Annotated in this window: 46 protein-coding genes and 2 pseudogenes (1 of these 48 cut by a window edge); 33 read left to right on the top strand and 15 right to left on the bottom strand. The window is 73.8% G+C overall.

Annotation, left to right across the window (positions count from 1 at the left end; translation table 11 throughout):
- On the bottom strand, positions 1 to 839 hold the 5' portion of the coding sequence (paaA, locus tag LG396_RS00240; protein WP_225793108.1) for a 1,2-phenylacetyl-CoA epoxidase subunit PaaA. The gene continues 205 nt to the left of window position 1, outside the view; the window shows 839 of its 1,044 coding nt (coding positions 1-839); it begins with the start codon at positions 837 to 839; its stop codon lies off the left edge, out of view.
- A 163-nt stretch (positions 840 to 1,002) separates the two neighbouring features.
- Here paaA and LG396_RS00235 point away from each other — a divergent pair, with 163 nt between their 5' ends.
- The 4 genes from LG396_RS00235 (at position 1,003) to LG396_RS00220 (ending at position 4,294) form a co-directional block, all read left to right on the top strand.
- Positions 1,003 to 1,791, top strand: coding sequence for a DUF5819 family protein (locus tag LG396_RS00235; protein WP_100300276.1), 789 nt, complete (start codon positions 1,003 to 1,005; stop codon positions 1,789 to 1,791).
- Positions 1,788 to 3,134, top strand: coding sequence for an HTTM domain-containing protein (locus tag LG396_RS00230; protein WP_225793107.1), 1,347 nt, complete (start codon positions 1,788 to 1,790; stop codon positions 3,132 to 3,134). Before LG396_RS00235 ends, LG396_RS00230 begins: the two co-directional genes overlap by 4 nt.
- Before the next feature lie 84 nt (positions 3,135 to 3,218).
- Positions 3,219 to 3,983 (top strand): TrmH family RNA methyltransferase, encoded by a 765-nt coding sequence (locus LG396_RS00225; RefSeq protein ID WP_225793106.1) that lies wholly within the window; start codon positions 3,219 to 3,221, stop codon positions 3,981 to 3,983.
- A gap of 116 nt (positions 3,984 to 4,099) precedes the next feature.
- Positions 4,100 to 4,294 carry a hypothetical protein gene (locus LG396_RS00220; protein WP_225793105.1) on the top strand — a complete coding sequence of 65 codons (195 nt, stop codon included), beginning with the start codon at positions 4,100 to 4,102 and terminating at the stop codon, positions 4,292 to 4,294.
- On the opposite strand, the gene paaN is transcribed toward LG396_RS00220, so the two are convergent.
- Complete coding sequence (paaN, locus tag LG396_RS00215; protein ID WP_225793104.1) at positions 4,278 to 5,960, bottom strand: phenylacetic acid degradation protein PaaN; 1,683 nt, start codon at positions 5,958 to 5,960, stop codon at positions 4,278 to 4,280. The two genes, LG396_RS00220 and paaN, sit on opposite strands and share 17 nt — an antisense overlap.
- A gap of 92 nt (positions 5,961 to 6,052) precedes the next feature.
- Here paaN and LG396_RS00210 point away from each other — a divergent pair, with 92 nt between their 5' ends.
- A complete protein-coding gene (locus tag LG396_RS00210; RefSeq protein WP_018840673.1) occupies positions 6,053 to 6,667 on the top strand; it encodes a TetR/AcrR family transcriptional regulator in 615 nt (204 codons plus the stop codon).
- Between the two features lie 124 nt (positions 6,668 to 6,791).
- Here the strand turns inward: LG396_RS00210 and LG396_RS00205 are convergent, their stop codons facing one another.
- The gene (locus LG396_RS00205; RefSeq protein WP_018840672.1) at positions 6,792 to 7,322 is read right to left on the bottom strand and encodes an Lrp/AsnC family transcriptional regulator; all 531 of its coding nucleotides are present in this window, start codon (positions 7,320 to 7,322) and stop codon (positions 6,792 to 6,794) included.
- A 161-nt stretch (positions 7,323 to 7,483) separates the two neighbouring features.
- On the opposite strand from LG396_RS00205, the gene pdhA (LG396_RS00200) reads away from it, so the two are divergent.
- The 10 genes and pseudogenes from pdhA (LG396_RS00200) (at position 7,484) to LG396_RS00155 (ending at position 19,827) form a co-directional block, all read left to right on the top strand.
- A complete protein-coding gene (pdhA, locus tag LG396_RS00200; protein WP_225793103.1) occupies positions 7,484 to 8,641 on the top strand; it encodes a pyruvate dehydrogenase (acetyl-transferring) E1 component subunit alpha in 1,158 nt (385 codons plus the stop codon).
- Entirely contained in the window at positions 8,638 to 9,675 is a 1,038-nt protein-coding gene (locus tag LG396_RS00195) for an alpha-ketoacid dehydrogenase subunit beta (protein ID WP_018840670.1), read from the top strand. Before pdhA (LG396_RS00200) ends, LG396_RS00195 begins: the two co-directional genes overlap by 4 nt.
- Positions 9,675 to 11,324: a dihydrolipoamide acetyltransferase family protein gene (locus tag LG396_RS00190; protein WP_225793102.1), complete on the top strand. Its 1,650-nt coding sequence runs from the start codon at positions 9,675 to 9,677 to the stop codon at positions 11,322 to 11,324. The genes LG396_RS00195 and LG396_RS00190 overlap by 1 nt, the downstream gene beginning before the upstream one ends.
- Positions 11,325 to 11,535: 211 nt before the next feature.
- Entirely contained in the window at positions 11,536 to 12,450 is a 915-nt protein-coding gene (locus tag LG396_RS00185) for a DUF6457 domain-containing protein (protein WP_037745979.1), read from the top strand.
- Positions 12,447 to 14,618 carry a molybdopterin molybdotransferase MoeA gene (locus LG396_RS00180; protein WP_263978533.1) on the top strand — a complete coding sequence of 724 codons (2,172 nt, stop codon included), beginning with the start codon at positions 12,447 to 12,449 and terminating at the stop codon, positions 14,616 to 14,618. The genes LG396_RS00185 and LG396_RS00180 overlap by 4 nt, the downstream gene beginning before the upstream one ends.
- Positions 14,615 to 15,637, top strand: a pseudogene (locus LG396_RS00175) (potassium channel family protein); the annotation flags it as partial. The gene LG396_RS00180 and the pseudogene LG396_RS00175, both read left to right, overlap by 4 nt.
- A 247-nt stretch (positions 15,638 to 15,884) precedes the next feature.
- Positions 15,885 to 16,862 carry an NAD(P)H-quinone oxidoreductase gene (locus LG396_RS00170; protein ID WP_130456569.1) on the top strand — a complete coding sequence of 326 codons (978 nt, stop codon included), beginning with the start codon at positions 15,885 to 15,887 and terminating at the stop codon, positions 16,860 to 16,862.
- A gap of 143 nt (positions 16,863 to 17,005) precedes the next feature.
- Positions 17,006 to 18,415 carry a hypothetical protein gene (locus tag LG396_RS00165; RefSeq protein WP_225793101.1) on the top strand — a complete coding sequence of 470 codons (1,410 nt, stop codon included), beginning with the start codon at positions 17,006 to 17,008 and terminating at the stop codon, positions 18,413 to 18,415.
- 46 nt (positions 18,416 to 18,461) lie between these two features.
- Positions 18,462 to 19,106: a GNAT family N-acetyltransferase gene (locus LG396_RS00160; RefSeq protein WP_225793100.1), complete on the top strand. Its 645-nt coding sequence runs from the start codon at positions 18,462 to 18,464 to the stop codon at positions 19,104 to 19,106.
- Between the two features lie 157 nt (positions 19,107 to 19,263).
- Positions 19,264 to 19,827, top strand: a complete 564-nt coding sequence (locus LG396_RS00155; RefSeq protein ID WP_026276707.1) for a bacterial proteasome activator family protein — start codon at positions 19,264 to 19,266, stop codon at positions 19,825 to 19,827.
- Between the two features lie 111 nt (positions 19,828 to 19,938).
- On the opposite strand, the gene LG396_RS00150 is transcribed toward LG396_RS00155, so the two are convergent.
- Positions 19,939 to 21,636, bottom strand: a complete 1,698-nt coding sequence (locus LG396_RS00150; protein ID WP_225793099.1) for a protein kinase domain-containing protein — start codon at positions 21,634 to 21,636, stop codon at positions 19,939 to 19,941.
- A 373-nt stretch (positions 21,637 to 22,009) separates the two neighbouring features.
- On the opposite strand from LG396_RS00150, the gene LG396_RS00145 reads away from it, so the two are divergent.
- The gene (locus tag LG396_RS00145) at positions 22,010 to 23,659 is read left to right on the top strand and encodes a protein kinase domain-containing protein (RefSeq protein ID WP_225793098.1); all 1,650 of its coding nucleotides are present in this window, start codon (positions 22,010 to 22,012) and stop codon (positions 23,657 to 23,659) included.
- 190 nt (positions 23,660 to 23,849) lie between these two features.
- Here the strand turns inward: LG396_RS00145 and tnpA are convergent, their stop codons facing one another.
- On the bottom strand, positions 23,850 to 24,266 hold the full coding sequence (tnpA, locus tag LG396_RS00140) for an IS200/IS605 family transposase (RefSeq protein WP_225793602.1): 417 nt from the start codon (positions 24,264 to 24,266) through the stop codon (positions 23,850 to 23,852).
- 25 nt (positions 24,267 to 24,291) lie between these two features.
- Here tnpA and LG396_RS00135 point away from each other — a divergent pair, with 25 nt between their 5' ends.
- Positions 24,292 to 25,515 carry an RNA-guided endonuclease InsQ/TnpB family protein gene (locus LG396_RS00135; protein WP_225793097.1) on the top strand — a complete coding sequence of 408 codons (1,224 nt, stop codon included), beginning with the start codon at positions 24,292 to 24,294 and terminating at the stop codon, positions 25,513 to 25,515.
- Positions 25,516 to 25,571: 56 nt separating this feature from the next.
- On the opposite strand, the gene LG396_RS00130 is transcribed toward LG396_RS00135, so the two are convergent.
- Positions 25,572 to 26,258, bottom strand: coding sequence for a response regulator (locus tag LG396_RS00130; protein ID WP_225793096.1), 687 nt, complete (start codon positions 26,256 to 26,258; stop codon positions 25,572 to 25,574).
- A 353-nt stretch (positions 26,259 to 26,611) separates the two neighbouring features.
- Here LG396_RS00130 and pdhA (LG396_RS00125) point away from each other — a divergent pair, with 353 nt between their 5' ends.
- From pdhA (LG396_RS00125) to LG396_RS00105, 5 genes are all read left to right on the top strand, one after another.
- Positions 26,612 to 28,057, top strand: a complete 1,446-nt coding sequence (pdhA, locus tag LG396_RS00125; RefSeq protein WP_225793095.1) for a pyruvate dehydrogenase (acetyl-transferring) E1 component subunit alpha — start codon at positions 26,612 to 26,614, stop codon at positions 28,055 to 28,057.
- A 2-nt stretch (positions 28,058 to 28,059) separates the two neighbouring features.
- Positions 28,060 to 29,040, top strand: coding sequence for an alpha-ketoacid dehydrogenase subunit beta (locus LG396_RS00120; RefSeq protein ID WP_037745997.1), 981 nt, complete (start codon positions 28,060 to 28,062; stop codon positions 29,038 to 29,040).
- A gap of 22 nt (positions 29,041 to 29,062) precedes the next feature.
- Positions 29,063 to 30,754 carry a dihydrolipoamide acetyltransferase family protein gene (locus LG396_RS00115; protein WP_225793601.1) on the top strand — a complete coding sequence of 564 codons (1,692 nt, stop codon included), beginning with the start codon at positions 29,063 to 29,065 and terminating at the stop codon, positions 30,752 to 30,754.
- A gap of 139 nt (positions 30,755 to 30,893) precedes the next feature.
- The gene (locus LG396_RS00110; protein ID WP_018840749.1) at positions 30,894 to 31,556 is read left to right on the top strand and encodes a GntR family transcriptional regulator; all 663 of its coding nucleotides are present in this window, start codon (positions 30,894 to 30,896) and stop codon (positions 31,554 to 31,556) included.
- Positions 31,553 to 32,884, top strand: coding sequence for an MFS transporter (locus LG396_RS00105; protein ID WP_225793094.1), 1,332 nt, complete (start codon positions 31,553 to 31,555; stop codon positions 32,882 to 32,884). The genes LG396_RS00110 and LG396_RS00105 overlap by 4 nt, the downstream gene beginning before the upstream one ends.
- A gap of 31 nt (positions 32,885 to 32,915) precedes the next feature.
- On the opposite strand, the gene LG396_RS00100 is transcribed toward LG396_RS00105, so the two are convergent.
- The 4 genes from LG396_RS00100 to LG396_RS00085 form a co-directional block, all read right to left on the bottom strand.
- The gene (locus LG396_RS00100; protein WP_225793093.1) at positions 32,916 to 33,647 is read right to left on the bottom strand and encodes an SDR family NAD(P)-dependent oxidoreductase; all 732 of its coding nucleotides are present in this window, start codon (positions 33,645 to 33,647) and stop codon (positions 32,916 to 32,918) included.
- A gap of 155 nt (positions 33,648 to 33,802) precedes the next feature.
- Positions 33,803 to 34,399 carry a TetR/AcrR family transcriptional regulator gene (locus LG396_RS00095; protein WP_225793092.1) on the bottom strand — a complete coding sequence of 199 codons (597 nt, stop codon included), beginning with the start codon at positions 34,397 to 34,399 and terminating at the stop codon, positions 33,803 to 33,805.
- A 116-nt stretch (positions 34,400 to 34,515) separates the two neighbouring features.
- The gene (locus tag LG396_RS00090; protein WP_037746010.1) at positions 34,516 to 35,634 is read right to left on the bottom strand and encodes a rod shape-determining protein; all 1,119 of its coding nucleotides are present in this window, start codon (positions 35,632 to 35,634) and stop codon (positions 34,516 to 34,518) included.
- A gap of 95 nt (positions 35,635 to 35,729) precedes the next feature.
- Positions 35,730 to 36,554 (bottom strand): maleylpyruvate isomerase family mycothiol-dependent enzyme, encoded by an 825-nt coding sequence (locus LG396_RS00085; RefSeq protein ID WP_130456573.1) that lies wholly within the window; start codon positions 36,552 to 36,554, stop codon positions 35,730 to 35,732.
- 132 nt (positions 36,555 to 36,686) lie between these two features.
- Here LG396_RS00085 and LG396_RS00080 point away from each other — a divergent pair, with 132 nt between their 5' ends.
- The gene (locus LG396_RS00080) at positions 36,687 to 37,469 is read left to right on the top strand and encodes a carbon-nitrogen family hydrolase (RefSeq protein ID WP_130456574.1); all 783 of its coding nucleotides are present in this window, start codon (positions 36,687 to 36,689) and stop codon (positions 37,467 to 37,469) included.
- Between the two features lie 76 nt (positions 37,470 to 37,545).
- A complete protein-coding gene (locus LG396_RS00075) occupies positions 37,546 to 39,402 on the top strand; it encodes an NHL domain-containing thioredoxin family protein (RefSeq protein ID WP_225793091.1) in 1,857 nt (618 codons plus the stop codon).
- Positions 39,403 to 39,476: 74 nt separating this feature from the next.
- On the opposite strand, the gene LG396_RS00070 is transcribed toward LG396_RS00075, so the two are convergent.
- Complete coding sequence (locus LG396_RS00070) at positions 39,477 to 40,034, bottom strand: ArsR/SmtB family transcription factor (protein ID WP_225793090.1); 558 nt, start codon at positions 40,032 to 40,034, stop codon at positions 39,477 to 39,479.
- Positions 40,035 to 40,104: 70 nt separating this feature from the next.
- On the opposite strand from LG396_RS00070, the gene LG396_RS00065 reads away from it, so the two are divergent.
- The gene (locus tag LG396_RS00065) at positions 40,105 to 40,875 is read left to right on the top strand and encodes a hypothetical protein (RefSeq protein WP_225793089.1); all 771 of its coding nucleotides are present in this window, start codon (positions 40,105 to 40,107) and stop codon (positions 40,873 to 40,875) included.
- 136 nt (positions 40,876 to 41,011) lie between these two features.
- Positions 41,012 to 41,410, top strand: a complete 399-nt coding sequence (locus tag LG396_RS00060) for a hypothetical protein (RefSeq protein WP_225793088.1) — start codon at positions 41,012 to 41,014, stop codon at positions 41,408 to 41,410.
- Between the two features lie 88 nt (positions 41,411 to 41,498).
- Here LG396_RS00060 and LG396_RS00055 read toward each other — a convergent pair whose 3' ends face one another.
- Positions 41,499 to 42,899 (bottom strand): M18 family aminopeptidase, encoded by a 1,401-nt coding sequence (locus LG396_RS00055; protein WP_225793087.1) that lies wholly within the window; start codon positions 42,897 to 42,899, stop codon positions 41,499 to 41,501.
- A gap of 168 nt (positions 42,900 to 43,067) precedes the next feature.
- Here LG396_RS00055 and LG396_RS00050 point away from each other — a divergent pair, with 168 nt between their 5' ends.
- Positions 43,068 to 44,015 carry a sulfotransferase family protein gene (locus LG396_RS00050; RefSeq protein ID WP_225793086.1) on the top strand — a complete coding sequence of 316 codons (948 nt, stop codon included), beginning with the start codon at positions 43,068 to 43,070 and terminating at the stop codon, positions 44,013 to 44,015.
- A 108-nt stretch (positions 44,016 to 44,123) separates the two neighbouring features.
- Here LG396_RS00050 and LG396_RS00045 read toward each other — a convergent pair whose 3' ends face one another.
- Complete coding sequence (locus LG396_RS00045; RefSeq protein ID WP_225793085.1) at positions 44,124 to 45,962, bottom strand: acyl-CoA dehydrogenase; 1,839 nt, start codon at positions 45,960 to 45,962, stop codon at positions 44,124 to 44,126.
- Positions 45,963 to 46,107: 145 nt separating this feature from the next.
- On the opposite strand from LG396_RS00045, the gene LG396_RS00040 reads away from it, so the two are divergent.
- The 4 genes from LG396_RS00040 to LG396_RS00025 all read left to right on the top strand — a co-directional run bounded on the left by LG396_RS00040 (position 46,108) and on the right by LG396_RS00025 (position 49,187).
- Positions 46,108 to 46,641 (top strand): SseB family protein, encoded by a 534-nt coding sequence (locus tag LG396_RS00040; protein WP_225793084.1) that lies wholly within the window; start codon positions 46,108 to 46,110, stop codon positions 46,639 to 46,641.
- A 74-nt stretch (positions 46,642 to 46,715) separates the two neighbouring features.
- Positions 46,716 to 47,669 (top strand): pirin family protein, encoded by a 954-nt coding sequence (locus LG396_RS00035; RefSeq protein ID WP_027745070.1) that lies wholly within the window; start codon positions 46,716 to 46,718, stop codon positions 47,667 to 47,669.
- A gap of 138 nt (positions 47,670 to 47,807) precedes the next feature.
- Positions 47,808 to 48,377 carry a GNAT family N-acetyltransferase gene (locus tag LG396_RS00030; RefSeq protein WP_225793083.1) on the top strand — a complete coding sequence of 190 codons (570 nt, stop codon included), beginning with the start codon at positions 47,808 to 47,810 and terminating at the stop codon, positions 48,375 to 48,377.
- Positions 48,378 to 48,392: 15 nt separating this feature from the next.
- A complete protein-coding gene (locus tag LG396_RS00025; RefSeq protein WP_225793082.1) occupies positions 48,393 to 49,187 on the top strand; it encodes an alpha/beta fold hydrolase in 795 nt (264 codons plus the stop codon).
- Between the two features lie 110 nt (positions 49,188 to 49,297).
- On the opposite strand, the gene LG396_RS00020 is transcribed toward LG396_RS00025, so the two are convergent.
- On the bottom strand, positions 49,298 to 51,562 hold the full coding sequence (locus LG396_RS00020) for an ATP-binding SpoIIE family protein phosphatase (RefSeq protein ID WP_225793081.1): 2,265 nt from the start codon (positions 51,560 to 51,562) through the stop codon (positions 49,298 to 49,300).
- Positions 51,563 to 51,719: 157 nt separating this feature from the next.
- Between LG396_RS00020 and aspS the strand changes: the two genes are divergently transcribed.
- The gene (gene aspS / locus LG396_RS00015) at positions 51,720 to 53,483 is read left to right on the top strand and encodes an aspartate--tRNA ligase (protein WP_225793080.1); all 1,764 of its coding nucleotides are present in this window, start codon (positions 51,720 to 51,722) and stop codon (positions 53,481 to 53,483) included.
- Between the two features lie 170 nt (positions 53,484 to 53,653).
- Positions 53,654 to 56,167 (top strand): FtsX-like permease family protein, encoded by a 2,514-nt coding sequence (locus LG396_RS00010; protein WP_225793079.1) that lies wholly within the window; start codon positions 53,654 to 53,656, stop codon positions 56,165 to 56,167.
- Between the two features lie 134 nt (positions 56,168 to 56,301).
- On the opposite strand, the pseudogene pstB reads toward LG396_RS00010, so the two are convergent.
- Positions 56,302 to 56,509: pseudogene (gene pstB / locus LG396_RS00005) on the bottom strand (phosphate ABC transporter ATP-binding protein); the annotation flags it as partial.

The raw sequence follows: 56,509 nt of genomic DNA, 5'->3' as shown, positions 1-56,509 counted from the left end.
TTCCACTTCAGGTCCGGGTCGGGGAGCGTCAGGCCCAGGATTTCGGCCTGCGGGACGCAGATGTCGACGAAGCGCTGGCGCAGCTCGTCGTTCGAGTGCCGCTTGATCTTCCAGGCCATGGACTGCGCCGAGTGCGCCGACTCGTCGTCGGGCGGGCCGAACATCATCAGCGACGGCCACCACCAGCGGTCGATGGCGTCCTGCGCCATCGCGTGCTGCTCGGGGGTGCCGTGCGCGAGGGTGTGCAGCAGCTCGTACCCCTGGCGCTGGTGGAAGGACTCCTCCTTGCAGATGCGGACCATCGCGCGCGCGTACGGCCCGTAGGAGCAGCGGCACAGCGGCACCTGGTTGATGATCGCGGCGCCGTCCACGAGCCAGCCGATGGCACCGACGTCGGCCCAGGTGAGCGTGGGGTAGTTGAAGATCGAGGAGTACTTCTGGCGGCCGGCGTGCAGCTTGTCCAGCAGCTCGTCCCGGCCGGTGCCCAGGGTCTCGGCGGCGCTGTACAGATACAGGCCGTGGCCCGCCTCGTCCTGGACCTTGGCCAGCAGGATCGCCTTGCGGCGCAGGGAGGGGGCGCGCGTCAGCCAGTTCGCCTCCGGCTGCATGCCGATGATCTCGGAGTGCGCGTGCTGGGCGATCTGGCGCACGAGCGTCGCCCGGTAGGCATCGGGCATCCAGTCGCGCGGCTCGATGCGCTCGTCGGCGGCGATCTTCGCCTCGAACGCGGACTCGGGCGCGGTTCCGGGCGCGGCCTCGGGCGCCCCCGTGCCCGTACGAGGTCCGGAAGCCGACTCGGCTCCGGACCGGCTGCCTCTTTCGGTGATCGTCTCCGGCATCTCGGCTCCCGTGCCCTCCCTACCGACCGATCGTTCGGTTCCATGCTCCTTGCCCGGCCTTACCCTGTCAAGGTCGGTTTCTGCCCCCGCGCGCTGCGCGGAGGCGGTCGGGGTGGGTAGCGTGCCGGTCCTAAGGACCGGAGGAGACGGGAGCCCGGGGGTTATGGAATCGCGCCAGCCGGACGAGAGCCGCGCCGGCATACCCGACGGCGGGGGCGCCACGGGGCCGGAGACGGGGCCGGCGGACCCGGCGGCGGAGGCGGCGGAGCCGCAGGCCGCGCCGCGGCCCGCGCTCGGCATCGCCGGGCTCTCGTCGCTCTCGCGGATCATCGTCGCGCTGGCCATCGCCGTGCTGGTCGCCCTCGTCACCGTGCAGCTGGGCGCCGGCTTCCTGCACGTCGCGCCGGCCAACACGCTCAGCAAGAAGCACGACGAGACGATCGACCGCATCGTCTTCCCCGAGTTCGAGCAGAACTGGCGGCTGTTCGCGCCCAACCCGCTGCAGACCAACATCCACGTCGAGGTGCGCGCCCAGTTGGAGATGCCCGACGGCGGCACCGAGGAGACCGGCTGGGTCGACCTCACCGCCATGGACCACGAGAACATCAGGGGCAACCCGGCCCCCAGCCACACCGTGCAGAACGAGCTGCGCCGCGGCTGGGACTACTGGACCGACACCCACGACGAGGACAACCGCGCCATCTCCGACCGCGCCGACCTCGCCGAGGACTACGTCAAGCGCATCGTGATGCGCCGCCTGGGGCCCGTGCTGAACGAGGGCCGGGTCGAGAAGATCCAGCTCCGCCAGACCAGCCGCCGGATCGCCCCGCCGCCGTGGAGCGACGAGCAGTGGGACACCGCCCCCGTATACCGCGAGCTGCCCTGGTGGATCGTCACGGGGGGAGACCTCATGGAGAGCGACCGTGAGGTGTGGGAGGAGAGCGCCCAGTGACCTCGGCACCGCCCCCGCCACCCGCGCCCGCCACGCCCCCCGCGCCTCCCGGGCCGCCCGCGCCCCCGAAGGCGCCCTCGGCGCGCGAGCTGCGCCGGCGTTTCGAGGACGCCCTCACCCGCGGCCTCGGCCACATCACGACGCGGGCGCTCGGCCCGTACCAGACCGCCGTCGTGCGCATCGGCTTCGCCTTCACCTGGCTCTGCTTCCTGCTGCGCGAACTGCCGCACCGGCACGAGCTGTACGGGCCCGACGGGCCCTGGAGCTTCGACCTCGGCAAGCGGCTGATCTCCGAGACCGACGCGTTCACACTGCTGATGTGGTCGCGCAGCGACTTCTGGTTCGAGCTGGTCTACCTGCTCGCCGTGGCCGCCGCCGTGATGATGCTGCTGGGGTGGCGGACGCGGACGGCGTCCGTGCTGTTCATGGTGGGCGTGCTGTCGCTGCAGAACCGCAGCATCTTCATGGGCGACGGCGGCGACAACGTCATCCACCTCATGGCCACGTACCTGGTGGTCACGCGCTGCGGCCAGGTGTGGTCGCTGGACGCGCGCCGTGCGCGCCGGCAGGCGGAGCGCGCGGCGGCGGAGCCCGGCGCCCCCGCGCCCCCGGACCGGGTGGGCGCGGTGCTGTGGGCGGTGACCGGTGCCGCGCTCGCGGCCGCCACCGTGCTGGGGCACCTGAGCTGGGGCTGGGCGCTGATCTTCTGGGGGCTGTGGGTCGCGCACGCGGTGTGGTGGGCGGTGCGGCGCGCCAGGTCCGACGAGCCGCGGACGGTCTGCGACGTGCTGGCGAACCTCGTGCACAACGCCGGACTGTTCGTGATCATGGCCCAGGTCTGCTTCATCTACGCGACCGCCGGCTGGTACAAGGTCCAGGGCACCCGCTGGCAGGACGGCACCGCCGTCTACTACCCGCTCAAGCTGGACTACTTCACGCCCTGGCCCGGGCTCGCGGACATGATGGCGAGCAACGGGACCATGATCATGCTGCTCGGCTACGGCACGGTCATCGTGCAGGTCGCCTTCCCGTTCACGCTCTTCAACCGGCGGCTGAAGAACGTGCTGCTGACCATCATGATCATCGACCACGCGTCGATCGCCGTGATCATGGGTCTGCCGTTCTTCTCGGCGGCGATGATCTCCGCGGACCTGGTGTTCCTGCCGACGATCTTCCTGGTCTGGGCCGGCGCCAAGGTCACGGGGCTGAAGAACCTGCTGCTCGGCCGGCTGCCGGGCACCGACCCGCCGGGCAGGCAGCCGCCGGACGCCGCTGCGGCGGACCCCGCGATCCCGGCGCAGGCCGGCACGCCGGACGCGCACGCCGACGCCCACCGGGCCTGACCGGCCCGGCGGGCGCGGAGCGTACGGGGCCGGGCCCGTGGCCCGGGTCCGGGCGGCCCGCCCCGGACGCGTAGGCTCGGCCGCATGAGCGGCGACGTCGTACGGCAGTGGCGCGAGGACGCCGCGGACGACGGCGCCGTACTGCTCGACGGCTTCCACGCGCTCAAGCACGCCCTGCGCTTCGGCGCCCGCGTACGGATCGCCGTCACCGCCTCCCGCGCCGACGCCCGCGCGCTCGCCGGCGAACTCGCCCCCGACCTCGCCGACCGCCTCGACGCCCTGCTCGCCGAGCTGCCCGACCGCGAGCTGCGCGAGCTGGTGCCCCGGCGGCACCCCACCGGCATCGCCGCCCTGGCCGACCGGCCCGCCCCCGCCGCCGTCCGCGCCGCGCTGCGCGCCCCCCGCTCCGCGCCGGTCGTCGTCCTCGACAACCCGCGCAACCTCGGCAACGTCGGCGCCGTCGTCCGCCTCGCCGCCGGCATGGCCGCCGCCGGCGTCGTCACCACCGGCGACGCCGACCCCTGGCACCCCAACGCGGTCCGCGGCGCGGCCGGGCTGCACTACGCCACCGCCGTCACCCGCCTCCCCCTCGCCGACCTCCCGGACGCCGCACCCGGCCCGCTCTACGCCCTCGACCCCGCCGGCGACGACCTGCGCACCCTGCGGCTGCCGGACGACGCGCTCCTCGCCTTCGGCTCCGAGCGGCACGGCATCTCCCCGGCCCTGCGGGCGCGCGCGGACCGGCTCGTCTCACTGCCGATGCGCCCCCAGGTCTCCAGCTACAACCTCGCCACCAGCGTGGCCATGGCCCTCTACCACTGGTCCCTCGGCGCCGGTCCGAACGGCTGACTGCCGCCGCCTGCCGCGCGGCATACCCGTCCTCCTCGCGCCCGGTCGGATTGAGTGACGGCTGAAGGCGCCGGCGACGGTGCCCGCTCCACCCGGTGCCCGTCCGGGTGCGGCCCATGGACGTCGTGGAGGTCGCGCCGCACCTCGATCCCGGCTACACCACGACGATGAACGCGCGCCGCGCGATCTTCGAGGCGCTGACCGGCATCGCGATGCGGCGTATGGGCCTGCCCGGCCCCGCCTACCTGGACCCGGCGGTCTCCGGCCCGCCGCCGGGACGCGGCCCGTCCGGCGCTACGCCTGGCGCCTGACCTCCACCATCCGGAAGCGGTTGGCCACGAACGCGCCGTCCGTCAGCGCCGCGTTCGCCGCCGGGTTGCCGCCGGAGCCGTGGAAGTCGGAGAAGGCCGCGGTCTGGTTCACGTACACCCCGCCGGTGAGGTTGAAGGACAACTGGGCGGGCTCTTCCATGCACGCCTCCTCGACCAGCCGCTCCACCTCCGTCGACGTCGTGTACGCCCCGACGGTCATGGCGCCCTTCTCGCGGATCGTGCGCCGCAGCAGCTCCACTGCGTCCCCGGTGGAATCCACCGCGACCGCGAACGACACCGGCCCGAAGCACTCCGCCATGTAGGCCGCCTCGGCCTCGGGCTTCGCGCCGTCGAGCTTGACGATCACCGGCGTACGCACCGTGGCGCCGGGGAACTCCGGGTGGACGACCGCCCGCGTGGCCAGGGCGACTTCGCCGAGGCCGGAGGCCGCCTCCAGCCGCTCCCGCACCCCGGGGTTGACGATCGCGCCGAGCAGCGCCACGGCCCGCTCGTCGTCGCCGAGCAGCTTGCCGACCGCGGCGGCGAGGCCGTCGACCACCTCGTCGTACGACTTGCGGCCCTGGTCGGTGTCGATGCCGTCCCGGGGGATCAGCAGATTCTGCGGGGTGGTGCACATCTGGCCGCTGTAGAGCGAGAGGGAGAAGGCGAGGTTGGAGAGCATGCCGCGGTAGTCGTCGGTGGAGTCGACCACGACCGTGTTGACCCCGGCCTTCTCCGTGTAGACCTGCGCCTGGCGGGCGTTGTCCTCCAGCCACTCGCCGAAGGCGGACGAGCCGGTGTAGTCCACGATCCGGATCTCGGGGCGCAGCGCCAGCGCCTTGGCCACGCCCTCGCCGTCCCGCTCGGCGGTCAGGCACACCAGGTTCGCGTCGAAGCCGGCCTCCACCAGCACCTCGCGGGCCGCCTGCACCGTCAGCGCCAGCGGCAGCACGGCCCGCGGGTGCGGCTTGACCAGCACCGCGTTCCCCGTGGCGAGCGAGGCGAAGAGGCCCGGATAGCCGTTCCAGGTCGGGAACGTGTTGCACCCGACGAGCAGCGCGACGCCGCGCGGCACCGCCGTGAACGTCTTGCGCAGGTGCAGCGGGTCCCGCTTGCCCTGCGGCTTGGACCACTCGGCGACCAGCGGCGTGCGGCTCTGCTCCGCGTACGCGTACGCGACGGCCTCCAGGCCGCGGTCCTGCGCGTGCGGCCCGCCGGCCTGGAACGCCATCATGAACGCCTGGCCCGACGTGTGCATCACGGCGTGCGCGAACTCGTGGGTGCGGGCGCTGATCCGGGCCAGGATCTCCAGGCACACCAGCGCCCGCAACTCGGGCCCCGCCTGCCGCCACGCCCCCGTCGCCGCCCGCATCGCGGGCAGCAGCACGTCCGGGTCGGCGTGCGGATACGTGATGCCCAGCTCCACCCCGTAGGGCGAGACCTCGTCCCCGGCCCAGCCGTCGGTGCCGGGCTGGCCGAGGTCCACGCGGGTGCCGCGCAGCGCCTCGAAGGCCGCCTGCCCGTCCGCGGGGGCGCTCTCGCCGTACGCCTTCGGGTGCTCGGGGTGCGGCGACCAGAAGGCGCGCGTGCGGATCGCGTCCAGTGCCTGGTCGAGAGTGGGGCGGTGCTTCCCGGCGAGCACGTCGGGCGTCAGGGCGGCGGGCATACGGAACCAACTCCTCGTCGAGCTGGGCGGAAATCGGGCTTCGCGGCTAGAGTAACCGAATGATCGGTCGGGGCAAGAGAGGCTGTGGATAAGTGGCCGAGAGCAGGCGGACAGGCGCACGGAGCGGCGCGAAACGGGACACGTACACCCCCGAGACGCTGCTCGCCGTGGCCGTCGAGGTCTTCCTGGAGCGCGGGTACGACGGCACCTCGATGGAGCACCTCTCCCGCGCCGCCGGCATCTCCAAGTCCTCGATATACCACCACGTGCGCGGCAAGGAAGAGCTGCTGCACCGCGCGGTCAGCCGGGCGCTCGACGGCCTCTTCGGCGTCCTCGACGAGCCCGCCGCGCGCACCGGCCGGGCCGTGGAGCGGCTGGAGGCCGTCGCCCGCGGGACGACCGCGGTGCTGATGGCGGAGCTGCCGTACGTGACGCTGCTGCTGCGCGTGCGCGGCAACACCGAGACGGAGCGCTGGGCGATGGAGCGCCGGCGCGAGTTCGACGCCCGGGTGGCGGCGCTGCTGAAGGAGGCCGTCGCCGACGGCGACCTGCGCGCGGACGTGGACGTCCGGCTGGCCACGCGGCTGCTCTTCGGCATGATCAACTCGATCGCGGAGTGGTACCGCCCGCGGGCGGGCAACGCCCACGACGACGCCGAGGTCACGGCGGCCGTGGTGACGCTGGCCTTCGCCGGCCTGCGGACCTGACGGACGGGACGGACTGACGGACTGACGGACTGACGGGCTGGCGGTTCGGCGGCGGGGGCCCGCGTGGGCCGCGAGCGCGTCGCGCCGGGGCGCGGGCGCGGCGGACGGCCGCCCGGGTGCGTACTCAGCTCAGCAGGTCGTTCTGCACGTCCGTCTCCTCGAAGACCAGCAGCGTGCGCGTCGACAGCACCTCCGGGATCGCCTGGATCCGGGTCAGCACAAGGTCGCGCAGCGCCCTGTTGTCCTCCGTGTGCACCAGCAGCAGCACGTCGAAGTCCCCGCCCACCAGCGCGATGTGCGCCGCGCCCGGCAGCTGTTCGAGCTGGCGGCGGGCCGTGCGCCAGGTGTTCTGGACGATCTTCAGTGTGATGTACGCGGACGTCCCCTGCCCCGCCCGCTCCTGGTCGATGCGGGCGGCGAAGCCGCGGATCACGCCGTCGTCGATGAGGCGGTTGATCCGGGCGTAGGCGTTGGCGCGGGAGACGTGGACCTGCTCGGCCACGGAGCGTACGGAGGTGCGGCCGTCGGCGCGCAGGATGCGGATGATCTCGCGGTCGACGGCGTCCAGCCGGCGGGCCGACGGGCGCGGCGCGGGCACCGCGGGGGCGGTGGCGGGCAGGTCGGGCGCGTCGTCGGCCAACTGTTCTTCCGCCATGCCCTACCGCCTCCCGTGTCTGGACGACCTGCTGGTATTGGAAGCTGTGCAGAACCGTTTGTCCACAGGCTGGGGTTCCCTGTAGCCAAAATGTGCCGTCAACCGAACAATCGGTAGGGAGTGCACGAGGTCTCAGCCACGCCCACAAGGAGGTGGACGTCATGACGGTTCTTGAGCAGCCCGGCCGCGCCTACCACCCGGCGCCCCCGCCGGCCTGGAAGCCGCGTACGGAAGCGGCACCCCTGCTGCCCGACCCCGAGCCGTACCGCGTGCTCGGCACCTCCGCCGCGGAGAAGGCCGACGCCGGACTGCTCCGCGAGCTGTACGGCGCGCTGGTCACCGGCCGGAGGTACAACGAACAGGCGACGACCCTGACCAAGCAGGGCCGCCTCGCGGTCTACCCGTCCACGACCGGCCAGGAGGCCTGCCAGGTCGCCGCGGCCCGCGCCCTGCGCCCGCAGGACTGGCTCTTCCCCAGTTACCGGGACACGCTCGCCGCCGTCGCCCGCGGCCTCGACCCCGTGCAGGCCCTCACGCTGCTCCGCGGCGACTGGCACACGGGGTACGACCCCGCGGAGCACCGCATCGCCCCCCTGTGCACCCCGCTCGCCACCCAGCTCCCGCACGCCGTCGGCCTCGCCCGCGCCGCCATGCTCAAGGGCGACGACGTCGTCGCCCTCGCCATGGTCGGCGACGGCGGCACGAGCGAGGGCGACTTCCACGAGGCGCTGAACTTCGCCGCCGTCTGGCGCACGCCCGTGGTCTTCCTCGTGCAGAACAACGGCTTTGCGATCTCCGTCCCCCTCGCCAAGCAGACCGCCGCCCCCTCCCTCGCCCACAAGGCCGTGGGGTACGGGATGCCGGGCCGCCTCATCGACGGCAACGACGCCCTGGCGGCGTACGAGGTCCTCACCGAGGCCGTCGAGCGGGCCCGGGGCGGCGGCGGCCCGACGCTCGTCGAGGCCGTCACGTACCGGATGGACGCCCACACCAACGCCGACGACGCCACGCGGTACCGCACGGACAGCGAGGTCGAGCCCTGGCGCGCGCACGACCCCATCGCGCTGCTGGAGGCCGAGCTGACCGGCCGCGGGCTGCTCGAAGAGGCGGACGCGGCCGCGGCCCGCGCGGCGGCGGAGGAACTGGCCGCGGGCATGCGCGAGCGGCTGCACGCCGACGCCGAGCTGGACCCGATGGACCTCTTCGCGCACGTCTACGCCGAGCCGACGCAGCAGCTCCGCGAGCAGGAGAGCATGCTGCGCGCCGAGCTGGCGGCGGAGCTGGAGGACGGGGACGGCGAGGGGGAGGAGACGCGATGACGACGACCGCCGTCGCCGGCACCGCGACCGGGCGCAAGCCCGCCACCATGGCGCAGGCCCTCACGCGCGCGATGCGCGACGCGATGGCCGCCGACCCCGCCGTCCACGTCCTGGGCGAGGACGTGGGCCAACTGGGCGGCGTCTTCCGCATCACCCAGGGCCTGGCCGAGGAGTTCGGCGAGGACCGCTGCACGGACACCCCGCTGGCCGAGGCCGGCATCCTCGGCACGGCCGTGGGGATGGCGATGTACGGGCTGCGGCCGGTGGTCGAGATGCAGTTCGACGCCTTCGGCTATCCCGCGTTCGAGCAACTCGTCAGCCACGTCTCCCGGATGCGCAACCGGACCCGGGGGGCCACCCCGATGCCGCTGACCATCCGCGTGCCGTACGGCGGCGGCATCGGCGGCGTCGAGCACCACGGCGACTCCTCCGAGGCGTACTACATGGCCACCCCCGGGCTGCACGTGCTCACGCCCGGCACGGTCGCCGACGCCTACGGGCTGCTGCGCGCGGCCATCGCCTCCGACGACCCCGTGGTCTTCATGGAGCCCAAGCGGCTGTACTGGTCGAAGGCCGGCTGGGACCCCGAGCGGCCCGAGGAGGTGCCCGGCATCGGGCGCGCGGTGGTGCGCCGGCAGGGCACGACGGCCACCCTCGTGACGTACGGACCCTCGGTGCCGGTCTGCATGGAGGCCGCCGAGGCCGCCCGGGAGGAGGGCTGGGACCTGGAGGTCGTCGACCTGCGCTCCCTGGTCCCGTTCGACGAGGCGACGGTCGTCGAGTCCGTGCGGCGCACGGGCCGCGCCGTCGTCGTCCACGAGTCGCCCGGCTTCGCCGGCCCCGGCGGCGAGATCGCCGCCCGCATCGGCGAGCGGTGCTTCCACTACCTGGAGGCGCCCGTGCTGCGCGTCGCCGGCCTCGACATCCCGTACCCGCCGCCGATGCTGGAGAAGCACCACTTGCCGGGCGTGGACCGCGTGCTGGACGCGGTGTCACGGCTGCAGTGGGAGGCCGAGTGGACGGAGGGCGGCTGATGCCGGAGGTCCGCGAGTTCGCGCTGCCCGACCTGGGTGAGGGCCTGACGGAGGCGGAGATCGTCACCTGGCTGGTGGACGTCGGCGACGTCATCGCCGTCGACCAGCCGGTGGTGGAGGTGGAGACGGCCAAGGCGATGGTCGAGGTGCCGTGTCCCTACGGCGGCGTGGTCACCGCCCGCCACGGCGACCCGGGCACGGAGGTGCCGGTGGGATCGGTGCTGGTCACGGTGGCGGTGGAGACCGCGGCCGGAACCGGTGCCGGTGCAGGGACCGGTGGTGGCTACCGGGACCGGGTCGAGGACAGGATCCGCGGTGCGGGTGCCGCTTCCGCCTCTTCGGCGGACGGCGCGGTCGACGGCGCGGTGGTCGAGGCGCGGGCCGCCGCGGAGTTCGCCGGTGAGGAGACGGGCGGCTCGGGCAACGTACTCGTCGGCTACGGCACGAGCGCGGGCGGCACGCGCCGCCGCCGGCGCCCGTCGGGCCACGGCCGCGCCCGCGGCCGGACACCGGGCGGGATCACCGGCACGGGGCCGGGTGCCGGCGGCGCGGCGCGGCCGGATGCCGCCGCCGGGCGAACCGCGGACGGCGGCGGCCCGGTGCGGCCCGCAGCGGGCGGGCAGCCGGCACCGGGCGCGACGGCGGCGGGCGTGACGGCGGCGGGCACGTCTGCGCCGGGTGCCGTGGCGGACGGGCCGGTGGCCGTCATCTCGCCGCTGGTGCGGCGCATCGCCCGGCAGTCCGGGCTCGACCTGCGCGCCGTCGCCGGCACCGGGCCGCACGGGCTGATCCTGCGCGCCGACGTCGAGGCCGCGGTACGGGCCGGGGCGCCGGCGGCCGGCCGGACGACCGGTGCCGCGGGTACCGCGGCGACCCCTGGGCGTACGGCGGTCGGTGGCACGGCCGTGGGCGCCGGGACGCCCACCGCCGGTGCCGGGGCCCGCGGCGGTGCGGCCGCCGAGGGCGAGCGGGTGCCGCTGCGCGGGGTGCGCGGGGCGATCGCCGACAAGCTGTCGCGCAGCAGGCGGGAGATCCCCGACGTCACGTGCTGGGTGGACGCCGACGCGACGGAACTGCTGGCGGCCCGGCGCGCGATGAACGCCGCGGCGGGAGACCGGCCGCCGGTGTCGCTGCTCGCGCTGCTCGGCCGCGTCTGCACCGCCGCGCTCGCGCGCTTCCCCGAGCTGAACTCCACGGTGCAGGGCCGCGAGATAGTCCGGCTGCCCGCCGTCCACCTCGGCTTCGCCGCCCAGACGGACCGCGGACTCGTCGTGCCCGTCGTGCGCGACGCGCACGCGCTCTCCGCCGAGCGGCTCTCCGCGGAGATGGCGCGGCTGACCGAGGCCGCGCGGGCGGGCACGCTGACGCCCGCGGAGCTGACCGGCGGCACGTTCACGCTGAACAACTACGGAGTCTTCGGCGTCGACGGCTCGACCCCGATCCTCAACCACCCCGAGGCGGGCATGCTCGGCGTGGGGCGGATAGCGGAGAAGCCGTGGGTGCACGGCGGCGAGCTGGCGGTGCGGCGCGTGGTGCAGCTGTCGTTCACGTTCGACCACCGGGTGTGCGACGGCGGCACGGCGGGCGGCTTCCTGCGGTATGTCGCCGACTGCGTCGAAAACCCCGCGATGCTGCTCAGGGCCCTCTAGGCCCCTGTCTGACAAATCCCGCCTGTGTCGCGGCGTCTGGCACGCACGCTCGCTGCGTTGTCGGGCTCGACCGAATAGGCCCACTATGCGGTCGACCCTCCGCCTTGCGATCGCACGCACCAGACGCCGCGACACCCGCCCTGCGGGCGGACGGCGCCATTTGTCAGACAGGGCCCAGCGGAACGGCGCACGGCGGGTAGGGTCCCGTGCCATGGAGCAGGCCGGGGGCACGGGATCCGGGGCGGCGCACGCGGGTGCGGAGCCCGGGGCGGTGGGGGCGTACGCCGCCGTCGTGCTCGCCGGCGGCGCCGCGCGGCGGCTCGGCGGGGTCGACAAGATGGCCCTGCGCGTCGGCGGGCGGACCCTCCTGGACCGGGTGTTGCGCGCGTGCCGCGGCGCGGGCCGGACCGTGGTCGTGGGGCCGCGGCGCCCCACGGTCCGCCCGGTGACGTGGACCCGTGAGGAGCCGCCCGGCGGCGGCCCCGTCGCCGCGCTGGCCGCCGCGCTGCCGCTGACCACGGCCGACACCGTCGTCCTGCTCTCCGCGGACCTGCCGTTCCTCGACGACGGCACCGTGCGGACCCTCCTCGACGCCCTCGCGTCGGCGGAGATCAGCGTCGACGGGGCGATGTTCGTGGACGGCACCGGGCGCGACCAGCCGCTCGTCGCGGCGTACCGTGCCGAGTCGCTGCGGCGCGGCCTTGCACTGCTCGCCGTCGAGTACGGCGCGCTCGCCGGCCTGCCGCTGCGGCTGCTCACCGGCGAGCTGCGGCTCGTCCGTACCGCATCCGGTGCCACTTTCGACTGCGACACCTGGGAGGATCTGGCGACGGCCAGGGACCGGATCAGGGAGCATGGGCACGTGCTGGATGAATGGCTCGCAGCGGTCAAGGAAGAACTCGGTCTCGACACCGAGGTGGACACACGCCTCCTGCTCGACCTCGCGCGCGACGCCGCGCACGGAGTGGCGCGCCCCGCGGCGCCGTTGACGACGTTCCTCGTCGGCTACGCGGCGGGGCGGGCCGGCGGCGGCCCCGAAGCGGTCGCGGAGGCGGCGCGCAAGGTGACGGCGCTGACGGAGCGGTGGGCGGAGGAGACGGCCGAGGAGGGCCGGGCGGACACATGACCTCCGGTCGGCGCGGCGACCGGCGCACTCCCGGGGCGGGCGCCGGATCGGGGAGCGGGAACAGGCCCGGAGGCGGGAGCGGGAGCGACGGCGAAACCGGCGCGCGCGGCGACGAGTTCGCGGACGCGCTGGCGCTGGCGAACGACCGCCGCGACCTGGCCGCCACCTACGGCGACGCCTTCACGCTCGCCGACGCCCCGCCGCCCGCGGTCCCCCCGGGGCCGGGGACGTCCCGCGGACCGGCGCGCACGGACGAGTCCGGGGACGCCCTGTCGCTCACGGACCGGGACACGACTTCCGCAGAGCGGCGCGCCGACCGCGCGGTGCGCGAGACTCCTGACCGCGGCGACGACTCCGGCGGGCCGTCCGCGCGTTCGCGACCGGGCCATGGCCCGCTGCGGCGCGGAGGCGATTCGGCGGCGGGCCGCGGCGGTCCCGTCGAACCGGGCCCGACGACCGGTTCCGGGGCTCGCCCCGAGGAGCGTGCCGCACCCGGGGGCTACGGCCGTAGCTCCCGGGGACGCGCGGCCGGGCCTGCGGCGCCCGAAGGCGGTCCGAGGGCTGGCACGGGCTCCGCAGCCGGTGCCGACGCCCGCGGGGCAGGGGTGCCGGACGGCGCCGGTCCCCGCGAGTGGCGTGCGAGGGCCGGGCACCGGCCCCGGGCGGGAGCGGCCGGCGGCGGGGCCGGTGAGGCTCCCCGCGCCGCGGGCGCACGGCGCGCGGACGCCCCCGCGGCGCGCGGCGGTGCCGAGGGCGGTGGGGATCCGCTGGACGTGGCGCTCGGGCTCGACGGGCGTGCCCGGCCCGAGCCCCGCGACCCGCGCGGGCTGTCCTGGGACGCCGCCCGCCGCGTCGCCGTACGGGCCGGGCGGCGGCTGGGCGCCGTCGCGGTGCCGGTGGCCGGGGCGTACGGGCAGGTGCTCGCCGATCCGCTGAAGGCCCTCGTCGATCTGCCGCCTTTCGACACCTCCGCCATGGACGGCTACGCCGTCGCCGGCCCGGGCCCCTGGCGGCTCGACTCCGCCGGGCCGGGCATCCTCGCCGGCCACGCCGCCCACCCCCCGCTGCCCGACGGCCACGCCGTACGCATCGCCACCGGCGCCCGCGTCCCGCCCGGCGCCACCGGCGTCCTCCGCTCCGAGCACGCCGAACTCCGCGACGGCGGCAGCCTCTACGCCACCGGGGCCACCGCCGCCCAGGACGTCCGTACCGGGCAGGACATCCGCCCGCGCGGCCAGGAGTGCCGCGCCGGCGTCGAGTTGCTGCCCGCCGGCGAGCGCGTCACGCCCGCCGTCCTCGGCCTCGCCGCCGCCGCGGGCCACGACGAGCTGCGCGTGGTCCGCCGCCCCCGCGTCGAGGTCCTCGTCCTCGGCGCCGAGTTGCTGCACCGCGGCCTGCCGCGCGACGGCCGCATCCGCGACGCGCTCGGACCGATGCTGGACCCGTGGCTGCGCGCGTGCGGCGCCGAGCCGTTCGTCACCCGGCGGCTGGGGGACGACGCGGAGCTGCTGTACGAGGCCGTCGCCACGTCCACCGCGGACGTCGTCGTGACCACCGGCGGCACCGCCGCGGGCCCCGTCGACCACGTCCACGCCACCCTGCGCCGGCTCAAGGCGGACCTGCTCGTCGACGGCGTCGCCGTACGCCCCGGCCATCCGATGCTGCTGGCGGTGCTGCCGACCGGCGCGTACGTCGTCGGGCTGCCCGGCAACCCGCTGGCGGCGGTCTCCGGGCTGCTCACGCTCGCCGAGCCGCTGGTGCGCGTGCTCGGAGGGGCCGCGCCGGGCACGGAGCCGCCGGAGGCGGTGCTCACCGCGGACGCGAAGGGGCACCCGACGGACACCCGGCTGGTGCCGGTCGCCATGGAGCACGGCACAGGCGCGCAGGCGGCGGCAGCGCAAGCCGCGGCAGCGCAAACCGCAGGAAAGCGGCGTCCAGCAGGACAACACCCAGCAGCGCCTCGCGCCGGCGGACAACCCGCCGCCCACCCCCTGCACTTCACGGGCCCCGCCATGCTCCGCGGCCTCGCCGTCGCCGACGCCCTCGCCGTCGTCCCGCCCGGCGGCGCGGCAGCCGGCGCCCCCGTGCGCGTACTCCGCCTGCCCTGGACCGCGGCGCCCGCGGCAGCCGCGGCCACCGCCCCGACCACCCCGGCAGGCCCCGCGTGAAGTACCCCGACCAACGCGTCGCCCTGCCCCGCCGCCCGCGCGCCCCGCTGCGCCAGGTCGGCGGCCGCATCCTGGCCGCGCTCTTCGTCCTGGCCCTCGCCGTCTTCGTGGTCTACCTCGGCCGCGACGGCTACCACGACAACGCCGGCGGCAAGGTCGGCCTGCTGGACGCCGCCTACTACGCCACCGTCTCCCTCTCCACCACCGGCTACGGCGACATCGTCCCCGCCACCCCGGGCACCCGGCTCAGCACCGTCCTCGTGGTGACGCCGCTGCGCGTGCTCTTCCTGATCATCCTCGTCGGCACCACCCTTGAGGTGCTCACCGAGCGCACCCGCCAGCAGTGGCGGCTCGATCGCTGGAGGTCCGCGTTGCGCGATCACACTGTCATCGTCGGCTACGGCACGAAGGGCCGCTCCGCGCTGCAGACGCTGCGCGCCAAGGGGCTGGAGAAGGGCCAGGTCGTGATCATCGACCCGAGCAGCAAGGTCGTCGAGGCGGCCAACGCCGACGGCTACGTCGGCGTCGTCGGCGACGCCACGCGCTCCGCCGTGCTGCTGCGCGCCGAGGGGCAGCGGGCGGCGCAGTTCGTGATCTCGCCGCAGCGCGACGACACGGCGGTGCTGGTGACGCTGACGGTGCGGCAGCTGAACCCGCGGGCCAAGATCGTGACGGCGGTGCGCGAGGAGGAGAACGCGCCGCTGCTGCGCCAGTCCGGCGCGGACGCGGTGATCACCAGCTCCAGCGCGGCGGGCCGGCTGCTCGGCCTGTCGGTGCTGAGCCCGAGCGCGGGCACGGTCCTGGAGGACCTGATCGTGCAGGGCTCGGGCCTGGACCTCATCGAGCGCCCGGCGACCAAGGCGGAGGCGGGTCTGATGCCGCGCGAGACGGACGACCTGGTCGTGGCGGTCAAGCGCGGGCACCGGCTGATGGCGTACGACGACGCGGACGTCGGCCGGCTGGAGATGACGGACCGGCTGATCACGATCGCCCGGGCCGCGGGCCCGGCGACGACGCCGGAGAAGGATCGCATAGTCACCCGCGAGGGTGGCTGGGACCTGGGCGGACGCCGGGACCGCGGCTACCGGGACTACGAGGACACCCGCGACACCCGCGGCGCCAGGGGCTTCGGCGCGTACGGGGAGTTGGGCGGCGCGGACCGGGACCGCGACAGGGACCGCGACCGGGGCCGGAACCGCCGCGGCGACGGCGGCCCGGGGGAGGAAGGGGACGCCCCGGACGATGCGGAGTAGTAGCGTCCACTGCATGCATGCGATCACCATCTCAGAGCCAGGCGGCCCCGATTCGCTCGTCTGGGCCGAGGTTCCCGACCCCGTGCCGGCCGAAGGCGACGTGCTGATCGAGGTGGCTGCCGCCGGCGTGAACCGCGCGGACGTGCTGCAGCGCCAGGGGTTCTACGAACCACCCGCCGGCGCCTCCCCGTACCCCGGACTGGAGTGCGCGGGGCGGATCGCCGCGCTCGGCGCGGGGGTGACGGGCTGGCAGGTCGGGGACGAGGTGTGCGCGCTGCTCGCCGGCGGCGGCTACGCGGAGAAGGTCGCGGTGCCGGCCGGGCAGTTGCTGCCCGTACCCCGCGGGCACGATGCGGTGACCGCGGCCGCGCTGCCCGAAGTGGCGTGCACCGTCTGGTCGAACGTGTTCATGATCGCCCACCTCCGCCCGGGCGAGACGCTGCTCGTGCACGGCGGCGGCAGCGGCATCGGCACGATGGCGGTGCAGTTGGCGAAGGCGGTCGGCGCGCGGGTGGCGGTGACGGCGGGCAGCGCGGAGAAGCTGGAGTACTGCCGGGAGCTGGGCGCGGACGTCCTCGTCAACTACCGGGAGCAGGACTTCGTCAAGGAGGTGCGGGCCGCCACGGGCGGCGCGGGCGCGGACGTGATCCTGGACATCGTCGGGGCGGCGTATCTGGCGCAGAACGTGAAGGCGCTGGCGGTCAACGGCCGGATCGCGGTGATCGGGCTGCAGGGCGGCGCGAAGGGGGAGTTGAACCTCGGCGCGCTGCTGGCCAAGCGCGGGGCGATCACGGCGACGTCGCTGCGCGGCAGGCCGCCGGGCGAGAAGGCGGCGATCGTGGCGGCGGTACGGGAGCACGTGTGGCCGCTGGTGGAGGCGGACCGGGTGCGGCCGATCGTGGACCGGACGCTGCCGGTGCAGCAGGCGGCGGAGGCGCACCGGGTGATGGAGTCGAGCGCGCACGTGGGGAAGCTGCTGCTGACGACGTGACGGGGAGCGGCCGCCGCGGCGGTACGAGACCGGCGGTACGCCGTGCGGGTGGGGCACCCGTACGGCGTAGTCCCGAATGTCGGCTTTATTGGCTTATGTGACTCTAGTCACGTCAGCACTGCCGGCACGGAAGGGTCTCCGCCGTGGCTGCTCCCGCACGTCGCCCGCGCCTCGCGGCCGGAGTGGTGGTGGTGGTGCTCTGGCAGGGAGTGGTGGCGGGACAGGGGATCGCGTACGGGGCGGGCACCGCGGCACCGACCGGAACCCGGCACGAGGCGACCCAGCGCGGCGCCGCGGCCGGGCCCGCGGCGGGACAGCCCCGCCAAGGCGCGACGGCGCCCGGAGCCGCCTCCGCGGCCGCTCCAGCCGCGCGCCAGGACCGCCCCGGAGCCATGGCGCCCCGAGCCGCGCCCCGGCACGACGCCGTGCCCGCGGTCGGCCCGGCGGCGGGCCAGGAGCGCACGGGCGCGACGACGCCCCGAACCGGCACCGCGGCCGGGCAGCCCCGCGCGGCAGACGGCCGCCCCCGCACCGCAGGCGACCTCGGTGCGACGACGCCCCGAACCGGCACCACGGCCGTCCGTCCCGGCGCGACGGACGCCAGGCCCCGCGCCGCGGGCGGCGACCCCCGTACCGCTTCCGTCCGTCCCGGCGCGTCAGGCGGCCGGGCCCGGGACACGGACGACCGCCCCGGCGCGACGGCCCCCGGCAACCGCACCGCGGACGCCCGCGGGGTCACACCCGGTCCGCAGACAGCGCCCCGCGCCCCCGCCCTCGGTCCCGACGACGACCGAGACGCCGACCGTGACCGCGACCGCGGCGCCGACCGCCCCGGCCGCCCCGGCCTTGCCGGCAACGGCGCCGGCGAGGGCCGCCGCCACCCCGGCCGCCCGCACCCTCCCGCACCCCCCGGCGACGTCACCGCACCGCCCCGCCCCGGGCCCTCCGCTCCACCGCACCCGGGCGGACCCGGCGCCGACCGGCCCGCACCCCCAGCGCCGCCCCGCCACCAACCGCCCGACCAGGCCCGCACCCCCCGCCCCGACCCTCCGGGCCCGCCCGCACCCCCGCGCCCGGACCGCCCGGACCGCCCCGACCGCCCCGGCCAACCGGACCGCCCCGACCGCACCACCACACCCGGCCCCCCGCACTCCGGCCGCTCTCCCGCGCCCACCTCCACCCCCCACGGCAAGCGCCGCGACGCAGACCCCCAGCCCCGCGCGGAACGCGACCGCCCCCGCGGCCACCGCCCCGACCGGACCGACCGCCCCCGCGCCTCCGCCCCGGGCCGCCCCCGCCCCGCGGGCCCGCCGCACTTCCGCCCCCGCGACCCCGTCCCGTACCGCAGCAGCAACGCCCCCGTACCGGGCACCGAGCACACCCCGGACCCGGCACAGAGCCTCACCTTCGTCCCGGACGCCCAGGCCGACGCGACCACCCGCGTCCCACGGCGTGACTCCGGCACCGCGGACCGCGTACTGCCCCTCGGCACGGGCATGGCCCTGACGGGCCTCGGCCTCGGGTACTTCGCCCTCCGCCTCCGCCGCCGCTGACCCGCAGCCGGCGGCCGGCTGCCGGACCCGCGGCTACGCTGCCCGCATGGACCCGGCGAACACCGGCGACGCCCGGGGCGGCGCCCCCGACAGCCACCCCGCGCACGCACCCCGCACCACCGCGCCCCCGACCACCGCACCCCGCGCCACCGCGCCCGCGCCCGCCCTCCTCGCCGCCCCCGACCTGCCCGCCCGCTTCCCCGCCGACGCCCACCGCATCCTCGCCGCCCTCGTCCGCGACGGCGCCGCGCTCGGCTGGGTCGACCCGCCGTCCCCCGCCGAGGTGGCCGCGCTCCTCGACGACGTGCACGCCGCCGCCCGCGCCGGCGACGCCGCGCTGCGCGCCGCGTACGACGGTGACCGGCTCCTCGGCGTCGGCTACTGGCTCCGCTACGCCCGCCCGACCCACCGCCCGCACGCCGATCTGGAGAAGCTCGCGGTCGCCGCCGACGCGCACGGCCGCGGCGTCGGCCGGGCGCTGGCCGCCGCGCTGGTCGCCGACGCGCGGGCCGCGGGCATCGAGGTCCTGACCCTCGACGCCCGCGGCGACAACGACTCGGCGCTGGGCCTCTACCGCTCGCTGGGCTTCACGGAGTACGGCAGGCTCCCCGGGTTCGTGGCCGTCGGGGAGCGCCGCTACGACAAGGTCTTCTGCATGCTGGACCTCCGCGCCCGACCCGCCCGCCAGTGACACCCCGACCAGTAGCACGGCCGGCAACCCGGCCGCAGCACGCCCGACGAACCGCCCGCCCCCCCGACCAGCACCGCACCCCGGTCCGACGCCCTCCGCCCCCGCCGCCCAAGATCCCGACAGCCCCGCCGCCGGGCCCGTGCGCGACAATGGACGTATGAATACTCCGAGCAACGAGCGCCCGCCAGAGACCCCCCAGGTGGTGGTGGTCGGACCCGACGGCATGGCTCGCGGGACCGTCGCGCCGGGCGAGGGCGGGGCGGACGAGGAGGGCCGCGAGATCCCGCTGACCGACAAGGTCGAGCAGCCGGCGAAGGTCATGCGCATCGGCAGCATGATCAAGCAGTTGCTGGAGGAGGTGCGCGCCGCGCCCCTCGACGAGGCGAGTCGCGCCCGGCTCAAGGAGATCCACTCCAGTTCCGTGAAGGAGCTGGAGGACGGCCTCGCCCCCGACCTGATCGACGAGCTGGAGCGGCTGACGCTGCCGTTCACCGACGAGACCGTGCCTACGGAGGCGGAGCTGCGCATCGCGCAGGCGCAGTTGGTCGGCTGGCTCGAAGGGCTCTTCCACGGCATCCAGACGACGCTGTTCGCGCAGCAGATGGCCGCGCGGGCGCAGTTGGAGCAGATGCGCCGGGCGCTGCCCCCCGGCGGCTTCGGCGGCGACGAGCCGGGCGAGATGGGCCCGGAGCACGGCCGCACCGGCGGCCCGTACCTCTGACGCCCCGCCGCACACCCCCGCACGCCCCCGTACATCACACAGCACCGGGCCGGTTCGTATCACGGTACGAACCGGCCCGGAGTCCTGGGCGGGACAGGCGTCGGGGAACCCCTACTTCGAATACCCCGTCGCGATGACCAGCTCCAACTTGTCCTTGGACGGGTCGAAGTAGTCGTCGTACTCGTCGAAGTTCTGCTCCAGCACCGTGTCCTTGCCCCACAGCGCGTCGGGCTCCTCGTCGACCTCGTACGACCACTGCGCCGCGCGCAGGCACTCGCGCACCGACTGGTAGTCCTTGAACGTGAAGTCCGGCACCCTGACCAGCTTCTCGTTCTTGGGGTCGGTCAACGGCTCCGTGCAGCGCGTCTTGTCGATCGTGCGGGTCCGGTCCGGCGGCTTCATGACGTCCTCGCCGTTGCCGCCGTCGTCGCCCCCGCCGCTGTCGTCGCCGGTGTCGCCGCCCGGGTCGGTGCTTGGGTCGGTGTTCGGGTCCGTCTGCTGGGTCTGGTTGGTCTGCTTGGCCTCGGGGTCGCCGTCGTCGCCGCCGTTGAGCGCCAGGACGATGGCCGTCGCCGCGATCACCGTGATGGCGATGACGACGGTCAGCGCGATGACCGCGACGTTCCGGTTCCCGCCGCCCCCCGCGCCGCGGCCCGAGCCCCCGCTCGGCGTGCCCTGCGGGCTGAGCGAGTACGGCTGGGGCGTGGCGTACCCGCCGTGCTGCGGCTGCCCCTGCCCCTGCTGCCCGTGCTGCGGCTGCGCCGGGCCGAAGCCCTGCTGCTGCATCGGCTGGTACGGGGTGGCGGCGCCGGGCGGCGGCGACTGGTACGGGTTGACCGGCGGGAACACCGCCGAGCCGACGCCCGCGCCGGAGTCGCGCGCGTGCTCGCCGGCGATGACGGACGGCATCGCGCCCGGCGGCGTCATACCGCCCGCCCGGCGCACCTCCTCGCGCATCTGCTCGGCGCTCGCGAACCGCTCGCCGGGGTTCTTCGCCAGCGCCCGCGCCACCAGCGCGTCGACGACCGGCGGGACCGTCATGTTGATGGACGACGGCGCCGGCGGCTGCTCCTGCACGTGCGCGTACGCGATGGCCAGCGGCGAGTCCGCGTCGAACGGCAGCCGGCCGGTCAGCAGCTCGAAGAGCATCACCCCCACCGAATACAGGTCGGAGCGGGCGTCGACGCCGCGGCCCAGGGCCTGTTCCGGCGAGAGGTACTGCGGGGTGCCGACGACCATGCCCGTCTGCGTCATCGACGTGACGCCGGACTGCACGGCGCGGGCGATGCCGAAGTCCATCACCTTGACCTGCTCGCGGCGCGTCATCATGACGTTCCCCGGCTTGATGTCGCGGTGGACGAGACCCATCTCGTGGCTCGCGTCGAGCGCGGCCAGCACGTCCGAGACGATCCGCAGCGCCTTCTCCGTCGGCATCGCGCCGAACCGCGCCACGTCCTCGTCGAGCACCGAGCGCAGCGGGCGGCCCTCGACGTACTCCATGACGATGTACGGCACGGGCCCGCCGCCGTCGCCGGCGAAGCGGTCCTCGCCGGTGTCGAAGACGGAGACGACGTTCGAGTGGGACAGCCGGGCGACGGCCTGGGCCTCGCGGCGGAACCGCTCGCGGAAGGAGTCCTCGCGGCCCAGCTCGGTGTGGAGCGTCTTCACCGCGACCTGGCGGTCGAGAACGGTGTCGCGGGCGAGGTGGACGGAGGCCATGCCGCCCGTGCCCAGCAGGTCGAGGAGCTGGTAGCGGCCGCCCCCCACGGATCGACCGGCGTAGTCGTCCTGGCCGCCGTACTCGGTCATGCTGGATTCTCCCCCGGGTGCCTGCTTGATGCTGAAAGTCTGCCTCAGGCAGAGGAGAGGTCAAGCGGCTTGCCCGTTCCGTGACCACCTGCACCCTTGCCCCGTCCCTTTGCACCCCCTTTACCCACCACTTCCGCCCCGCTGTCACCCACTGTTCACTCCCGCCGCCCCGCCGGCCCCACCCGTGTCCACGCGCGCACCCCTCCCCACCACCGGGCTCGTCCGGGATTTGCGTACGGACCCCCGGACCCGGTTGCATGTTCCGTTCAGTGGGATCCGGTGTGTCGGGGGCAGGAGGTAGCGTGCCTCGTAGCCGGACGGACGACAGAACGACGACGAGACGACGACGAGACCGAACCACCGCGAGGAACTGATGTCACAGACGGAGCCCCCCGAGGAGCCGTCGGCGAACGGGCCGGGCCGCGGCGGTATGGCTGACTCTCCGGAGAACTGGGGGGTCGGCGGGCTCGTCGGGGACGGGCGCTACCGGCTGACGCGCCGCCTCGGCCGCGGCGGCATGGCCGAGGTCTTCGCCGCGGAGGACGTGCGCCTCGGCCGCGAGGTCGCGGTCAAGCTGCTGCGCAGCGACCTCGCCGAGGATCCGGTCTCCAAGGCCCGCTTCACGCGCGAGGCGCAGTCGGTCGCGGGCCTGAACCACCACGCGGTCGTCGCGGTGTACGACTCCGGTGAGGACCACGTCGCCGGCGCCACCGTGCCGTACATCGTCATGGAGCTGGTCGAGGGCCGGACGATCAAGGAGCTGCTGACCGGCGCCGAGATCCCGCCGCCCGACCAGGCGCTGCTGATCATCTCCGGGGTGCTGGAGGCCCTGGCGTACAGCCACCAGCACAGCATCGTGCACCGCGACATCAAGCCGGCGAACGTCATCATCACCACCACCGGCGCGGTGAAGGTGATGGACTTCGGCATCGCCCGCGCGCTGCACGGCGCGGCCTCGACCATGACGCAGACCGGCATGGTCATGGGCACCCCGCAGTACCTCTCGCCCGAGCAGGCGCTCGGCCGGGCCGTCGACACCCGCTCCGACCTCTACGCGGTCGGCTGCCTGCTGTACGAGCTGCTGACCGGCCGCCCCCCGTTCATCGGCGAGACCCCGCTGGCTGTGGTCTACCAGCACGCGCAGGACAACGCCGTGCCGCCGTCCCAGATCAGCGAGGACGCGCCGCCGGAGCTGGACGGCCTGGTGATGCGCGCGCTGGCCAAGGAGCCCGACGACCGCTTCCAGACCGCCGACGAGATGCTCGGCCTCCTGCAGTACGCGCTGCGCATGCTGCGTGACGTCGGCCCGCACACCGGCTCGTGGGACACCGGCGCGGTGGCCGTCGGCGGTACGCCGCCGATGGGCACCCCGGCCGTCGGCGCGACGGCGGCGACCACGGCGCTGGCCGCGGCCGGCGGCGACACCGCGCAGCGGCCGATGCTCCGCGCGGGCAACCCGGACGACGGCGGCTTCGAGCCCGGCCCGCGCCGGGCGGGCCGCGGGCGCGGCAAGGTGTGGGCGATCGCGGCGCTGGCGGTGATCGCCATAGTGATGGGCGTGGCCTTCGCGCTGAGCGGCGGCGAGGAGGACGACCCGAAGAAGGCGCCGCCGTCGTCGACGTCGCAGGAGCCGTCGCCGACGAAGGACAAGGAGACCGAGAAGCACTCCCCGGAGCCGACGGAGGACGAGCCCACGTACGAGGAGGACGAGCCCACGTACGAGGACACCGAGGAGCCGCCGCCGACCAACTCGACGTCGGACCTGCCGACCGAGCCCTCCAGCCCGACCGGCTCGCCCAGCGAGCCGACCGAGGACGTCGGCGGCACCACGAGCGAGGGCAGCGGCAGCACGTCCGAGGGCAGCACGTCGGGCAACACGACGGGCGAGACCACCGGTGAGACGACCGGCGAGACCACGGGCGAGACGACGGGGGAGACGACCGGCGAGGTCGAGGGCGGCGAGATCGGGGGCGACGTCGTCCAGGGCGGCCAGGCGGGCGGCGGCACCGTCACCGACGGCTGACGGGCCCCCGGGCCCGTCGGCTACCGGGATTCATTCGCAGTGCCCGGGCGTTCACGCCGGGGGTGGAGCGAATCTGATGGTGGCGACGCGGAGTGTCGCCGTTTCTGTTCCGGCGGAGCCGGAGATGGCACATTGGTCACTCATGGCGTGAAGCGTCATGACGGCCTGCTCCGGCGGAGCTGGGGATCGCTCATACCGGCCGGTTCTGCTGCTCGATGTACTGCCTGACCACGGTGAGCGGGGCGCCGCCGATGGTTTTGGCGAAGTAGGAGCCGGACCACAGCTTGTTGGCCCGCCAGTAGTGGCGTGCGAGGTCGGGAAACTCCTGGCGCAGGCGGCGTGAGGAGACGCCCTTGAGGGAGTTGACCAGCTTGGTCACGGCGACCTTGGGCGGGAAGTTCACCAGGAGATGGACGTGGTTGTCCTCGCCGTTGAACTCCACCAGCTCGCACTCGAAGTCCGTGCACACGGATCGCATGATCTCCTCCATGCGCCTCAAGTGGGCATTGGTGAACACTCTGTGCCGGAACTTGGTCACGAAGACCACATGCACATGCATCATGAAAGTACAGAGCCGACCAGTTCTGATCTTCTGCATCTCGCCCATAACCCACATATGTATCGTGACGGTCATGCAGCTCCGGTACGCCTTCAGGCTGTACCCGAACTCCGGCCAGCAGAGGGCGTTGGCGAAGGCATTCGGGTGCGCCCGCGTCGTGTTCAACGACGCGGTGCGTGCCCGCGAAGACGCCCGCAAGGCCCAGCAGCCGTTCCCGAAGATCGGCGAGCTGTCCACCCGCCTGATCACCCAAGCGAAGCAGACCACCCCACGCTCCTGGCTGGGAGAGGTCTCCGCGGTCGTCCTCCAGCAGTCCCTGCGCGACGTCGAGACCGCATACCGCAACTTCTTCGCCTCCCTCAAGGGCACCCGCAAGGGCCCCAAGGTGGGCGCCCCGCGCTTCAAGTCCCGCAAGGACACCCGGCAGTCGATCCGGTTCACCGCCAACGCCCGCTGGAACATCACCGACAGCGGCCGGCTGAACCTGCCGAAGATCGGTCCGGTGCAGGTGAAGTGGTCCCGTACCCTGCCCGCCGCCCCCACCTCGGTCACCGTCATCAAGGACGCGGCCGGCAGGTTCTTCGCGTCCTTCGTCGTTGACACCGACCCCGCCACCGATGCCGCCCGGATGCCCGACACCGACCAGGCCATCGGCATCGACCTGGGCCTGACGCATTTCGCCGTCCTGTCCGACGGCACGAAGATCGACTCCCCCAGGTTCCTGCGCCGCGCGGAAAAGAAGCTGAAGAAGTCCCAGCGGAAACTGTCCCGCACACAGAAGGGATCCAGGAACCGGGAGAAGGCCCGCCGCAAGGTTGCCCGCGCCCACGCCAGGGTCACCGACGCGCGCCACGAGTTCCACCACCAGCTCTCCACCCAGCTGATCTCCGAGAACCAAGGGATCGCCGTGGAAGACCTGTCCGCGGTGGGACTGGCACGCACCAAGCTGGCCAAGTCCGTACACGACGCCGGATGGTCATCGTTCATCAACATGCTCCAGTACAAGGCGGAGCGGTACGGACGCACCCTGGTGAAGATCGGCCGGTTCGAGCCGACCTCCCAGATCTGTTCCACCTGTGGCGTTCAGGACGGACCCAAGCCCCTCGATGTCCGGGAGTGGACGTGTGCCGCCTGCGGCGCGGTCCACGACCGGGATGTCAATGCCGCGATCAACGTGAAGACGGCCGCCGGACTGGCGGTATCGGCCTGCGGAGCGCCGATAAGACCAGAACCCGTTCTGGCACAGCGCGAAGAAACAGGAAGCCATGGATTCCCGACCCAAGCCCGTGCCGCGTAGCGGCACGGCAACGGAACGGAAGGCCAGAATCCTCGGGCTTCAGCCCGAGGTGCAAGTCAACCCTCCCGGTTGCGGTCCCCGCTGCCGCCCTGCTCCGCCTGGCGGCGGGCGACGTACGCGGCCGCCTGCGACCTGCGCTCCATGTTCAGCTTCGACAGCAGGCTGGACACGTAGTTCTTGATCGTCTTCTCGGCGAGGTGCAGCCGCTCGCCGATGGCCCGGTTCGTCAGCCCCTCGCCGATCAGGTCGAGGATCCTTCGCTCCTGGTCCGTCAGCCCGGCCAGCCGCTCGTCCTCCCGGCCGCGCCCCCCGTCGCGCAGCCGCTCCAGCACCCGCGCCGTCGCGACCGGGTCGAGCAGCGACTTGCCGGCGGCGACGTCCCGTACGGCGGTCAGCAGCTCGTTGCCGCGGATGGCCTTCAGCACGTACCCGGAGGCACCCGCCATGATCGCGTCGAAGAGGGCCTCGTCGTCGGCGAAGGAGGTGAGCATGAGGCATTTGATGCCCTCGTCCCGGGAGCGGATCTCCCGGCAGACCTCGACGCCGCTGCCGTCGGGCAGCCGGACGTCGAGCACGGCCACGTCGGGCCGTACCGCGGGGATGCGGACGAGCGCGTCGGCGGCGGTGCCGGCCTCGCCGACGACCTCGATGTCCGGCTCGGCCTGAAGCATCTCGTGTACCCCCCGACGGACCACTTCATGGTCATCGAGTAGGAATACGGTGATTTTTCCATCTATGGCCACTGTCCCAGTCTCACATACTGGGTCTTCCCGCGCTCGGGGCCGCCGGGATAACGTGCCAGTGTCCCGGCAGCCTGCGAGGCTGTGACCAGTGGACCTGATGCCGACGAGGCGAGCCGGCTCCTGCGTTACTAGGAAATCAAAGCAAAACCGCAGGTCAGGACCGCTTCGCGAAGCAGCGGACCACTGTGTAACGTGCCTGCCAGTGGGAAGGATGCCGGGCGCCTGTCACCCCCGACCCCCATCGGTGCACCCACCCCGTGCACGTATGGGAATCGGGTGAGCCGCCCTCCGCTGCCGCGGAGGGATGAAGGCCACCGGCGATCCCGGGGGCCGGAGAGACGTCAGGAGAGACCGTGACCGAGAGCACTGCCGCGCGCGACCCGCGCCGCAGCAGCAAGCGCACCAGCGGGAGCGACGGCGGGAGCGCGGCCGCGACGTCGGCGCCCGAGACGCCCGGGGCGCCCGCGAAGAAGGCAGCGGCCAGGAAGACGCCGGCCAAGAAGGCGCCTGCGAAGAAGGCCGCCGCCAAGAAGACGGCGGCGCCCGCCAAGAAGGCGGCCGCGAAGAAGACGGCCGCGAAGCCCGCCAAGGCGGCGAAGACGGCGAAGACGGCCAAGGCCGCCAAGGCGGCCAAGGCCGCCGAGAAGGTGCCCGTCGGGTCCCGGCCCCTGCCGCAGGGCGACGGCGCCGACGCCACCGAGCTGGTCCAGCTCCTCACCCCCGCGGGTGAGCGCGTCGAGCACCCCGACTACGCCGTCGACCCGAGCCCCGAGGAGCTGCGCGCCCTCTACCGCGACATGGTCCTCACCCGCCGCTTCGACGCCGAGGCCGTCACCCTCCAGCGCCAGGGCGAGCTGGGCCTGTGGCCCTCGCTGCTCGGCCAGGAGGCCGCCCAGGTCGGCTCCGGCCGGGCGACCCGCGAGGACGACTACGTCTTCCCCACGTACCGGGAACACGGCGTCGCCTGGTGCCGCGGCGTGGACCCGACGCTGCTGCTCGGCATGTTCCGCGGCGTGAACAACGGCGGCTGGGACCCCAACAGCAACAACTTCCAGCTCTACACGATCGTCATCGGCTCCCAGACGCTGCACGCCACCGGCTACGCCATGGGCGTCGCCAAGGACGGCGCCGACTCCGCCGTCGTGGCCTACTTCGGCGACGGCGCCTCCAGCCAGGGCGACGTCGCCGAGGCGTTCACTTTCGCCGCCGTCTACTACGCCCCGGTCGTCTTCTTCTGCCAGAACAACCAGTGGGCCATCTCCGAGCCCACCGAGCGCCAGACCCGCGTCCCGCTCTACCAGCGCGCCGCCGGCTACGGCTTCCCCGGCGTCCGCGTCGACGGCAACGACGTACTGGCCGTGCTCGCCGTCACCCGCAAGGCGCTGGAGCACGCCCGCTCCGGCCAGGGCCCGATGCTGATCGAGGCGTACACGTACCGCATGGGCGCCCACACCACCTCCGACGACCCCACCCGCTACCGCGCCGACGACGAGCGCGCCGCCTGGGAGGCCAAGGACCCGATCCTGCGGCTGCGCACCCTGCTGGAGCGGGAGGGCCTCGCCGACGAGGCGTTCTTCGCCGGCCTCGACGAGGAGAGCGACGCGCTGGCCAAGCGGGTCCGCGAGTCCATCAGGACCATGGCGGACCCGGACCCGATGGCCATGTTCGAGAACATCTACGCCGACGGGCACTCCGTCGTGGACGAGGAACGCACGCAGTACGCGGCGTACCAGGCATCCTTCGCGGACCCCGCGGACTTCGCCGACGAGGCGGGCGCCGCCGCCGGGAAGGGGCACTGACCATGGCTGTCGAGAAGATGGCACTGGCCAAGGCGATCAACGCGTCGCTGCGCACGGCCATGGAGGACGACGCCAAGGTGCTCGTCATCGGCGAGGACGTCGGCAAGCTCGGCGGCGTCTTCCGCGTCACCGACGGGCTGCAGAAGGACTTCGGCGAGGACCGGGTCATCGACTCGCCGCTCGCCGAGTCCGGCATCGTCGGCACCGCGATCGGGCTGGCGCTGCGCGGGTACCGGCCGGTGGTGGAGATCCAGTTCGACGGGTTCGTCTTCCCCGCGTACGACCAGATCGTCACGCAGCTCGCGAAGATGCACGCGCGGGCGCTGGGCACGGTCAAGCTGCCGGTCGTCATCCGGATCCCCTACGGCGGCGGCATCGGCGCGGTCGAGCACCACAGCGAGTCGCCGGAGGCGCTCTTCGCGCACGTGGCGGGGCTGAAGTGCGTCTCGCCCTCGACGCCCGCGGACGCCTACTGGATGCTCCAGCAGGCCATCCACAGCGACGACCCGGTGATCTTCTTCGAGCCCAAGCGGCGCTACTGGGACAAGGGCGAGGTCAACACCTCCGCCATCCCCGGGCCGCTGCACGAGGCGCGGGTCGCCCGGGAGGGCACGGACCTCACGCTCGCCGCGTACGGGCCGATGGTGAAGACCTGTCTGGAGGTCGCCGCGGCGGCGGCCGAGGAGGGCACGTCGCTGGAGGTCCTGGACCTTCGGTCGATGTCGCCGATCGACTTCGACGCCGTGCAGCGCTCGGTGGAGAAGACGGGCAGGCTGGTCGTCGTGCACGAGGCCCCGGTGTTCTACGGCTCCGGCGGGGAGATCGCCGCGCGCATCACCGAGCGGTGCTTCTACCATCTGGAGGCCCCGGTGCTCCGCGTCGGCGGCTTCCACGCGCCGTACCCGCCCGCGAGGCTGGAGGAGGAGTACCTCCCCAACCTGGACCGGGTGCTCGATGCCGTCGACCGCGCGCTTGCGTACTGAAGTAGGGAGCGTGTCCGTGACCATGAGCAACACCGCGCGCCTCCGCGAGTTCAGGCTGCCCGACGTGGGCGAGGGCCTGACGGAGGCGGAGATCCTCAAGTGGTTCGTCCAGCCGGGCGACGCCGTGCACGACGGCATGGTGGTGTGCGAGGTGGAGACCGCGAAGGCGGCGGTCGAACTGCCGATCCCGTACGACGGGGTGGTGCAGGAGATCCGCTTCGCCGAGGGCGACACGGTCGACGTGGGGACGACGATCATCGCCGTCGACACGGAGCCCGGGGCCGGCCCCGGACCCGGTGGGACGGAAACCCCGGCCACCGCGGAACCCGCACCGGGCGGGAGCCCGGCGGCTCCGGCCGCCGAGACCTCGTACGGCGCTGAAGGCGGCGGCTCCGCCGCATCGGGCGGCGGCGCGGCGGCCGGGTCCGCGCCCGCGGCGCAGCCGGGTGAGCCGGGCACCGGTACTGGCGGGGCCGCTCCCAAGCGGGAGCCGGTGCTCGTCGGCTACGGCGTGGCGCAGAGCTCGACGAAGCGCCGGCCGCGCAGGCCGCAGCCCGGCGCCGAGACGGCAGCGGCGTCCGCGGCGATCCAGGGCGAGCTGAACGGCCGGGCCCCGGCACCCGAGGCGCCGCAGGCGCCCGGCGGGACCGCGGCCCCCGGCACCGGCCACGGCACCTCCGCTCCGTCCGGCGGGCCCGCCGCCGCAGGCGGCTTCGGCGGCGTCCCGGGAGCGCGCGGCGCCGCCGCGGCACCCGCCGCGCCCGCCGCAGGCGGTACCGCAGGTGGTCGCGTCCTGGCCAAGCCGCCCGTGCGCAAGCTCGCCAAGGACCTCGGCGTCGACCTGGCCGCCGTCGTGCCCACCGGCGACGGCGGCGTCATCACCCGCGACGACGTCCACGCCGCCGTGGCCCCCGTACCGGCCGAGCCGGCGGCAGCGCCGGCGCAGCCCGTACAGCCGGCGCCGCAACCCGCGCCCGTCTCCGCGGCCACCGCTCCCGAGCCGGCCGCCGACGCCCGCGAGACCCGGATCCCCATCAAGGGCGTCCGCAAGGCCACCGCCCAGGCGATGGTCGCGAGCGCCTTCACCGCGCCGCACGTCACGGAGTTCGTCACCGTCGACGTCACCCGCACGATGAAGCTCGTACGGGAGCTGAAGGAGGACCCCGATCTTGCCGGGCTGCGGATCAACCCGCTGCTGATCGTCGCCAAGGCCCTCCTGCTGGCGATCCGGCGCAACCCCGAGGTCAACTCCGCCTGGGACGAGGACCGTCAGGAGATCGTCCGCAGGCACTACGTGAACCTCGGCATCGCCGCGGCCACCCCCCGCGGCCTGATCGTGCCGAACATCAAGGACGCGCACGCCAGGTCGCTCCCCGAGCTGGCCACCGAGCTGGCCGGGCTGGTCGCCACCGCCCGCGAGGGCAGGACGACGCCGGAGGCGATGCAGAACGGCTCGGTGACGATCACCAACGTCGGCGTCTTCGGCATCGACACCGGTACGCCGATCCTCAACCCCGGTGAGCCGGCGATCCTCGCCTTCGGCGCGATCAAGCTGCAGCCGTGGGTGCACAACGGGAAGGTCAAGCCGCGGCACGTGACGACGCTCGCGCTCTCCTTCGACCACCGGCTGGTCGACGGGGAGTTGGGCTCGAAGGTGCTCGCGGACGTCGCGGCGGTCCTGGAGCGGCCGAAGCGGCTGCTCACCTGGGGCTGACACCTCACCCCGCACGCGCACGCCCCCGGCCCCGTCAGACGGGCGCCGGGGGCGTCCGCGTGCGTACGCACCCGCGCGCCCCTGTCCGTATCGCGGACGGCCGCGGCGTACGCATACGTGTTGTATCTATGCTGTGCGCATGCCCCCGAGCCCCGCCGCCCCGGCCAAGCCCGCGCCCGCCGCCGACCGCGTCTACGCCCACGTCAAACAAGGTGTGCTGGAGCGGCGTTACGAGGGCGGCACGATGCTCACCGAGGGCGAGCTGGCCGACGCCGTCGGCGTCTCCCGCACGCCCGTGCGCGAGGCGCTGCTGCGGCTGCAGGCCGAGGGGCTGCTGGAGCTGTACCCGAAGAAGGGCGCGTTCGTCCTGCCCGTCTCCGCGCAGGAGATCGCCGACGTCGTCGAGACCCGGATGCTCGTCGAGGAGCACGCGGCCCGCCGGTCCGTACCCGCGCCCGACGCGCTGCTCACCCGGCTCGAAGAGCTGCTGGAGGAGCAGCGCCGGCACGTCGAGGCCGACGACCGCGCCGCCGCGTCCGTCACCGACCGCTGCTTCCACGCCACGATCGTCCGCAACGCCGGCAACGACATCCTCGTCCGCCTCTACGACCAACTCCGCGACCGCCAGCTCCGCATGGGCGTCGCGCTCATGAACGCCCAGCCCGGCCGCATGCACCGCTCGCTCACCGAGCACGCCGAGATCCTCCAGGCGCTGCGCAGCGGCAGCGCCGACGCGGCCGCCGCCGCGGTGCACGGCCACGTCGCCTCCGTACGGGACCTGCTCCGCGGGGACCTGCGGTGACCGCCGTCCGTGCGGGGGGCGCGGGCGCCGCCGACGGCGCCCGCGGCCTGCCCGGCGACCCGCGCGGCGGCCTGACGGCCGTCGCCGTCTGGGGCGTCGGCGTCGCCGTCTACTTCGTCGCCGTCACGTACCGGACGAGCCTGGGCGTCGCCGGCATCGACGCCGCCGAGCGCTTCGACGTCGGCGCCTCCGCCCTGTCGGGCTTCTCCATCCTCCAACTCCTCGTCTACGCCGGGATGCAGATCCCCGTCGGCCTGCTCGTCGACCGGCTCGGCACCCGCCGGGTGCTGGCCATGGGCATCGTGCTGTACACGGCGGGGCAGTTCGGCTTCGCGCTCTCCGACACGTACGGCGCGGCCCTCGCCTCCCGCGCGCTCCTCGGCTGCGGCGACGCGATGACGTTCATCAGCATCCTGCGGCTCGGCGCGCGCTGGTTCCCCGCCCGCCGCGGGCCGCTGATAGCGCAGCTCGCGGGGCTCGTCGGGATGGCGGGCAACCTGGTCTCGACGCTCCTGCTCTCCCGCATGCTCCAGGAGTTCGGCTGGACCCCGACGTTCGCGGGCAGCGCGGTGGCCGGCGCGGTCATGTTCGTCCTCGTCCTGCTCTTCCTGCGCGACCAGCCCCGGGACTACGTCCCGCCGCCCCCCGAGGACCACCACGGCGGCGGCATCCGCGCGCAGATAACCGCCGCCTGGCGCGAGCCGGGCACCCGGCTGGGCTTCTGGGTGCACTTCACCACCCAGTTCCCGGCGATGATCTTCCTGCTGCTCTGGGGGCTGCCGTTCCTCGTCGAGGCCCAGGGCGCGAGCCGCGCGGAGGCCGGCCAACTGCTGACGCTGCTGGTGCTGTCCAACATGGCGGTCGGCCTCGTCTACGGCCAGCTCGTCGCCCGGCACCACGCGGCGAGGCTGCCGCTCGCGCTGGGCACGGTGGCGGTGACGGCGGTGGTGTGGGGCACGGTGCTGAGCTGGCCGGGGGCGCATGCGCCGGGGTGGCTGCTGGTGGTGCTGTGCTGCGTCCTGGGCGCATGCGGTCCCGCGTCGATGATCGGCTTCGACTTCGCCCGCCCGGCGAACCCGCCGGAGCGGCTGGGTACGGCGTCCGGCATCGTCAACATGGGCGGCTTCACGGCGTCCATGACGACGCTGCTGGCGGTGGGCCTGCTGCTGGACGCCACGGACGACAACTACGGCATCGCGTTCGCGAGCATCTTCGTCCTGCAGATCCTGGGCACGACCCAGATACTGCGCCTGCGCGGACGAGCCCACCGCCGCGAACGCGAACGCCTGGTGGCGAGCCGCGTCTCGGCCGTGCACGTACCGGCGTGAGGCACACCTGAACCGGCGCGCACGCGAGCGGTCATACCTGCGCGTATCCACCGTCGGCGAAGAACTCGGCACCGTTGACGTAGCTCGACGCGTCCGAGGCGAGGAACGTCGTCACGGCGGCGATCTCCTCGGGCTCGGCGAGCCGGCCGAGGGGAACGGCGCCTTCGGCCTGCTTCAGCATCTCGGGTGCGACCAGCTCCAGCAGCCCGGGGGTGCGTGTACCGCCCGGGGATACGACGTTGACCCGGAAGCCGTGTGAGCGCGCGCTGCGAGCCCAGCCGCGGGCGAGCGCGCGGACTGCGGCCTTCGACGCCCCATAGACCTCGAGTCCCGGGTCGGGCCGGGTCGCGGCGGTCGAACCCGTCAGGATCACCGAAGCGTTCTCGCTGAGCAGCGGCAGCGCCTGCTGGAGAGTGAAGATCGTTCCCTTGACGTTGGTGGCGAACACGGAGTCGATCAGCTCTTCCGTCACCTCGCCGAACGGCGCCGCGATGCCGATGCCGGCGTTGGCGACCAGCACGTCGATGCGTCCGGCCCGGTCGCGCACGGTGCCGTAGAGGGCATCGAGCGCTGCGGGATCAGAAGCATCGCAGACGACGCCGGTCACGGGGCCGAGTTCGGCGACCGCGGCGTCGAGCACGTCTTTGCGGCGACCGGTGAGGAACACCGTGGCCCCCTCGTCGCGGAATGCGCGCGCGGTCGCGAACCCGATGCCGGTGCCGGCCCCGGTGACCACGGCGACCTTGCCTTCCAAGACGGCCATGCCGCCTCCCCTCACAGTTGTGGACTGCTACGTCCATAACCATCCCCGATATGGACCGAACAGTCAAGAATGATCGGGCAGCGGGCTCCAGGGCGCGTTCCAGGGTTCGAAGCCGGTTGCAGGCGGTGGCGGTACGGGTCCGCGGTGCGCTGCTGCTACTGCACCGGCGCGGGCAGCAACCGCGCCAGGGTGGACCGGGCCACCGCGGTGAGCGCGCCGACGTCCATGCCGGTGCGCCCGAGGGTGATGAGGCCGAGCTGCGCGACGAGGGCCGCGCGGGCGGTCTCGGAAGGGTCGACGTCGGGGGCGAGGTCGCCTTCGCTCCGGGCGCGCTCCAGCGCCGCGGTGAGGACGGTGGCGATCGCGTCGTAGCTGCGGCGGGCCTCGGCTGCGACGTCCGGCGTGCTGGCGGCAAGCTCGGCGTTGCTGTTGGCCAGCAGGCAACCCCGACGCGCGACTGCCCCGCTCGGATCGCCGGTCAGGCCGAGTACGAACTCGCGCACCACGTCGATCCCCCGCCCCGCGGAAGCCAGGCGCTCGCGCAGCGCCAGCAGGTTCGCGTCGTCGTAGTCGCGCAGCACCCGCAGGAACAGGCTGCGCTTGTCCCCGAACGCGCCGTAGAGGCTGCCCTTGCCCAGCCCGCTCACGCGCAGCAGGTCGTCCATCGATGTGGCCGCGTAGCCCTTGTCCCAGAACTCGTCACGGACGGCGAGGAGCACTCGATTCTCATCGAACTCACGAGGTCGCGGCATACCCGCACCCTACAAGTTCTGGACCGTACGGGCCATAATGGACTCCGGCCGCGGGTGCCTGGGCGGCTCGGGCAGAGGCCGGCCGAGAACCGCTGCCGGAGGGCCGCGTACGTGCCCTAGTCGGTCGCGACCTCCGTGGGTACGTCGGCTGCCTGGCCGGCCTGCGGGGCCGAGGTCGGCGTGGCCTCCGGGAAGCCCGCCGGGCCCGAGGTCGCGTCGGGGACGGACTCCGGCGGCGCCCCCTTCTCGATCATGGAGCCGAGGCCCACCACGGCCGCCACGTCCGGGCGTTCCGCGATGTGCACGGGCAGGCCTACCGACGTACGCAGCATCGTCTCCAGGCCCGGCATCGTCGCGCTCTCGCCCGCCAGCACGATCCCGCGGTCCCCGATGTCCGCCACCAGGTCCGGCGGGCAGCGCCGCAGCACCGAGCGGATCCCGTCCAGCACCGCCAGCATCGGCACCCCCGCGGCCTGTCCCACCGCCGCCGGGTCGACCTGCACCGTACGCGGGCGGCCCGAGACCACGTCGCGGCCCAGCACCTCCAGCGCCACCGCGCCCTGCGCGCCGGCGAGCGACAGCTCGCGGTGCACCTGGCCGACGGTGTGGCTGCGCAGCATCACCTCGTGGTTGATGCGCAGGTGCTCCACCAGCGCCCGGTCCACCGCCTGCCCGCCGACCGGCACCTTCTCGGCGGCGACGACGTTCCCCAGCGACAGCACCGCGATCTGCGTCATCGCCGTACCGCACACCACGATCAGCGTGCCCTCCGCCGCCGGCACCGGCAGCCCGCAGCCCACCGCAGTGGCGATGAGGGTGTCGACGAGGACGACCCGCTTCGCGCCGAGTCCCGCCAGCGTGTCGATCATGGCGCGCTGCGTCAGCGGCTCGGCGTCGTGCGGGGTGCACGCCGCGGCCCGCAGCGCCGGGTGGAAGCGCCAGGATCTGCGGACCCTGGCGTGGATGAGGTGGCGCAGCATGCGCTGGGCCATCTCGATGTCGGTGATGCCGTTCGGCCCCACGGGCCGGGCGACCTGGATGTGTGCGGGGGTGCGCCCGGTCATCGCCTCGGCCTGCCCGCCGACGGCCACCAGGGCGCCGGTACGGGAGTTGATGGCGACGGCGCTCGGCTCGTCCACGACGAGGCCGATGCCCTTGAGGTAGACGCGGGTGCGGGAGGCCCCGATGTCGACGGCGACGCTGCAACGGAGAAGCTGTTCCTGGCTGATGCTCACATGATCAGCCTGGGGTGGCCGGGCGCGGGGCGCCCGCCGGGCTGTGCCGGTCGGATGAGGACTGCCCCCTTACGGGTGAGGGCATCCGTCATCTGTCAGTCCGTCACCGTGAAGTGCCGCAGGACCGCCTCCGCCAGCTTCGGGTCGCCCTCCACCTTCACCCGGTCCGCCGCCGCTGCCGCCCGCAGCCGGCCCGTCGCCAGCCGCAGGTACGTCTCCCAGTCCGTCGTCAGCGTCACCGTCGGCCCGAGCGAGACGCTGCCGTCGATGGACCCGCGGCCGTCCTCCCCGACCCGCACCGTGCGCATGAACTCCAGCGGGCCCGTCACGTCCACCACCACGATCGACCCCGGCCGCGCCCCCGCGTCCTCGGCCACCACCCGCGGCAGCCGCGCCAGCAGCTCGTCCCGCGCGATGTGGGCGCCGGGCGAGTCGAGGTTCCCCGGCTTGCCGAGCGCGCGGCGGATGTCCTGCTCGTGCACCCAGATGTCGAAGGCGCGGTAGTGCGTCAGCTCGGCGACCGTCATCTCGCTGCCGAACGCCCCGCGCACCTTTGCGTCCGGCGACCGCTTGTCGTCGCGGAGCTGGCGCCGGCGGCGGATCAGCGTGTACTCGAGGTCGGCGGTCATCTCCGGCGCGGTGTGGTGGCGGCGGGTGTCGACCTGCACCTCGACGTAGCGCGCCTTCTCGCCCGTGATGTGCACGAGGTCGGCGGGCAGGTTGTGGATGGGCCGCGGGTCGCCGAGTGCCTCGCACTCCGCGCCGATGATGTGGGAGACGACATCCCGTACGGACCACCCCGGCAGCCCGCTTCGCCCGCTCCACTCCCCCTCGGAGAGCGGTGCCACGAGTTCGGATATGGCCTCGGCCGAGTGGGCCCAGGCATCGATGGACGGCTGGAGGCTGGAGTGGACGGTCACACTACCCCTTACGGGATCGTTCGCGAGATGCAGGCAGGCCCTAAGTTACGCTGCGCACGGGTGCCCCGGCAGTGCTTTCGGGCGACGATTATGCGGTGAGGCAGACGACTTGGGCTTCGAGGTGGTGGTAAGGTGCGCGCTTCCCTGATCCAGTTCCGGGTGGATCCGGATGAAGGTGTCGAAAGCCGACGGGCCCGGGCCGCGGCGCTCGTACGCGCCGAGGAGCGCTCCGGGCTGGTGGTGCTGCCGGAGCTGTGGCACGTGGGGGCGTTCGCGTTCGACGGCTTCGAGGCCGCGGCGGAGACCCTCGACGGGCCCACGGCGGCGGCGATGGCGGCGGCGGCCCGGGACGCGGGCGTGTGGCTGCACGCGGGGTCGGTCGTGGAGCGGGACGCCGCGGGGACGCTGTTCAACACGAGCCTGCTCTACGCGCCCGACGGCGAGCTGGCGCGTACGTACCGCAAGATCCACCGCTTCGGCTTCGACCGCGGCGAGGCGGTCCTCATGGGCGCGGGCGACGAGGTCGTCACCGCGCCCCTCGCCGACACCGTCGTGGGCCTCGCCACCTGCTACGACCTGCGCTTCCCCGAGCTGTTCCGGGCGCTGGCCGACGAGGGCGCGCAGACCTTCGTCCTGCCGGCCGGCTGGCCCGCGAAGCGCCGCGCGCACTGGCGGCTGCTGGCGCAGGCGCGGGCGGTGGAGAATCAGGCGTACGTCCTGGCCTGCGGCACGGCGGGGACGACCGGCGGGGTGGCGCAGGCGGGCCACAGCATGATCGTGGACCCGTGGGGCGAGATCCTCGCGGAGGCGGGCGAGGACGAGGAGGTCCTGCGGGCGGAGCTGGATCCGGCGCGGGTGGCGCGGACGCGGGAGGAGTTCCCGGCGCTGCGGGACCGGGTGCTGGGCCGCCCGTAGGGCGGGGCGCAGCCTGCTGCCCGGCGGGGCGCGGCGCCCGGGAATGGCCGCGGCGGCGGTGTGGTTGGCTCTGCTCATGGCGAAACGTGCCCGGGTCCGGGCTCCCGAGCTGGTCGGCAGGGGCGGCTGGCTGAACACCGGCGGGGCGGAGCTGAGCCTCGCCGCGCTGCGCGGCCGCGTCGTGATCCTCGATTTCTGGACGTTCTGCTGCATCAACTGCCTGCACGTCCTGGACGAGTTGCGCGAGCTGGAGGAGAAGCACCGGGACACGGTGGTCGTCGTCGGCGTGCACTCGCCGAAGTTCGTGCACGAGGCGGAGCACGCGGCCGTCGTGGACGCGGTCGAGCGCTACGGCGTGCACCACCCGGTGCTGGACGACCCGGAGCTGGCGACGTGGAAGCAGTACGCGGTGCGGGCGTGGCCGACGCTGGTGGTGATCGACCCGGAGGGGTACGTCGTCGCGCAGCACGCGGGGGAGGGGCACGTACACGCCATCGAGCGGCTGGTCGCGGAGCTGGAGGCGGAGCACGCGGAGAAGGGCACGCTGCGGCGGGGCGACGGCCCGTACGTGCCGCCGGAGCCGGTGGCGACGCATCTGCGGTTCCCCGGGAAGGCGCTGCGGCTGCCGTCGGGCAACCTGCTCGTCTCGGACACGACGCGGCACCGGCTGGTGGAGCTGGCGCCGGACGGCGAGACGGTGGTGCGGACGATCGGGACCGGGGAGCGGGGGTTCGCGGACGGCGCGGCCCCGCGCTTCAACGAGCCGCAGGGGCTGGCGCTGCTGCCGCCGGGGGCGGTGGCAGGGCTGGGGCAGGAGGCCGGTCCGGTCGCGGTGGCGGACACCGTGAACCACGCGGTCAGGGCCGTCGACCTCGCCACCGGGTCGGTGACGACGCTGGCGGGGACCGGGCGGCAGTGGTGGCAGGGCTCACCCACGTCGGGGCCGGGGCGGGAGGTCGACCTGTCGTCGCCGTGGGACGTGGCGTGGTTCGACGGGCGGCTGTGGATCGCGATGGCGGGCGTCCACCAGCTGTGGACGTACGACCCGGAGACCGGCGCGGTGCGGGCGGCGGCCGGCACGACGAACGAGGGGCTGCTCGACGGTCCCGCCGACGAGGCGTGGTTCGCGCAGCCGTCGGGTCTCGCGGCGGCGGCCGGGCGGCTGTGGATCGCGGACTCGGAGACGTCGGCGCTGCGCTGGCTGGAGCCGGGCGGCTCGCCGGAGCGGGCGCCGCGGGTGCACACGGCGGTCGGCACCGGGCTCTTCGACTTCGGCCACCGCGACGGTCCGGCAGGCGAGGCGCTGCTCCAGCACCCGTTGGGCGTCACGGCGCTGCCGGACGGCTCGGTGGCCGTCTCGGACACGTACAACCACGCCCTGCGCCGCTACGACCCGGCCACCGGCGAGGTGACCACCCTGGCGACGGACCTGCGGGAGCCGTCGGACGCGGTGGTGGACGGCGACGAGATCGTGGTCGTCGAGTCCGCCCGCCACCGCCTGACCCGCCTCCGGCTGCCGGAGGAGGCGGTCCGCGTGCCGCCGGTGGCGCACCGCACGCAGCGGGCGGCGACGGACGTGGCGCCGGGCAACCTGTCGCTGGACGTGGTCTTCCGCCCGCCGCCGGGCCAGAAACTCGACACCCGCTACGGCCCCGCCACGCGCCTCCTGGTGAGCGCCACCCCGCCGTCGCTGCTCGCGGCCGGCGAGGGCCAGGGCACGGACCTGACCCGGGAGGTGACGCTGTCGCCGGACGGCCCGGCGGAGGGCGTGCTGCACGTCTCGGCGATGGCGGCGAGCTGCGACGACGACCCGTCGGTGGAGTACCCGGCGTGCCACGTCCACCAGCAGGACTGGGGCGTACCGATCCGCGTCACGGAGTCGGGGACGAAGCGGCTGCCGCTGATCCTGGCGGGGCTGGACGAGGGAGCGTAGCTGACCGAGGGCTTCGCGACCGTCCTGGCGGCGGTCCACGCCCTCGCCGACCGGCTCCCCGGGGAGCCCGCCGCCTAGTCCGCCGGGATGCCGAACCAGCGGAGGTGGACCGGCCGCGCGCCCGGGGCCGCGTTCTCCGGGGTGTGGCGGTACTTGGCCAGGAGCTTCAGGTAGTCGTCGTGGAAGGCGTCGAGCTGCTCCTTCGTCAGGTGGCTCAGTCCGCGTGACCCCCGCAGCCACCCCTCCTCCGTCTCCTCCTGCTGCCCCGCCGCGAACCGCCGCGCCAGCTCCAGGTCCTCCGCCCCGCGCAGCCGGTCCAGTTCCGCTATCACCGCCCGCTCCCCCGCTGTGACGTCGTCCATCGGCGGGCGGCGGATGTCCAGTCCCGGTACGCCGCGCCACCAGCGTTCGCGGCCCGCCGACCGCTCCGGGATGTCCTCGATGAGGCCGCCGCGCTCCAGCATGCGCAGGTGGTAGCTGAGCGTTCCGGTGTTCTCGTCCAGCGCCGCCGCGAGCGTCGTCGACGTCGCCGGGCCGTGCACCGAGAGGTGGCGCAGGATGCGCAGCCGCAGCGGGTGCGCGAGCGCTTTGAGCGCTTCCGGGCTGCTGACCTTGCGCCTCTCGTCCGTCATGGCCGCCAGTTTATCCACAGGTTCCTCTGCAGAGGTTTCTTTGCAGAGGAATCTCTGTAATGCTGCCGCCATGACCAAGAACTGGAACCGCAGGTCGTACGGAACGGCCGCTGCCCGCCTCACCGCGACCGCGGCCACCGCGGCGACCGCGCTCACCGCCCTGCTCGCCGTCCTCACCGCCGGCGCCGCCCCCGCCTCTGCCTCCGCCCCTGCCTCCGCCTCTGCGGCGCCCGGCCCGCCCGGGTCCGGGTTCGACTTCGGTGCCTGCCCGGCGGTGGCCGAGCTGCCCGAGGGTGCCGACCCCGGGACCTGGCGCTGCGAGGTGATGCACGCGACGGGGCGGCTGCGGGTCGGCGGAGTGGACGAGCCCATCGACCGGCCGATGACGCTGACGTTCGCGGAGGGCCGGGTCGACGGCGCGTATGCGCAGGTGTTCGGCGAGATGACGGCCGAGCCGATACGGGTGGGGGGCACGCCGCTGACGCTCACGCCGCAGTACGGGGGCTACAGCGACTTCGAAGCCGACGACGCGCGCCGCGGCGAGCTGGACCTGACCCTCGCGGTCGGCGGCCCGCTGCTGCCGGAGGGCTGCTCCATAGGCGGGGCGGCCGCGGAGCCGGTCCACCTCGTCCTGAAGGACACCCGCCCCACGGAGGTCATATCCCAGGACCCGCTGATGGTTTCCTTCGCCGCCGCGGACACGGAGTTCGCCGCCCCGCGCACCGGCGGCTGCGGACGCCTGGCCGGCCCGGTCCTGGACCGGCTGCTGGACCTGCCGGCCCCGGCGGGGGAGAACCGGCTCGAACTCGACGCCACGGTGGCCATCAGGCCGTACGCGTAACGCCCTGCTTGCGGCATCCGGCACCTAGTCGATCTTCACTCGTTCGGCATGATCACGAACTGTGGTCCGCGCCGTTGCACAGGTCTGAGGGTGCCTCCCATGCGGGGAGGCCCACGACGGAACAGAAGGTGCACTGATGCGCAGGCTTCGATCCGTGATCTCGGCCACCGCGGCTGCGGTTGCCCTGGCCGGGACCGTCCTGACAGGGGCTTCCCCGGCCCAAGCCGACGTCGGCGACGTCACCTACGCCGACATGCTCGGCGGCCGGGTGACGTTCGTCCAGACCGACGCCTCCACGGTACGGATGAACGGCCAGTTCAACGACGGCTTCTACGATCCCCACGCCCGCTGCCTGATCTACGTCGGGCAGCTTCCGCCGCCGGACCACCTGGACGCCAGGATCACCCCTCCGGGAACGACTCCGTTCGAGTACGACTACCAGGACGTCACCATCGACGACTTCACCGCGGTCCCGGTGAGGGTCGTCTGCGACGACGAGGTGATCGGCGTCGGAATGACGGTCCCCGTCGAGTAGACCGGCGACTGCCGCAGCGGGCGGGCCGACGGCACGCTGCCGGCCCGACCCGCGGTGGTCCGCAACCCGGGAAAGGAGGCCGGCCGGCTCACTCCGTCAGGAACGCCGCCAGCGCGGCGGCCAGCAGGTGCGGGTCCTCCGCGCCGCACAGCTCCCGCGCCGAGTGCATCGAGAGGATGGCCACCCCGATGTCCACGGTCGTGATCCCGTGGCGGGCCGCCGTGATGGGGCCGATGGTCGTGCCGCAGGGCATCGCGTTGTTCGAGACGAACGTCTGCCACGGCACGCCGGCCCGCTCGCAGGCGGTGGCGAGGATCCCGCGGCCGGTGCCGTCCGTGGCGTAGCGCTGGTTGACGTTGACCTTGAGGATCGGGCCCGCGTTCGGCATCGGGTGGTGGCCCGGCTCGTGCCGCTCGGGGTAGTTCGGGTGCACGGCGTGGCCGGTGTCGGAGGAGAGGCAGACGGAGCCGGCCAGGGCGCGCGCGGTGTCGTCGTACGAGCCGCCGCGGGCGGCGACGGTGCGGCGCAGGACGGTGCCGAGGAGGGGGCCCTCCGCGCCGGTGTCGGACTGGCTGCCGGTCTCCTCGTGGTCGAAGGCGGCCAGCACGGGGATCGTGGTCGGCGGGGTGCCGGCAGCCGCCGCGGCGGTGAGGGCGGCGACGCCGGCGTGCACGGAGAGGAGGTTGTCCATGCGCGGGCCCGCGAGCAGTTCGCGGTCGCGGCCGAGGTAGGCGGGGGGTTCGACGCTGTGCGCCATCAGGTCCCAGCCGATGATGTCGTCCGGCGCGACCCCGGCCTCCGCGGCCAGGAAGTCGACGAGGTCGCCCTCGCGTACGGGGCCGAGGCCCCAGATCGGCGTCGCGTGGCGCTGCTTGTCGAGCTTCAGGCCCTCGGAGACGACGCCCCGGTCGAGGTGGATGGCGAGCTGGGGTACGCGCAGCAGCGGCCGGTCGACGTTGACCAGCCGCACCTCCCCACCGCCCGGCCCCCGGCCGCCGCCGGCACCCGGGTCCGCGTCCGTCCCCGCGCCCGCGCCCGCGTCCGTCCCCGCGCCCGCGCCCGCGTCCGTCGCGCCCGGCCGCAGCGTCAGCCGGCCCGCCAGCCCCAGGTCCCGGTCCAGCCAGCTGTTCAGCAGCGGCCCGCCGTAGACCTCGACCGCGATCTGCCGCCAGCCGTGCGAGCCGGTGTCCGGCACCGGCTTGACCCGCAGGTTGGGGGAGTCCGTGTGGGCGCCGACGATGTGGAACGGCGTCTCGGGGGCGCTGCCCTCGGGCACGTACCAGGCGATGAGCGCACCGCCGCGCAGCACGTAGCGGCCGCCGGCCGTGGCGTCCCAGGCGTCGGTCTCCCGGAGCTGGGTGAACCCGGCCTTCTCCAGCCGCCGGGCGGCCTCCGCCACGGCGTGGTACGGCGTGGGGGAGGCGGTGAGGTACCCGGCGAGGTCGTCGGTGTGGCTGCGGTCGAACCGGGGCGGAGAAGCAGAGGTCATGAGCCAAGCCTAAGACGTGAGTGAGAAGCGGAATCGAGCCATTGCCTTTGCCGAATCGTTGTCTTACGTTCTTCCGGGTGCGCGTCGCCTGTTGCCACTGAGGCACCGGCCGTCCGCACGGGGGGAGTGACGGGCAGGCACGGTATGACGGAAGGTGGCAGAGGCCCCATGGGAGTCGTGAACACGGGCATCAAGCGCAGAGCTCGGCTGCTGGGCGAGGCGCTCCGGCCGCCGCGGCAGTTGACGGGCCCGGGCGCGGAGGCGAACTCCGCGGCCCAGGTGGCGCCCGAGGCCGCGACGCCGCAGACGACTCCGGAGCAGGCGAAGCCGAAGGGCCCGCGCCCGCCGAAGAAGACGGTCGCCCTGGACTACGGGGTGGACGCCATGCCCCGGCAGGTCGAGGCGCCGGTCTTCGTGCTCGCGCCGGTGCGCTCCGGCTCGACCCTGCTGCGCATGCTGCTCAACAGCCATTCCCGGATACGCGCCCCGCACGAGCTGCACCTGCGCACCCTCGGCGTGGAGCTGACCCCCGGCTTCTCCGACCAGTCCATGCTCGAACTGGGCCTGGACAAGGTGGAGCTGGAGCACGTGCTGTGGGACCGGGTGCTGCACCTGGAGCTGGAGCGCAGCGGCAAGGACGTCGTCGTCGACAAGACCCCGGGCAACGTGTGGGCCTGGGAGCGGCTGGCGCACGCCTGGCCGAAGGCGAAGTTCCTGTTCCTGCTGCGCCATCCCGAGGGCGTCGTCAGCTCGTTGGACAACCGCAAGTCCAACACCTCCACCCGCGCGCAGAACGAGGCGAACGCGCTGAAGTACTTCGAGCCGCTGGAGCGGGCCCGCACCGCGCTCGACGGCCACACCCTCACGTACGAGGACCTGACCTCCGACCCGGAGCGGGTCATGCGGGAGGTGTGCGCGTACCTGGAGGTGGAGTTCGAGGCGTCGATGCTGGAGTACGGCGAGCAGGACCACGGCCGGCTCCGGCCCAACCTCGGCGACCGCAGCGACAACATCAAGTCCGGCCGGATCCAGGCGGCCCGCACCTTCGAGGAGGGGGCCGCCGAGCTGTCGCCGGAGATGGCGGAGTACGCCGCCGCCTGGGGGTACGCGGGCTGACCCGGCCCCCCGGCTCCGGGAGCGACGCTCCGGGAGCCCACCGGGGTCCGGATCCGGCGCCGCCCTCGTCGTCGAACGGCGCCGTGTCCGGGCCCCGGGGGCCACGTCTCAGAACGCGGCTTCGTCCAGTTCCATCAGCGACTGGTCCGTGCTCTCCGCCAGCGACCGCTGCATCGCGACCCGCGGCAGCACGTTCCGGGCGAAGAAGGTCGCCGCCGCGATCTTCCCCTGGTAGAACGCGACGTCCTTCGCCGCGGCCGTCGGCAGCTTCTCCGCGGCCACCGCGGCGCCCTTCAGCAGCAGGTACGCGATCACGACGTCGCCGGAGGCGAGCAGCAGGCCGGTGGTGTTGAGCCCCACCTTGTAGATGGACTTCACGTCCTTCTCGGTGGCGGCCAGGTCGGTCAGCATCACGCCGACGATGGCCTCCAGGTCCACCGCCGCCCCGGCCAGCGTGTCGCGCGCCGCGGCCAGCTGCTCCCCGCCGACCGCCTCGGCCAGGAACTTCTTGATCTCCTCGGCCAGCGAGGTGAGCGCCTGCCCCTGGTTGCGGACGATCTTCCGGAAGAAGTAGTCCTGCCCCTGGATGGCGGTGGTGCCCTCGTAGAGCGTGTCGATCTTCGCGTCGCGGATGTACTGCTCGATCGGGTACTCCTGCAGATAGCCGGAGCCGCCGAAGGTCTGCAGGGACTGGGCGAGCTGCTCGTACGACTTCTCCGACCCGTACCCCTTGACGATGGGCAGCAGCAGGTCGTTCAGCGCGTGCTGCGCGGAGGTGTCCTCGCCCGCGGCCTCGCGGACCTGGATGGTGTCCTGCACGGAGGCGGTGTAGAGGACGAGGGCGCGCATGCCCTCGGCGTACGCCTTCTGCGTCATCAGCGAGCGGCGCACGTCCGGGTGGTGCGTGATGGTCACGCGCGGCGCGGTCTTGTCGGTGAACTGCGCCAGGTCCGGGCCCTGGACGCGCTCCTTGGCGTACTCCAGCGCGTTGAGGTAGCCGGTCGAGAGGGTGGCGATGGCCTTCGTGCCGACCATCATCCGCGCAAACTCGATGATCTTGAACATCTGGCGGATGCCGTCGTGCTTCCCGCCGAGCAGCCAGCCCTTCGCGGGGTGCCCCCCGGGAGATGCAGTGCCGAAGGTCAGCTCGCAGGTGTTGGAGACCTTCAGGCCCATTTTGTGCTCGACGTTGGTGGCGTAAACGCCGTTGCGGTCGCCCAGCTCGCCGGTCTCCCAGTCGAAGTCGTACTTCGGCACGACGAACAGGCTCAGCCCCTTCGTGCCGGGCCCGGCGCCCTCCGGGCGGGCCAGCACGAAGTGCACGATGTTCTCCGACAGGTCGTGCTCGCCGGAGGTGATGAAGCGCTTCACGCCCTCGATGTGCCACGTGCCGTCCGGCTGCTCCAGCGCCTTCGCCCGGCCGGCGCCCACGTCGGAGCCGGCGTCCGGCTCGGTGAGCACCATCGTCGAGCCCCAGCGCCGCTCGACCATCAGCCGGGCGGCCTTGCGCTGCTCCTCGGTGCCCTCGTCGTACAGCACGCCCGCGAAGGCCGGCCCGGAGGCGTACATCCACACGGCCGGGTTCGCGCCCAGCACCATCTCGGCGTACGCCCAGATCAGCGACGACGGCGTCGCCGTGCCGCCGATCTCCTCGGGCAGGCCCAGGCGCCACCACTCGGCGTCCATGTAGGTCTCGTACGACTTCTTGAAGGCCGCGGGAACGGGGGCGGTGCCGGTCTCCGGGTCGAAGACCGGGGGATTGCGGTCGCCGTCGGTGAAGGACTCGGCCAGGTCGTTCTCGGCCAGCCGGGCGATCTCCGTGAGCACGCTCCGCGCGGTCTCGGTGTCCATGTCCTCGAAGGGGCCCGTGCCGTAGACGTCGCCGCGGCCCAGCACCTCGAAGAGGTTGAACTCGATGTCCCGGAGGTTCGACTTGTAGTGGCCCATGCGCAGGCTCCGTATCAGGCAAAAGGGATCAGCGACCATCCATGATGCTACCCGTCAGTAATAAAACGCAACCCTCCTCTTGTCACATCCGTCCGACTGGCGGAGTCACCACCTGCACGCCCGCGACGCGGCTAGGCTTGAAAACATGTACGGCTACGACCAGTCCGCCGGTTACGGCGCCCCCCAGGGCCACCCCCAGGCGCCCCCGCCGGGGCACCCCCAGGGGCACCAGTACGCCGCGCCGCCCCCCGGGCCGTACGACCAGCCCGCCCCCGGCTACGCCGAGCAGCAGCCCCTCTACCCCGAGCCGTCCCAGCCCGCCCCGCCGTCCCTCGCGGACGCGGTCAAGGCCTTCGCGGGCGGCGCCATCGGCTCCGAGGACTTCCAGCAGATCTTCGCCACCTCCAAGATCTACTGCCCCCGCGGCGACAACCCCGGCTTCCTCGCCCTGCACAACACCCAGCAGCCGGTGATCCCGCTCTTCAGCTCGCTGAAGGAGCTGCGCCGCTACGCGGGCCGGGAGTCGAAGTACTTCACGGTCACCGGCGCGGAGGTCATCGACCTGCTGCCCACGGGGTACGGCTTCGTGCTGGACATCGAGGGCGACCACCGGATGGTCGTGGACGCGAAGGCGGTCGAGGAGATGGTCGACTTCGCGATGCGCCGGATGTACGGCTGAGCGCGGGAATGAGACGGCCCTCGGAGGTCGTTTAACCCTCAACCACCTGAGGGCGGACCAACCGAGGAGACCCCATGCCTGCAGTCACCACCGACAACCCGCTGCTCCTCCCCCGCGTCTCCCCGCCCCCGCCCACCGCCGAGGCCCGCTCGGTGCGCACGGTCAGCACCGCGCCGCAGGGCTACGAGGGCGAGGGCTTCCCGGTCCGCCGCGCGTTCGCGGGCATCGACTACGCCCACCTCGACCCGTTCATCATGATGGACCAGATGGGGGAGGTCGATTACGAGGCCGGGGAGCCGAAGGGCACGGCCTGGCACCCGCACCGCGGCTTCGAGACCGTGACGTACATCATCGACGGCACGTTCGTGCACCGGGACTCGCACGGCGGCGGCGGGGTCATCACGGACGGCGACACCCAGTGGATGACCGCCGGCAGCGGACTGCTGCACATCGAGACCCCGCCGGAGGAGCTGGTCCTCAGCGGCGGCCTCTTCCACGGCCTGCAGCTCTGGGTGAACCTGCCGCGCGAGAACAAGATGATCGCGCCGAAGTACCAGGACCTCCGCGGCCGGAACGTGAAGCTCCTCACCTCCCCCGACGGCGGCGCCCTCCTGCGCCTGATCGCCGGCGACCTGGAGGGCCACGCGGGCCCCGGCGCGACGCACACCCCCATCACCATGATCCACGCCTCCGTCACCCCCGGCGCCGAGGTGACCCTCCCCTGGCGCGCGGACTTCAACGCCCTCGCCTACGCCCTCGCCGGCAGCGGCACGGCGGGCGCCGAGGCCCGCCCCTTCGGCACCGGCCAGGCGGTGGTCTTCGGCCACGGCGAGTCGCTGACGGTCCGGGCGGACGCCGCGCAGGACTCGCGCAGCGAGAACTTCGAGGTGGTCCTGCTGGGCGGCCTGCCGATCAGGGAGCCGATGATGCAGTACGGCCCGTTCGTGATGAACACCCACGTGGAACTGGCCCAGGCCTTCGAGGACTTCAAGTCCGGCCGCCTCGGCACGATCCCCGCGGACGCGTAACGCCCACCTCCCCGGCCGGCCCGCCCCGAAGCACTCCGGACGCCGAAAGGACGACCCGTGACCCCCGCCGCGCTCTGGACCCGTGCCCTCTGAGGAAAGAGATTGCCCCCGGGGGAGTGCTCACGTTGGGTGGGTGGCATGACGGAACTGCGTACCGATCGCCTTGTGCTGCGCCGATGGCGGGACTCCGACCTGGAACCGTGGGCCGCGTTGAACGCCGATCCCGATGTCCGGGAGCACCTGGGCGACCTCCTCACCCGTGCGGAGAGCGACGCCTCCGTGGCGCGGTTCCAGGCCGACCTCGACCGCCGCGGCTTCGGCTGGTGGGCGGTCGAGGTGCGGGCCACCGGTGAGTTCGTCGGCTTCGCGGGCCTGGATCCGGTCGACGACGGCATGCCGTTCACCGGAGTGGAGATCGGCTGGCGACTCGCACGCCGGGCCTGGGGCCGGGGCTACGCCACCGAGGCCGCGCGGGCCGTCCTGGCCTACGGGTTCGACACGCTCGGGCTTGCCGAGATCCTCGCCGTGACGACGTCCGCCAACCTTCGCTCCCAGGCCGTGATGCGCAGGATCGGCATGGTCCGGGACCCGGCCGGCGACTTCGACGACCCCGCCGTGCCCGCAGGGCCGTTGCGTTCGAACGTGGTGTTCCGGATCGTGCGTGCGGGGCCGTGTGTTGCGGAGGGGGTGGGAGTGGCGGAGGGTTGAGGGGTGGAGGGTGTCGTGGGCGAGTATGCCGAGCTGCGCGGGGTGCGGAGTTGGTTCGAGGTCGAGGGTGACGGGGAGCCGCTCGTGCTGTTGCACGGCGGGTTCTGCACCGCCGAGACCTGGGGCGCGCAGCGGGGGGAGCTGGCCGGTGCGTACCGGGTGTACCTGCCCGAGCGGCGCGCGCACGGGCACACCCCCGATGTGCCGGGGCCGCTGACGTACGCCGACATGGCCGACGACACCGTCGCCTTCCTGGAGACCGTCGTCGGCGGGCCCGCGCACCTGGTCGGGTGGAGCGACGGCGGTATCGTCGCGATGCTCGTCGCCCTCGCGCGCCCCGACCTCGTGCGCAAGGTCGTGCTGATGGGGGCCGGCTTCCGGCCCGCCGGCGAGTGCTTCGTCGAGCCCGCCATGCTCGACTCGATGACGGCCGAAGGGGACGACCTCGCGTTCTTCCGCGGGCTGTACGAGGCTGTCAGCCCCGACGGGCCGGACCACTGGCCCACGGTGGTCGACAAGGTCATCGAGATGTGGCGTACGGAGCCGACGCTCACCGAGGACGACCTGGGCCGGATCTCCGCCCCCACGCTCGTGCTCGTCGGCGACGACGACCTGATGACGCTGGAGCACACCATCGCCCTCTACCGCGCCGTCCCGCGCAGCCGGCTGGCGGTCGTGCCCGGGGCGTCCCACGTGGTGCCGCTGGAGCAGGCGGGGCTGGTCAACCGGCTCGTCCTGGAGCACCTCGCGCTCGACGAGGTCGAGACGATGCTGCCCGTACGGCGGGCGCCCGCGAACCCCGGCGGCTGACCCCCGCCGCGGCGACCCCAGCCACAACGACCCCAGCCACAACGACCCCAGCCACAACGACCCCAGCCACAACGACCCCAGCCACAACGACCCCAGCCATAACGACCCCGCTACGGCGTCGGCCGCTCCTCCTCGTGGAACTCGCACCAGATCTCCTTGCCGTCCCCCTTCGGCTCCGTGCCCCACTCGCCCGACAGCTCCTGGAGCAGGAACAGCCCGCGGCCCGAGGAGGACAGCTCCCCCGGATGGCGCAGATGGGGGAGGCCCGTGTCGGCGTCGCCGACGCTGACGCGCAGGGTGCGGTTGCCGCGGGGGCCGGTGACGTCGGCGCTGATGTCGGCGTCGCTGTCGGTGTGCAGGAGCACGTTGGCGACGAGTTCGGAGAGGACCAGCTCGGCGGAGTCGACCTGCGCGGGGGTGGACCAGTCGAAGAGCATGGCGCGGAGTTCGTGGCGGGCGTCCGCGGTGCGCTGCTGCTCCGCCTGGGGGACGGTGAGGTGCATGTGGCGGCCGGTGGCGGGGGCGGCGCCCGGTTCGCCCTCCCGCGGGGGCTGGTCGCGGCGGAGGAGGACGAGCGCGATGTCGTCCTCGCGGCGCTCCGCGTGCGGCCCGGGGGTGGCGTGGGAGTGGGGGCCGCTGACGGCGTCGATGAGCGCGTCCGCCAGCGTCTCCAGGTCGTCGCCCACGTGCCCGGAGTAGACCCGGCGCAGCCGGTCGCGGCCGGTCTCCAGGTCGTGGCCGCCGGTCTCGATGAGCCCGTCGCTGCACAGCAGCATCAGCTCGCCCGGCTCCATGACCAGTCGGGTGACGGGGTAGTCGGGGTCCTCGACGACGCCGAGGGGCAGGCCGCCCTCGGTGGGGCGGACGAGGAGGGTGCCGTCGCCGATGCCCATCGCCGGGTCGAGGTGGCCGGCGCGGGCGATGTGGAGGGTGCCGGCGGCCGGGTCGGCCTTCATGTAGAGGCAGGTGGCGAAGCGGGGGTCGGCGTCCTCGGGCAGGGAGTCGGTGTCCAGGCCCTCGCGCTGGTTCAGCTGGGTGAGGAAGTGGGAGGCCCGGGTGAGTACGGCATCGGGGTGGTGCCCTTCGGAGGCGTACGCGCGGATGGCGATCCGCAGCTGGCTCATCAGTCCGGCGGCGCGCACGTCGTGGCCCTGGACGTCGCCGATGACCACGGCCGTCTTGCCGGACGGCAGCGTGATCACGTCGTACCAGTCGCCGCCGATCTCCAGCCCGCCGCCGGTCGGCACGTAGCGGGCGGCCACCGTCATGCCCGGTGTCGGCGGCACCTCCTCCGGCATCAGGCTGCGCTGCAGCCCGGCGGACAGCTCGCGCTCGGACTCGTGCACGTGCGCGCGGGACAGCGCCTGCGCCAGCATGCGCGCCACGGTGGTGAGCACGGAGCGCTCGTCGGGCGTGAAGGGCGCGGGGTGGGAGAAGGCCGCCAGCCACACGCCGATGACCCGGCCGGCCACGATCAGCGGCACGTACGCCCATGAGCGCCGGCCCAGCCGGCCGGCGAGCCGCCACGCCTCGGGGAAGCGGCGGCGGTACTCCTCGCGGCCCGCGATGTAGATGGCGCGGCCGGTGCGGACCGCGACGGAGCCGGGGTAGTCGGATTCGAGGGGGATGTCGCTGAAGGGCTCCTCGTCCTCGGGGCGGTAGCCGTGCTGCCCGATGACGGTGAGGTGGTCGCCCTCGACGCCGAAGACGGCCATGCCGTCGGGCGAGAAGCCGGGCATCGACAGGGACGCGGCGACGCGCAGCACCTGGTCGGTGCCGCGGGACTCGGCGAGCGCGCGGCCGGCGTCGAGCAGGAAGGCCTCGCGGGACAGCCGCCAGTCGCTGGTCAGCGGCGAGGGCGGGGAGGTGCCGGCGCTGGCGCCGGGGAGGGGCTCGACGACCTCCTGCACCGTGCCGGACATGAGCGCGTCGCCCGCGGGCACGTCGCCTTGTCCGCGGCCCGCCTGCCCCTCGCCCTCCCGGCCCGCCCGCCCGGCGTCCTCCGGCTTCGCCCGCCCGGTCTCCTCCCGGCCCGCCCGGCCCGGACCGCCGTGCTCCCCGGGCGCCGGCCGGCCGCCGCGGAACGGCCGCATCCTGGTCCGTACGACCCGCAGCACCGTCCCCCGCTCGTCCACGATCCGCAGTGCCGCCTCCGCGACGGTGCCCTCCGTGCGGGCCAGGTCCATCGCCCCGGCCAGCTCGACGTAGTCCACGCCGTGGCAGTGGCCCCGTACGACCGCGGCCGTCGTCTCCGTCTGCCGAGCGGGCAGGCCGACGAGCCGGGCGGCCTCGGCGTCCATGGTCACGGTGCCGGAGGCGGCATCCCAGCTCCACACCCCGGTGCCGACGGCAGCCAGGACCTCCTCGGTGCGCATTGCCCTATTTTAAGGTGATTGCCCCCGTGCGGCCGGGGAAGGCGGGGACGGTAGTCTTGGCGGGCTGAGCACTCTCCTGGCCGAATCGGCGGCGAGCCGAGGACGACGGCCGGAGACGGCGAGCCGAACACGACGAGCCCGACGAACTGGATGAATGATGCACCGGTACCGGTCCCACACCTGTGGCGAGCTGCGCGCGAGCGACGTCGGCGGCGACGTCCGCCTGTCCGGCTGGCTGCACAATAGGCGCGACCTGGGCGGCATCCTCTTCATCGATCTGCGCGACCACTACGGCGTCGTCCAGCTCGTCGCCCGCCCCGGCACCGCCGCGAACGAGGCGCTGGCGCACCTCACCAAGGAGACCGTCGTACGGGTGGACGGCAAGGTCGTCTCCCGCGGCGCCGACAACGTCAACCCCGAGCTGCCCACCGGCGAGATCGAGATCGAGGTCGCCGACGTCGAGGTCCTGGGCGCCGCCGAGCAGATCCCGTTCACGATCAACGCCGAGGACGGCGTCGGCGAGGAGCGCCGGCTCGAGTACCGCTTCCTCGACCTGCGCCGCGAGCGCATGCACCGCAACATCATGCTGCGTACCGCGGTCGTCACGGCCATCCGGCAGAAGATGACGGCCCTCGGGTTCAACGAGCTGACCACCCCGATCCTCTCGGCCACCTCCCCCGAGGGCGCCCGCGACTTCCTGGTGCCCTCCCGGCTGCACCCCGGCACGTTCTACGCGCTGCCGCAGGCCCCGCAGCAGTTCAAGCAGCTGCTGATGATGGCCGGGTTCGACCGGTACTTCCAGATCGCGCCCTGCTTCCGCGACGAGGACGCCCGCGCCGACCGCTCGCCCGGCGAGTTCTACCAGCTCGACATGGAGATGAGCTTCGTCGAGCAGGAGGACGTCTTCGCCGTCATCGAGAAGGTGATGACGGAGCTGTTCGAGGAGTTCGGCAACGGCCGGCACGTCACGTCGCCGTTCCCGCGGGTCCCGTACCGCGAGGCGATGGTCAAGTACGGCTCGGACAAGCCGGACCTGCGGGCGGAGCTGGAGCTGTCGGACGTCACGGACGTCTTCGCGGGCAGCGAGTTCAAGGCGTTCGCGGGCAAGCACGTGCGGGCGCTGCCGGTGCCGGCCGTGCAGGACCAGCCGCGCAAGTTCTTCGACGCCCTCGGCGACTTCGCCGTCGAGCAGGGCGCGAAGGGCCTGGCGTGGGTGCGGGTCGGCGAGGGTGGCGCGCTGACGGGCCCGATCGCGAAGTTCCTCACCGAGGAGAACGTGGGGGTGCTCACCGAGCGCCTGGGCCTGGCCGCCGGGCACGCGGTGTTCTTCGGCGCCGGCGACACCGACGAGGTCTCCAAGATCATGGGCGCGGTGCGCGTGGAGGCCGCGAAGCGCGCCGGGCGGTTCGCCGAGGACGTCTACCGGTTCTGCTGGATCGTCGACTTCCCGATGTTCGAGAAGGACGAGGAGACGGGCGCGATCGAGTTCTCGCACAACCCGTTCTCGATGCCGCAGGGCGGCATCGAGGCGCTGGAGAACAAGGACCCGCTGGACGTCCTCGCGTACCAGTACGACATCGTCTGCAACGGCGTCGAGCTGTCCTCCGGCGCGATCCGGAACCACGAGCCCGAGGTCATGTTCAAGGCCTTCGGCATCGCGGGCTACAGCAAGGACGACGTGGAGCGCGAGTTCGGCGGCATGCTGCGCGCGTTCCGCTTCGGCGCCCCGCCGCACGGCGGGATCGCGCCCGGCATCGACCGCATCGTGATGCTGCTGGCCGACGAGCCGAACATCCGCGAGACGATCGCCTTCCCCCTCAACGGCAACGCGCAGGACCTGCTGATGGGCGCGCCCAGCGAGGTCGACGAGGCCCGCCTGCGCGAGCTGCACATCGAGCTGCGCAAGCCCCAGCCCAAGTAGCGGGCGGGCTTCCACACCGGCGTACGGGCCGGGGCGCCCCGCGGGGCCCCCGGCCCGTGGTGGTGCCAGGTACACCCCCGAGTCGGGTGGGCATCCCATGGGACGCGCGGGCGCGAGTTCCTAGGTTGATGTCATCCGACGTCGCAGAGGGGAACCGTCCCATGTGGGCCATGGCCATCCGTACGCTCCGCCACCGGGCCGCCTCGCTGTCGGCGACCTTCCTGGCGCTCTTCCTGGGCGCCGTCATCGTGATGACGTGCGGCGGCCTGCTGGAGACCGGCATACGCAACAACGCGCCCGCCCAGCGCCTCGCGGGCGCCGACCTCGTCGTCACCGGCGACCGCGACCTGCCCCGCGGCGACGAGACCGCCGTCCTGCCCGAACGCCCCGCGCTGGACGACGCCCTGACCGCGGCCGTACGGGACGTCCCCGGCGTCGAACGCGCCGTCCCCGAGCGGGTCTTCGAGGCCGCCGTACTCGGGGACGGCGACGCCCCCGACGCGCAGGCCCACGGCTGGTCCTCCGCCGCCGTCACCCCGTACGAACTGGCCGCCGGCCGGGCGCCGGAGGGCCCCCGCGACGTGGTGCTGGACGAGGCGACCGCCGGGGCGTACGGCGTGCGCCCCGGCGACGAGGTGCGCGTCGCCGCGCAGGGCGGCGCCGAGGCGTACCGCCTGACCGGCGTGGTCCGCAGCGGGCACGCCGTCGACCGCGGCGCCGTGTTCTTCACCGACGAGCGCGCCCGCGAACTCTCCCCCGCCGTCGCCGACATCGCCGTCACCGCCGCGCCCGGCACCGACCACGGCGAGCTGAAGGACCGCCTCGGCGGGGTCGTCGCGGACCGCACCGCGCAGGCGCAGGCCCCCGCGAAGGTCGTCACCGGCGACGACCGCGGCGCCGTCGAGTACCCGGAGGTGCTGACCCGCAAGGAGGACCTCATCGCGCTGGCCGGCGCCTTCGGCGGCATGGCCGCCCTCGTCGCGGTCTTCGTCGTCTCCGGCACGGTCGCGCTGTCCGTCGAGCGCCGCCGCCGCGAGTTCGCCCTGCTGCGCACCATCGGCGGCACCCCGCGCCAGCTGCGCCGGCTGCTGCTCGCCGAGACGCTGATGGTCGCGCTGGTCGCGGGCGCGGCGGGCTGGTTCGCCGGACCGCCCGCGGGGGAGCGGCTGTTCGAGGAGTTCACCGGCAGCGGCATGGTGTCGGAGGCCGTCGCGTACGAGCAGGGCTGGATCCCCGCGGTCGCCGCGGGCGGCGCGCTGCTGCTGACCTCGCTGCTCGGCGGCTTCATCGGCGGCCGGCGCGGGGTGCGGGTCACGGCCGTCGAGGCGATGGCGGAGTCCGCGGTACGGACCCGCTGGGCGTCCCCGGTACGGATCGTGGCGGCCCTGCTCTTCCTCGCCGGCGCGACCGCGCTGGCCATCCTCACCTGGGTGCTCTTCGACGGCCCGATCGCCGCCAGCACCGCCGGGCCCACCGTGCTGTGCACGGCCATCGGCCTCGCGCTCCTCGGCCCGGGCCTGACGAAGCTGTGCACCGTGCTGATCTCCGGCCCGGTCCGGGCCGTCACCGGCGCCGGCGGCGAACTCGCCGTCCTCACCGCCCGGGCCCGCGCCGTGCGGATGGCGGGCGTCGTCACGCCCGTGATGCTGGCCGTCGCGATGGCCACCGCGAACCTGTACCTCCAGACCACGCAGACCGACGCCTCCCGCGAGGCGTACGCGCAGAACCTGCGCGCCGACGCCGTCGTCGACTCCGCCTCCGGCACCCTCGACCCGGCGCTCACCGCCGACGTCCGCGCCACCGACGGCGTCGCCGCGGCCGGCGCGTACGTCACCAGCACCGGCTGGATCGACGGCATCGGCGACGAGGACGGCGTACCGCTCCAGGGCATCGACGCCCGCGGCGCCGCCCGCACCACCGCCCTGGACCCGGTCGAGGGCGAGGTCGCCGACCTCACCGGCGCCACGGTCGCCCTGCCCGCCGGCGCGGCGGACGGGCGCAGCGTCGGCGACACCGTCGAGGTGCGCTTCGGCGACGGCGCCGCCGCGGACCTGCGGATCGCCGTGCTCTTCGAGGGCCGCGCCGGATACGACACCGCGTTCGTGCCCGCCGGCCTCCTCGCCGGGCACACCGACGGGGCGCTGCCGCAGCAGATCCTCGTACGCGCCGAGGACGGCACGAGCGCGGCGGCGCTGACGGCGAGCCTGGAGAAGACCCTTGCGGACCACCCCGGCACCGCCGTCGCCGACCGCGACGAGCTGATCGAGGCCAACATCAAGGACACCGAGACCCAGGCGTGGGTCAACTACCTGATGGTCGGCATGATCGTCGCGTACACCGCGATCTCCGTGGTCAACAACCTGGTGCTCTCCGTCTCCGGCCGCCGCCGCGAGTTCGGGCTCCAGCGGCTCGCCGGTGCCACCCGCCGGCAGGTGCTGCGGATGCTGACGATCGAGGCGCTGATCGTCGCCGGGATCGGCGTGGGCCTCGGCACGGCGGCCGCGGCCACCGCGCTGGTGCCGTTCAGCCACGCGGCGGCGGACAGCATGCTCCCCTCCGGCCCGCTGTCCGTCTACGCGGCCGTGGTCGCCGGTGCCGTGGCCCTCGCCCTCACCGCCACCCTCGTGCCGGGCTGGGCGGCCCTGCGCAAGCGCCCCGCGGAGGCGGCGCTGGCGGAGGAGTGAGCAGAAAGGGATGAGCAGGGCGGGCCCGCCCCGGGTGCGGGGCGGGCCCGTGTCTTGCGGCGGCACCGCCAGGCAGCACCGCAAGACGGCTCGGCCGGCCGGTGTCCCCCGGGGCACCGGCCGGAGTCGTCGGCTCAGCCGAAGCGGCCCGAGACGTAGTCCTCGGTCGCCTGCACCGAGGGGTTGGAGAAGATCTTGTCGGTGTCGTCCAGCTCGATGAGCCGGCCCGGCTCGCCGACGGCGGCCAGGTTGAAGAACGCGGTACGGTCCGAGACCCGGGCCGCCTGCTGCATGTTGTGCGTCACGATGACGATCGTGAACCGCGTCTTCAGGTCCCCGATG

It is taken from the genome of Streptomyces aculeolatus, assembly GCF_020400605.1.
Taxonomy (GTDB): Bacteria; Actinomycetota; Actinomycetes; order Streptomycetales; family Streptomycetaceae; genus Streptomyces; species Streptomyces aculeolatus.
This window is presented reverse-complemented; position numbering and strand designations above follow the sequence as displayed.

Excerpts from the sequence above, each read along its gene's own strand:
- LG396_RS00115 (WP_225793601.1), top strand. The coding sequence starts at position 29,063 with ATGAGCAACACCGCGCGCCTCCGCGAGTTCAGGCTGCCCGACGTGGGC.
- LG396_RS00055 (WP_225793087.1), bottom strand. The coding sequence starts at position 42,899 with ATGACCTCTGCTTCTCCGCCCCGGTTCGACCGCAGCCACACCGACGAC.
- LG396_RS00035 (WP_027745070.1), top strand. The coding sequence starts at position 46,716 with ATGCCTGCAGTCACCACCGACAACCCGCTGCTCCTCCCCCGCGTCTCC.
- paaN (WP_225793104.1), bottom strand. The coding sequence starts at position 5,960 with ATGCCCGCCGCCCTGACGCCCGACGTGCTCGCCGGGAAGCACCGCCCC.
- LG396_RS00220 (WP_225793105.1), top strand. The coding sequence starts at position 4,100 with ATGGACGTCGTGGAGGTCGCGCCGCACCTCGATCCCGGCTACACCACG.
- LG396_RS00235 (WP_100300276.1), top strand. The coding sequence starts at position 1,003 with ATGGAATCGCGCCAGCCGGACGAGAGCCGCGCCGGCATACCCGACGGC.
- LG396_RS00120 (WP_037745997.1), top strand. The coding sequence starts at position 28,060 with ATGGCTGTCGAGAAGATGGCACTGGCCAAGGCGATCAACGCGTCGCTG.
- LG396_RS00225 (WP_225793106.1), top strand. The coding sequence starts at position 3,219 with ATGAGCGGCGACGTCGTACGGCAGTGGCGCGAGGACGCCGCGGACGAC.
- aspS (WP_225793080.1), top strand. The coding sequence starts at position 51,720 with ATGCACCGGTACCGGTCCCACACCTGTGGCGAGCTGCGCGCGAGCGAC.
- LG396_RS00160 (WP_225793100.1), top strand. The coding sequence starts at position 18,462 with ATGGACCCGGCGAACACCGGCGACGCCCGGGGCGGCGCCCCCGACAGC.
- LG396_RS00195 (WP_018840670.1), top strand. The coding sequence starts at position 8,638 with ATGACGACGACCGCCGTCGCCGGCACCGCGACCGGGCGCAAGCCCGCC.
- LG396_RS00185 (WP_037745979.1), top strand. The coding sequence starts at position 11,536 with ATGGAGCAGGCCGGGGGCACGGGATCCGGGGCGGCGCACGCGGGTGCG.
- tnpA (WP_225793602.1), bottom strand. The coding sequence starts at position 24,266 with ATGGGCGAGATGCAGAAGATCAGAACTGGTCGGCTCTGTACTTTCATG.
- pdhA (WP_225793103.1), top strand. The coding sequence starts at position 7,484 with ATGACGGTTCTTGAGCAGCCCGGCCGCGCCTACCACCCGGCGCCCCCG.
- LG396_RS00030 (WP_225793083.1), top strand. The coding sequence starts at position 47,808 with ATGACGGAACTGCGTACCGATCGCCTTGTGCTGCGCCGATGGCGGGAC.
- LG396_RS00040 (WP_225793084.1), top strand. The coding sequence starts at position 46,108 with ATGTACGGCTACGACCAGTCCGCCGGTTACGGCGCCCCCCAGGGCCAC.
- LG396_RS00095 (WP_225793092.1), bottom strand. The coding sequence starts at position 34,399 with ATGCCGCGACCTCGTGAGTTCGATGAGAATCGAGTGCTCCTCGCCGTC.
- LG396_RS00155 (WP_026276707.1), top strand. The coding sequence starts at position 19,264 with ATGAATACTCCGAGCAACGAGCGCCCGCCAGAGACCCCCCAGGTGGTG.
- LG396_RS00070 (WP_225793090.1), bottom strand. The coding sequence starts at position 40,034 with ATGACGGACGAGAGGCGCAAGGTCAGCAGCCCGGAAGCGCTCAAAGCG.
- LG396_RS00135 (WP_225793097.1), top strand. The coding sequence starts at position 24,292 with ATGCAGCTCCGGTACGCCTTCAGGCTGTACCCGAACTCCGGCCAGCAG.
- LG396_RS00150 (WP_225793099.1), bottom strand. The coding sequence starts at position 21,636 with ATGACCGAGTACGGCGGCCAGGACGACTACGCCGGTCGATCCGTGGGG.
- LG396_RS00065 (WP_225793089.1), top strand. The coding sequence starts at position 40,105 with ATGACCAAGAACTGGAACCGCAGGTCGTACGGAACGGCCGCTGCCCGC.
- LG396_RS00100 (WP_225793093.1), bottom strand. The coding sequence starts at position 33,647 with ATGGCCGTCTTGGAAGGCAAGGTCGCCGTGGTCACCGGGGCCGGCACC.
- LG396_RS00010 (WP_225793079.1), top strand. The coding sequence starts at position 53,654 with ATGGCCATCCGTACGCTCCGCCACCGGGCCGCCTCGCTGTCGGCGACC.
- LG396_RS00170 (WP_130456569.1), top strand. The coding sequence starts at position 15,885 with ATGCATGCGATCACCATCTCAGAGCCAGGCGGCCCCGATTCGCTCGTC.
- LG396_RS00020 (WP_225793081.1), bottom strand. The coding sequence starts at position 51,562 with ATGCGCACCGAGGAGGTCCTGGCTGCCGTCGGCACCGGGGTGTGGAGC.
- LG396_RS00050 (WP_225793086.1), top strand. The coding sequence starts at position 43,068 with ATGGGAGTCGTGAACACGGGCATCAAGCGCAGAGCTCGGCTGCTGGGC.
- LG396_RS00180 (WP_263978533.1), top strand. The coding sequence starts at position 12,447 with ATGACCTCCGGTCGGCGCGGCGACCGGCGCACTCCCGGGGCGGGCGCC.
- LG396_RS00190 (WP_225793102.1), top strand. The coding sequence starts at position 9,675 with ATGCCGGAGGTCCGCGAGTTCGCGCTGCCCGACCTGGGTGAGGGCCTG.
- LG396_RS00205 (WP_018840672.1), bottom strand. The coding sequence starts at position 7,322 with ATGGCGGAAGAACAGTTGGCCGACGACGCGCCCGACCTGCCCGCCACC.
- LG396_RS00060 (WP_225793088.1), top strand. The coding sequence starts at position 41,012 with ATGCGCAGGCTTCGATCCGTGATCTCGGCCACCGCGGCTGCGGTTGCC.
- LG396_RS00045 (WP_225793085.1), bottom strand. The coding sequence starts at position 45,962 with ATGGGCCACTACAAGTCGAACCTCCGGGACATCGAGTTCAACCTCTTC.
- LG396_RS00145 (WP_225793098.1), top strand. The coding sequence starts at position 22,010 with ATGTCACAGACGGAGCCCCCCGAGGAGCCGTCGGCGAACGGGCCGGGC.
- LG396_RS00075 (WP_225793091.1), top strand. The coding sequence starts at position 37,546 with ATGGCGAAACGTGCCCGGGTCCGGGCTCCCGAGCTGGTCGGCAGGGGC.
- LG396_RS00110 (WP_018840749.1), top strand. The coding sequence starts at position 30,894 with ATGCCCCCGAGCCCCGCCGCCCCGGCCAAGCCCGCGCCCGCCGCCGAC.